The 57,671-nt window shown below is 39.3% G+C and carries 43 protein-coding genes and 1 pseudogene (2 of these 44 cut by a window edge); 22 read left to right on the top strand and 22 right to left on the bottom strand.

Features of this window, described 5'->3' with window-relative positions; genetic code table 11:
* Nucleotides 1–1,241, top strand: the 3' portion of a protein-coding gene (locus tag P20429_RS09215) for a PepSY domain-containing protein (protein ID WP_007583593.1). 361 nt of this gene lie to the left of the window's left edge; only the last 1,241 of its 1,602 coding nucleotides appear in the window; its start codon lies off the left edge, out of view; its stop codon occupies nt 1,239–1,241.
* Nucleotides 1,238–1,573, top strand: coding sequence for a DUF3325 domain-containing protein (locus P20429_RS09210; RefSeq protein ID WP_007583595.1), 336 nt, complete (start codon nt 1,238–1,240; stop codon nt 1,571–1,573). The genes P20429_RS09215 and P20429_RS09210 overlap by 4 nt, the downstream gene beginning before the upstream one ends.
* Before the next feature lie 209 nt (nt 1,574–1,782).
* Here P20429_RS09210 and P20429_RS09205 read toward each other — a convergent pair whose 3' ends face one another.
* The gene (locus P20429_RS09205) at nt 1,783–2,304 is read right to left on the bottom strand and encodes a lipocalin family protein (RefSeq protein WP_007583597.1); all 522 of its coding nucleotides are present in this window, start codon (nt 2,302–2,304) and stop codon (nt 1,783–1,785) included.
* A gap of 130 nt (nt 2,305–2,434) precedes the next feature.
* On the opposite strand from P20429_RS09205, the gene P20429_RS09200 reads away from it, so the two are divergent.
* The 3 genes from P20429_RS09200 to P20429_RS09190 are packed head-to-tail and all read left to right on the top strand — an operon-like array spanning nt 2,435 to nt 3,877.
* Nucleotides 2,435–2,890 carry a YaiI/YqxD family protein gene (locus P20429_RS09200; protein ID WP_007376692.1) on the top strand — a complete coding sequence of 152 codons (456 nt, stop codon included), beginning with the start codon at nt 2,435–2,437 and terminating at the stop codon, nt 2,888–2,890.
* A gap of 1 nt (nt 2,891) precedes the next feature.
* Nucleotides 2,892–3,455, top strand: coding sequence for a hypothetical protein (locus tag P20429_RS09195; protein WP_007583599.1), 564 nt, complete (start codon nt 2,892–2,894; stop codon nt 3,453–3,455).
* 29 nt (nt 3,456–3,484) lie between these two features.
* The gene (locus P20429_RS09190; protein WP_007583601.1) at nt 3,485–3,877 is read left to right on the top strand and encodes an ACT domain-containing protein; all 393 of its coding nucleotides are present in this window, start codon (nt 3,485–3,487) and stop codon (nt 3,875–3,877) included.
* A gap of 182 nt (nt 3,878–4,059) precedes the next feature.
* On the opposite strand, the gene P20429_RS09185 is transcribed toward P20429_RS09190, so the two are convergent.
* From P20429_RS09185 to P20429_RS09170, 4 genes are all read right to left on the bottom strand, one after another.
* A complete protein-coding gene (locus P20429_RS09185; protein WP_007583603.1) occupies nt 4,060–4,716 on the bottom strand; it encodes a class I SAM-dependent methyltransferase in 657 nt (218 codons plus the stop codon).
* Nucleotides 4,717–4,744: 28 nt separating this feature from the next.
* The gene (locus P20429_RS09180; protein WP_007583605.1) at nt 4,745–8,395 is read right to left on the bottom strand and encodes an SbcC/MukB-like Walker B domain-containing protein; all 3,651 of its coding nucleotides are present in this window, start codon (nt 8,393–8,395) and stop codon (nt 4,745–4,747) included.
* On the bottom strand, nt 8,392–9,639 hold the full coding sequence (locus P20429_RS09175; protein ID WP_007583608.1) for an exonuclease SbcCD subunit D C-terminal domain-containing protein: 1,248 nt from the start codon (nt 9,637–9,639) through the stop codon (nt 8,392–8,394). The genes P20429_RS09180 and P20429_RS09175 overlap by 4 nt, the downstream gene beginning before the upstream one ends.
* Nucleotides 9,640–9,717: 78 nt before the next feature.
* Nucleotides 9,718–9,954: a hypothetical protein gene (locus tag P20429_RS09170; protein WP_002959190.1), complete on the bottom strand. Its 237-nt coding sequence runs from the start codon at nt 9,952–9,954 to the stop codon at nt 9,718–9,720.
* A 578-nt stretch (nt 9,955–10,532) separates the two neighbouring features.
* Here P20429_RS09170 and P20429_RS09165 point away from each other — a divergent pair.
* From P20429_RS09165 to P20429_RS09150, 4 genes are all read left to right on the top strand, one after another.
* Nucleotides 10,533–12,980, top strand: a complete 2,448-nt coding sequence (locus P20429_RS09165) for a M1 family metallopeptidase (protein WP_007583612.1) — start codon at nt 10,533–10,535, stop codon at nt 12,978–12,980.
* Nucleotides 12,980–13,474 (top strand): DUF6702 family protein, encoded by a 495-nt coding sequence (locus tag P20429_RS09160; protein WP_007583614.1) that lies wholly within the window; start codon nt 12,980–12,982, stop codon nt 13,472–13,474. The genes P20429_RS09165 and P20429_RS09160 overlap by 1 nt, the downstream gene beginning before the upstream one ends.
* 319 nt (nt 13,475–13,793) lie before the next feature.
* Entirely contained in the window at nt 13,794–14,411 is a 618-nt protein-coding gene (locus P20429_RS09155) for an HAD family hydrolase (protein WP_007583617.1), read from the top strand.
* Nucleotides 14,412–14,544: 133 nt separating this feature from the next.
* The gene (locus tag P20429_RS09150) at nt 14,545–15,270 is read left to right on the top strand and encodes a YebC/PmpR family DNA-binding transcriptional regulator (protein WP_007583619.1); all 726 of its coding nucleotides are present in this window, start codon (nt 14,545–14,547) and stop codon (nt 15,268–15,270) included.
* A gap of 199 nt (nt 15,271–15,469) precedes the next feature.
* Here P20429_RS09150 and P20429_RS09145 read toward each other — a convergent pair whose 3' ends face one another.
* Nucleotides 15,470–17,659 (bottom strand): malate synthase G, encoded by a 2,190-nt coding sequence (locus tag P20429_RS09145; RefSeq protein ID WP_007583621.1) that lies wholly within the window; start codon nt 17,657–17,659, stop codon nt 15,470–15,472.
* A gap of 241 nt (nt 17,660–17,900) precedes the next feature.
* On the opposite strand from P20429_RS09145, the gene P20429_RS09140 reads away from it, so the two are divergent.
* Nucleotides 17,901–19,502, top strand: a complete 1,602-nt coding sequence (locus P20429_RS09140) for an isocitrate lyase (RefSeq protein ID WP_007583624.1) — start codon at nt 17,901–17,903, stop codon at nt 19,500–19,502.
* Nucleotides 19,503–20,364: 862 nt separating this feature from the next.
* Here P20429_RS09140 and P20429_RS09135 read toward each other — a convergent pair.
* The 4 genes from P20429_RS09135 to P20429_RS09120 form a co-directional block, all read right to left on the bottom strand.
* Entirely contained in the window at nt 20,365–22,383 is a 2,019-nt protein-coding gene (locus P20429_RS09135; protein ID WP_007583626.1) for a S9 family peptidase, read from the bottom strand.
* A gap of 152 nt (nt 22,384–22,535) precedes the next feature.
* Nucleotides 22,536–23,270 carry a 5-oxoprolinase subunit PxpA gene (locus P20429_RS09130; protein ID WP_007583628.1) on the bottom strand — a complete coding sequence of 245 codons (735 nt, stop codon included), beginning with the start codon at nt 23,268–23,270 and terminating at the stop codon, nt 22,536–22,538.
* A gap of 1 nt (nt 23,271) precedes the next feature.
* Nucleotides 23,272–25,083: a glycoside hydrolase family 3 protein gene (locus P20429_RS09125; protein ID WP_007583630.1), complete on the bottom strand. Its 1,812-nt coding sequence runs from the start codon at nt 25,081–25,083 to the stop codon at nt 23,272–23,274.
* 812 nt (nt 25,084–25,895) lie between these two features.
* Nucleotides 25,896–26,420 carry a hypothetical protein gene (locus P20429_RS09120; RefSeq protein WP_007583632.1) on the bottom strand — a complete coding sequence of 175 codons (525 nt, stop codon included), beginning with the start codon at nt 26,418–26,420 and terminating at the stop codon, nt 25,896–25,898.
* A 149-nt stretch (nt 26,421–26,569) separates the two neighbouring features.
* Between P20429_RS09120 and P20429_RS09115 the strand changes: the two genes are divergently transcribed.
* Together P20429_RS09115 and P20429_RS09110 are read left to right on the top strand one after the other, a co-directional pair.
* The gene (locus P20429_RS09115) at nt 26,570–30,592 is read left to right on the top strand and encodes a rhombosortase-dependent M36 family metallopeptidase (protein WP_007583633.1); all 4,023 of its coding nucleotides are present in this window, start codon (nt 26,570–26,572) and stop codon (nt 30,590–30,592) included.
* Nucleotides 30,593–31,044: 452 nt separating this feature from the next.
* Nucleotides 31,045–32,568, top strand: a complete 1,524-nt coding sequence (locus P20429_RS09110; protein WP_007583635.1) for a sensor domain-containing diguanylate cyclase — start codon at nt 31,045–31,047, stop codon at nt 32,566–32,568.
* Between the two features lie 680 nt (nt 32,569–33,248).
* On the opposite strand, the gene P20429_RS09100 is transcribed toward P20429_RS09110, so the two are convergent.
* Nucleotides 33,249–35,330 (bottom strand): TonB-dependent hemoglobin/transferrin/lactoferrin family receptor, encoded by a 2,082-nt coding sequence (locus P20429_RS09100; RefSeq protein WP_007583638.1) that lies wholly within the window; start codon nt 35,328–35,330, stop codon nt 33,249–33,251.
* 140 nt (nt 35,331–35,470) lie between these two features.
* Between P20429_RS09100 and P20429_RS09095 the strand changes: the two genes are divergently transcribed.
* From P20429_RS09095 to azu, 5 genes are read left to right on the top strand one after another with little or no spacing between them, the layout of a single operon-like run.
* Nucleotides 35,471–36,280 carry a hemin ABC transporter substrate-binding protein gene (locus tag P20429_RS09095; protein ID WP_007583639.1) on the top strand — a complete coding sequence of 270 codons (810 nt, stop codon included), beginning with the start codon at nt 35,471–35,473 and terminating at the stop codon, nt 36,278–36,280.
* On the top strand, nt 36,277–37,329 hold the full coding sequence (locus tag P20429_RS09090; RefSeq protein WP_007583641.1) for an iron ABC transporter permease: 1,053 nt from the start codon (nt 36,277–36,279) through the stop codon (nt 37,327–37,329). The genes P20429_RS09095 and P20429_RS09090 overlap by 4 nt, the downstream gene beginning before the upstream one ends.
* Complete coding sequence (locus P20429_RS09085) at nt 37,326–38,114, top strand: heme ABC transporter ATP-binding protein (protein ID WP_007583643.1); 789 nt, start codon at nt 37,326–37,328, stop codon at nt 38,112–38,114. The genes P20429_RS09090 and P20429_RS09085 overlap by 4 nt, the downstream gene beginning before the upstream one ends.
* The gene (locus tag P20429_RS09080; protein ID WP_007583645.1) at nt 38,111–38,851 is read left to right on the top strand and encodes a HugZ family protein; all 741 of its coding nucleotides are present in this window, start codon (nt 38,111–38,113) and stop codon (nt 38,849–38,851) included. The genes P20429_RS09085 and P20429_RS09080 overlap by 4 nt, the downstream gene beginning before the upstream one ends.
* Complete coding sequence (gene azu / locus P20429_RS09075; RefSeq protein ID WP_007583647.1) at nt 38,848–39,297, top strand: azurin; 450 nt, start codon at nt 38,848–38,850, stop codon at nt 39,295–39,297. The genes P20429_RS09080 and azu overlap by 4 nt, the downstream gene beginning before the upstream one ends.
* A gap of 47 nt (nt 39,298–39,344) precedes the next feature.
* Here azu and P20429_RS09070 read toward each other — a convergent pair whose 3' ends face one another.
* A complete protein-coding gene (locus P20429_RS09070) occupies nt 39,345–40,277 on the bottom strand; it encodes a ChaN family lipoprotein (protein WP_007583650.1) in 933 nt (310 codons plus the stop codon).
* Between the two features lie 725 nt (nt 40,278–41,002).
* On the opposite strand from P20429_RS09070, the gene P20429_RS09060 reads away from it, so the two are divergent.
* Complete coding sequence (locus P20429_RS09060; RefSeq protein WP_007583654.1) at nt 41,003–41,383, top strand: hypothetical protein; 381 nt, start codon at nt 41,003–41,005, stop codon at nt 41,381–41,383.
* A gap of 226 nt (nt 41,384–41,609) precedes the next feature.
* Here the strand turns inward: P20429_RS09060 and P20429_RS09055 are convergent, their stop codons facing one another.
* Nucleotides 41,610–42,110, bottom strand: a complete 501-nt coding sequence (locus P20429_RS09055) for a lactoylglutathione lyase family protein (RefSeq protein ID WP_007583656.1) — start codon at nt 42,108–42,110, stop codon at nt 41,610–41,612.
* Between the two features lie 114 nt (nt 42,111–42,224).
* Between P20429_RS09055 and P20429_RS09050 the strand changes: the two genes are divergently transcribed.
* Nucleotides 42,225–43,100, top strand: coding sequence for a LysR family transcriptional regulator (locus tag P20429_RS09050; RefSeq protein ID WP_007583658.1), 876 nt, complete (start codon nt 42,225–42,227; stop codon nt 43,098–43,100).
* Nucleotides 43,101–43,161: 61 nt separating this feature from the next.
* Here the strand turns inward: P20429_RS09050 and P20429_RS09045 are convergent, their stop codons facing one another.
* A complete protein-coding gene (locus P20429_RS09045; protein ID WP_002959247.1) occupies nt 43,162–43,839 on the bottom strand; it encodes a haloacid dehalogenase type II in 678 nt (225 codons plus the stop codon).
* Between the two features lie 80 nt (nt 43,840–43,919).
* The gene (locus P20429_RS09040) at nt 43,920–44,696 is read right to left on the bottom strand and encodes a class III extradiol ring-cleavage dioxygenase (RefSeq protein WP_007583661.1); all 777 of its coding nucleotides are present in this window, start codon (nt 44,694–44,696) and stop codon (nt 43,920–43,922) included.
* A gap of 106 nt (nt 44,697–44,802) precedes the next feature.
* Between P20429_RS09040 and P20429_RS09035 the strand changes: the two genes are divergently transcribed.
* Nucleotides 44,803–45,705: a LysR family transcriptional regulator gene (locus P20429_RS09035; RefSeq protein ID WP_007583663.1), complete on the top strand. Its 903-nt coding sequence runs from the start codon at nt 44,803–44,805 to the stop codon at nt 45,703–45,705.
* A 36-nt stretch (nt 45,706–45,741) separates the two neighbouring features.
* Here P20429_RS09035 and P20429_RS09030 read toward each other — a convergent pair whose 3' ends face one another.
* A complete protein-coding gene (locus P20429_RS09030) occupies nt 45,742–46,623 on the bottom strand; it encodes a LysR family transcriptional regulator (protein WP_007583664.1) in 882 nt (293 codons plus the stop codon).
* A 90-nt stretch (nt 46,624–46,713) separates the two neighbouring features.
* Between P20429_RS09030 and P20429_RS09025 the strand changes: the two genes are divergently transcribed.
* The gene (locus P20429_RS09025; RefSeq protein WP_007583667.1) at nt 46,714–47,142 is read left to right on the top strand and encodes a PACE efflux transporter; all 429 of its coding nucleotides are present in this window, start codon (nt 46,714–46,716) and stop codon (nt 47,140–47,142) included.
* A gap of 460 nt (nt 47,143–47,602) precedes the next feature.
* Here the strand turns inward: P20429_RS09025 and P20429_RS09020 are convergent, their stop codons facing one another.
* Both P20429_RS09020 and P20429_RS09015 read right to left on the bottom strand, forming a co-directional pair.
* Nucleotides 47,603–48,769, bottom strand: a complete 1,167-nt coding sequence (locus tag P20429_RS09020) for an aldo/keto reductase (protein ID WP_007583671.1) — start codon at nt 48,767–48,769, stop codon at nt 47,603–47,605.
* Between the two features lie 351 nt (nt 48,770–49,120).
* A complete protein-coding gene (locus P20429_RS09015; RefSeq protein ID WP_007583674.1) occupies nt 49,121–50,359 on the bottom strand; it encodes an NADH:flavin oxidoreductase/NADH oxidase family protein in 1,239 nt (412 codons plus the stop codon).
* Nucleotides 50,360–50,459: 100 nt separating this feature from the next.
* Between P20429_RS09015 and P20429_RS09010 the strand changes: the two genes are divergently transcribed.
* Nucleotides 50,460–50,867: a MerR family transcriptional regulator gene (locus tag P20429_RS09010; RefSeq protein WP_007583676.1), complete on the top strand. Its 408-nt coding sequence runs from the start codon at nt 50,460–50,462 to the stop codon at nt 50,865–50,867.
* A 352-nt stretch (nt 50,868–51,219) separates the two neighbouring features.
* On the opposite strand, the gene P20429_RS09005 is transcribed toward P20429_RS09010, so the two are convergent.
* The 4 genes and pseudogenes from P20429_RS09005 to P20429_RS19545 all read right to left on the bottom strand — a co-directional run.
* Nucleotides 51,220–51,411, bottom strand: a complete 192-nt coding sequence (locus P20429_RS09005; protein ID WP_007583678.1) for a DUF3185 family protein — start codon at nt 51,409–51,411, stop codon at nt 51,220–51,222.
* A gap of 61 nt (nt 51,412–51,472) precedes the next feature.
* Nucleotides 51,473–52,939 (bottom strand): DNA recombination protein RmuC, encoded by a 1,467-nt coding sequence (gene rmuC, locus P20429_RS09000; protein ID WP_007583680.1) that lies wholly within the window; start codon nt 52,937–52,939, stop codon nt 51,473–51,475.
* A gap of 874 nt (nt 52,940–53,813) precedes the next feature.
* Entirely contained in the window at nt 53,814–56,960 is a 3,147-nt protein-coding gene (locus P20429_RS08995) for a DEAD/DEAH box helicase (protein ID WP_007583682.1), read from the bottom strand.
* Nucleotides 56,961–57,386: 426 nt separating this feature from the next.
* Nucleotides 57,387–57,671: pseudogene (locus P20429_RS19545) on the bottom strand (transcriptional regulator) (its annotated part continues 40 nt past the right edge of the window); the annotation flags it as partial.

Consider the following 57,671-nt stretch of genomic DNA (forward strand, 5'->3'; position numbering starts at 1 on the left):
TGAAAGAGCTTGAGCCCTTTGTAGATACTAAAGGTGGTAACTTTTTTTATCGGTTGCATTATGATTTACATTACATGGATGCAATAACCGCACGCTGGATTGTATGCTTTGCCAGCTTTTTTATGCTAATTGCCATTATATCGGGTGTGGTTATTCATAAGCGTATTTTTAAAGATATGTTTAGTTTTAGACGTAATAAAGGTAGCCGTACGTGGTTAGATGCCCACAATTTAAGCTCTGTGCTTGCCCTGCCTTTTCATTTAATGATTACTTACACGGGCATGATTACGCTCATATTTATGTTGTTTCCCTACCCTGCGCAAACGTCTTACGATGACGGCATGCGTGGCTTTTTTAACGATGTAACCCCTCGCAACACCATGACCGATAAAGCCCAAGGCGAATCATCAATGGTGCCGATTCAAAGCATTTTGGATCAGGTTTATACTAAGTGGCCTCATGCAGATATTACTCGCGTACAAGTTAACCAACCAAATATGGCAGCTTCAACAATTACCGTATTGGTAAGCGCAGGTAAAACACTGCGTGACCAAGCACCACGCTTAATATTTAGTGGTGCTACAGGGCAAATGGTTGCTAAAACTGATGACGAGCTAACTAGCAGCAAAGCGCTTTACGAGTCGCTTAATTCAATGCATACGGGGCGTTTAGCTACGTGGTTGTTGCGCTGGTTATACGTATTAGGCGGTATTGCAGGCTGTGTAATGATTGGCTCTGGCTGTATTATGTGGGCTAAGCGAATTCGCGAGCGAACTAAAAATAACGTTAAACCTTCGTTTGGTTTAAAACTAGTTGAAGGGTTAAACCTAGCCACTATTATGGGACTTCCACTGGCAACGTGTGCATTTTTTATTGCTAACAGACTACTTAGCCCAACTACCGCAGAGCGCGCCGATAAAGAAATACTCGCGTTCTTTTTAACATGGCTAGCGGTTGCTCTTTTAGCACTTATAAAGCGCGACACACTGCAATGGCGAGTTATGGCAGCTATAAATGCTGTTGCATGTTTAAGCGTACCGGTTATTAATGCACTTACAACTAACGGTAATATAGTTAGCTATTTGATGCACAAACAGTGGGCTTTATTTACTTTTGATGCACTGTTTTTGTTATTTAGTATATTATTTTTTATACAAACCGAAAAATTACGTACTGCTAAAAACAACTCAAAAATAATCAGCCCTAGTCAATCTAATAACCTTAAAAGGCAAAAACCATGATTGATTTACTTGGGTTCAGCCTATGTCTGCTCAGTTTTAACTGTTTTGCGCTGGCTAAGTATAATCATTTTAAAGATGTATTTAAAAAACGCCCTACAGAATCCCAACGTAAAAAGCTGCTATTAGCAGCTTGGATCAGTATTTTACTAAGCTTGGTGCTTTGTATAGTTACTCAAGGTGGATATGGAACATTACTATTTTGCGGTTTTATGAGCCTAAGTGTCTTAATTATAATGGTTTTTTATAATTTTTTAGTAGGCTACGTAAAGTGGTTTAGTGTTTTAAATAGCGTGTTAGTTGTACTAAGTGGGTTGTTTTTAGCATTAAACTAGCCTTAGTTAGTAAAAACGTGATCCGTTACTTTCCCATAGATTAGGCAAAAAAAATGGCAAGCTATATAGCTTGCCAACAATAGGGGATATTTAGTGTTTCCAATACTTGCTGTCTCACGGCAAGTACACACAATATAACCATAATATATTTAAGTTACTTTACAGTTAGGTGACTCTTTTATTACTACTGTAAAGGGGCTTTACATTGTTTATTGCTTAACCCAAATTATTTCATCGGTAGCAAAGCCCAACTCTTTAGCTTTAGTTAAAAAGTGTTCTTTAAGCTCTTTGCTAACCGTTGGTGTACGCGATAAAAACCACAAGTAATCTTTGTTGTAACTGGTTATAAATGCATATTGATAATCGGGTTGGTCAAGTTCAAAAATCACGTAAGCGCCATAAAATGGACCAAAAAACGAAACTTTAAAATGCCCGGTGTCAGTGCCCTCAACAAACTTGGCCAAGCCTTCGGCGTCATCCCATTTTTTATCATCCGTTAAATACCCTTTGTTAAGGACCTTTACTGTGCCGTCGTCGTTAATTGAATAAGTCGCGGTAACTTGCTCCATACCTTCTTCGAATGAGTGATTGAGCCGCGCTATTTCAAACCATTTGCCTTTATATTTTTGTATATCAAAGTTTTTAACGGGTGTTATTCCCTCAGGAGGGCTGGTGCAAGCACTAAGAAAAAATAGCCCTGTAATAAGTAAACCGTATTTAATAGCCTTCATGTAAGCTCCTTTTTAAATTACATAAATAGTACGTATTATCTAAATATAGATGGATATAAAGTTTGCTAGCCGATTAAAAAATTTTGCTATAGGATCATATTAATTCTAAAGCAATAAAAATGACCATAGCATGAAAATTTGGGTAGATGCAGACGCGTGTCCTGTTGTTATAAAAGAAATACTTTTTAGAGCTGCAGAGCGTATGAAAATCGAGACTATTTTAGTGGCTAATCACGCAATGCGTATTCCGCCGTCAAAATACATAAGCCGCGTTCAAGTATCGTCGGGGTTTGATGTAGCCGACGACGAAATAGTAAAACGTATTGAAAAAGGCGATTTAGTTATTACGGGCGATATTCCGCTAGCAAGTGAAGTAATTGATAACGGCGGGCAAGCACTCAACCCGCGTGGCGAGCTTTATACCACCGAGAATATCCGCTCAATACTTAACGTGCGAGACTTTATGGATACCATGCGCTCAAGTGGCGTAGAAATGAGTGGTGGGCCGCCGCCACTTAGCCAAACCGATCGCCAAAACTTTGCAAATAACCTCGACCGTATTTTAGCGCAAAACAAGGCTAACTAACTTGAATACCCAATTAGTTGGCTTAGGTGATACGCAATTTAGCGTGGCGGTATACGTAGCAAAAGCGCCGCCAATGCCGTTTTTTGAAACACTCGAATGCCTTGAGCCAGTTATAAATGAGCAAATAAATACCATAAACCAGCACTGTGGTAATGGTTGGCGCAAAGTGTTTAACGTGTACGCAAAAGTGCTATTTGCCCTGCCAAGTGAGCATTATTCATTTGCTAAACAAGCCCCTACTTGGCAACAATATCGCGATGAGTATTTACTGCAAAACAATAGTAAAACCGCCCTGCTATTTAGCGCGCCTGACATTACTAGTACTTGCCCAGATAAAGCTACTAGCAATAAAAACCAGCTACATATAATTGCTGGGCGTACGCACGCTAAAAACTTATTACAACAAGGTAAGTTACATGCACAATTTGATTGGCTCGACGACGAGTTTGCAATAGACACCAGTAACAACATTATTGTGTGCCCATATTTTGATTATAGACAGTTAAGTAATATAAAAATTGCGAGATTAAGCGAACTAGTCGCGCAACTAAAAGTCACTAAATAACACTAAATAACACATTGTAGGGAACGACTATGGCCGGAATTTTAGAGTTAAATCAATTATTAAAATCAATGCAGCCAGCGCTTAAGCAAGGCGAGTATATTTTTTGTTGCTTAGCAGGAAAATTGGCTGATTATGTTCATTTAGAGCCACTTGCCACTTATGTTGAAGAGGAAGGGCTAACCCTTATTTTAAAAGCTGAAACCGCCGATAAAGCAGGTATTACTTACGAGGGTAAATATAATTTAATTACTCTTAATGTACATTCAAGCTTAGAGGCCGTTGGGCTAACTGCTGCGGTATCTGCAAAGCTGACTGAGCATGGCATTAGCGCTAATGTAGTAGCTGCGTTTTATCACGACCATATTTTTGTACAAACAGATAAAGCACAAGCTGCAATAAAAGCGCTTGGAGAGATTGGTTAGGATTGCTGGCACAGCAATGATCTGAGTGATGTGGATATTAGAGCGTCGGGTGGCGCTTCGCTTAACCGACCTACGTATAAAATAAAAGCGTGGTGTAGAGAGGTTTACATAAAAACACCGAGTTTGTTCACTCGGTGTTTTTATTGGTGCTGAATCGCGGGTGCTTGTTCAGCTTGTAAAACTTAAACTACATACCCACTAAAACCTAGCGCTTTAAAATACAGCTTCGGAATGCCAAATTTGCACTCATTTAGCAGTTCGCTAAAGCGCATTCTATCTAGCGGGTAAAACTCATTTTCTAAGTCGTGCCCTGTTTGTGTTTTACCTGTTTCGGTTAAACCCAATTGCGCGCACGTTGTAAGCTGGGCTTCGCGCTCAAATGAAGTTTCAGGGCGCATTAAATCTGCAATATAAAGGTTGGCGTCTTTTTTAAGGCTTCCTTTAATCGCTTTTAATAACTCTTTTTTATCGCCATTATCTTGTACAAAATGCATTACCAATAAACATAAAACGGCATCGGCTTTAACCGATAATTTATTAACAGGTCCACTATGAATATTAACGCGGCTTGCTATGCCTTGCTCATCAAATTGCTGCTTCGCGATAGCAAGCATATCGACTGATGTATCTTGCGCGGTAAATTGCCATGTAGGGTTTAATGCAGCCAGTGCAAGTACTTCTTTGCCTGTGCCTGCCCCTACTACTAAAATATGCGCATTATCGCTTAGCGTTGCTTTTAGCTGTGCGTTAGTGAGCTGATGTAATAATTCATAACCAGGAACTAAACGGGTTATACGGCTATCGTATTGTGTTGCTTGCTCGCCTGTAAACGTTGGCATTGTATCTCCTTGTTTTCAGTAATGTTGCTTATAAAACTTCAACTGTGGAATATCCACCTGGCTTTTTGGCTACATGCACTTGAGTGGCTACACGCTCGCTCATTTGTGTTACGTGCGATATAACGCCTACTTTTCTGCCTTGTGCTTGCAAAGAATCCAAAGCGTCCATTGCAATGCTTAGGGTTTCGCTGTCTAACGTACCAAACCCTTCGTCAATAAACAAAGAATTGATTTGTACTTTGTTTGACGAAAGCGATGCTAAACCAAGTGCAAGTGCGAGCGATACTAAAAATGACTCCCCGCCTGAGAGTGTATTAACAGAGCGTTGCTCGTCGGCCATGTCGCGGTCAATAATTGCAATGTCGAGTGTTTGCGCTATGGCGGTTAATTCGTAGCGTTTGTTGAGTGTTTTTAAATGGCTGTTTGCATAGTGCAGTAATATTTTTAACGTTTGTGTTTGCGCTAAGTTACGCATGGTTTTACCCGTTGCATCACCCAATACTTTATTAAGCAAGTGCCATTGTTCAACCTGGGTTTTAAGCGTAGTTAACTCAGCTTGTTTGCCTTCAAGCGCTTTCGCATTTTGGTTATGTTGCTCAATAGCGGTATTAGTTGCTAGTAATGAATTTTGCAGCTGCGTTTGTTGCTCGTTTAAGCTGCTTAGTTGCGTACTTAAAGCCTCTGCACTTTGCGTTGGTTTATCGCTACTGTTGTGTTTTTCAAGCGTAAGTTGCTGCTGTTTTAATGCGGCGTTTGCATCTGTTAGGGCTTGAGTTAACTGCTCGTGCTGAGTTAAATGCGCTTTAATAGTCTCGCTACTAAGCGTTAGTAAAATTTTGACCTGTTCGTGCGTTGCATTGCTATATTGCACTTTAAAGTCAGTAAACCACTGGTTATAACGTGCCTCAAGCGTTGCTAGCTCTTGGCTGTTTTCAAGTAAGCGTTGCTCTACATTTTTAAGCGTTATGGCGTGCTCATCTCGTTGTTTTATCGCGTCGTCATAGGCTTTTTGACTCGCTTGAACCTGCGATTGCAGTTGCTCTTGCGCACTTGTGAGTTTTGCTTGGTAGTCGTCTGCGCTTATTTGCTCGTTATTAAATAAAGCTAAGCGCTCACTTTGTACAGTGCTTAGTAAATTTTTAGCTTTTACAAGCTCTTCATTAAGTGCTTTTAACGACTGCTCGTTGTTACTTATGAGCGGTGTGAGCTGCTTTATTTGTTCATTAGCTTTGTCTTGGCGCTTTTGGCTTTGCTCAAGTTGCGTTTGAGTTTGCTGATACTGCGTAACCTGCTCGTGCAGCTCGCTAAGTTCAAGCGTATTGGCTTGTAGTTGCTGCCAAAAATCACTGTTTTCAAATTGATTATTGAGCGTTGTACCAAGCTCGTTAATTTGCACACTAAGTTCGCTATGCTTACTCGTTAACTGGTTTTGCTGATGTGTAAACTCAAGGTGTTTATTACTAAGTTGCTGCTGTACTTGCTGCTCTGCTTTAAGTGCTGCTAGTAGCTCATTTACTTTAGTTTGCAGTGTACGCTGGCGTTTTTGCTGCTCAAAGTATTGCGCTTTTTGCTCCGTTAACTGCTTATAAGTTACTTCAAGCTGACCAGGCGTTAAGTCGTTAAGCTCTGTGCGTGCGCCTTGCATGGTATTTTTAATGTCGAGCTGTTTAGCTTTTGCTGTTTGTATTATTTGCTCAAGTTGTCCGTGTTCAGCAGTTAATACGGCATGTTGAGTTTGGTGCTTATGCAGCTCGCTTTGTGCATGGTCAAATTGCTTTTTAGCTATATTAAAATCATTTTCAAAATCAGTAATTAAGTTATTTAATTGCTGATTTTGATTTACCGCATACGGGTGCTCAGTTGCACCGCACACTAAACAAGGTTCATTAGGGCGAAGCTCAGTGCGTAAATGCTCTACGTTCTCGCTGGCTCTTAAGCGCGCTTGGTTAAGTGCGTACTCGTTGCCTTTAAGCGCTTGCTCGCTGGTTATTAAATGCTGATTAAGTAAAGCATGGGCTTGCTGGCTTTCATTTAACTGCTGATTAAGCACTTGTTGGCGTTGAGTACTTTGTTTTAGTTCTGCGTTAAATTGCCCGTAGCGCTCTCGCTGCTCTTTTAAGTAATCAATACTTTTTAGCTGAGCGTCACAGTGCTCTGCATTAAATTCATTAAGCTGAGTATTTAATGCCTGTAAAGTTGATTGCTCACCACTAAGTGCCACCTCGCACTGCTGCACTTTATTATTTTGCGCATTTAAAAGATCGCTCTGACTTGCAAGCTCGCTATTAAGAGTTTGGCTTTGTGCAAGGTTTGCGGTTAATTGCTGCTGTGCATTTAAGTAGGTATTAAAGCTTTGCTGATAGTAGCTCCAGTCTTTTGCTAAAACATGCAGCTGTGCATGCTCATTAAGCCATTGCTGGCTTTTAGTTGATTCGGTATTAGCGAGTTCAAGCTCGCTATTGCTTTGTTTAAGCTGCTGTGTGAACTCATCAAACTGAGATTGCTCTTTGGTTATTTGCGACTCAGTACCTTTTACAGCTTGAGTTTGCAAGGCAATATTGCTGTCGAGCTCTCGCGCTTTAGCTATAACGGGCGCTGCATTTTGTTTTTGCTCATTGGCGTTATTAAGCAGCTCGGTATGCTTAGTAAGCGCGGTATTACGCTCGTTAATTACCGCTAAATGATCAACACTTTTAAGCGATGAAATTTGCTGGTTTTGCGCCGTATTTTGATCGGTTAATTGAGTAAAACGACTGCGGTTATCTTTTATTTCAAGTGCCTGCTTGGCTTGTTTTGCTTGCTCGCTTTGCTCAACGATACTTTCAAGCGCTGAGCTTGCTTGTTGCTGGGTTTGCTGTGCTTGCAGTAAGTTTTGCTCAAGCACTGTAGCTTGCTGATACCAGTTAAGTGCTTTTTCGGTTTTGGATAGCTCTTTTTTAGTGTGTTCGGTTTGCGCTTTTAAATCGGTTAACTTGGTTTGTTGTAGCTCAAGTTCATCGCTCGTTAACAAAGTATAGCTTTCAAGACCAGCTTTAAGCGCTTCAAGCGTTGCTACTTGCTCTTTATGACGCTCAAAAATACGCACGCCAATACGGCTAAATTTATCGGTGCCCGTTAAGCACTCTAAAAGTTGCGCTCGCTCATCGCCAGTGGCTTTTAAAAACGCAGCAAACTCATGTTGTGCTAAAAGTACGGCACGGGAGAACTGCTCAAAGTTAAGCCCTATTTTACTCTCGACTTCTTTTATTGTGTGGCTTTTGTCAGCTATAAGGGTTTCGTCTGGCAGGGTTACTAAAGTGTGCTCTGCTACTTTAAGTTTTCCTGTTACTTTTTTATGGGTCCGTGCAATTGTATAGCGCGCACGATAAAGCTGTTTATCTTGTCCTAAAAAGTCGACCTCGGCGTAGCCTTCCCATGTACCTCTGCGTAGCAAGTTTCGCGCATCATTAAGCTTAATGCTGTCGCCGTTAAACTCAATTAAGTTACCTTTATCACCGCGCAGCCTCGCTGTTTTTGTATAAAGGGCTAAACAAATGGCATCTAAAAAGGTACTTTTACCAGCGCCAGTATCGCCTGTTATCGCAAACAATCCTGCATCTTTTAATGGAGCTTTAGTAAAATCTATTTCAGCGTCAACTATTGAGGCTAAATTATGAATACGAACTGCGGTTATTTTCATAGTTGTTCTTGCTCCGTAAGCTCGTTTATCACATCACTTAAAAGTGCTTTTAGCTCATCGGGTACGCTTTGCCCTGCCATGTCTTTATCGTTTGCGAATGCTTGTTCTAATAGGTTTAGTGGGTTGAGCATTTCAACTTCGCTTAAATCTTCAAATACGGTGCTGTCGTCATTTTGCGCTGATTGCTCACGTACACGTTCAATACCACAAAATTTAATATGCTTGCCTTCAAGTGCTTGTTCTATTTGTTCTCTGAAGGTGGTGTCGGTATCGCTTGATTTAAGCTTTACACGTAAATAAGGCGCTATTGTATTTTGTGCAGTGTCGAGCGCTTTAATTTGCTCGCATAGTTCGCTTAATGGTACACACTCCCCTTTTGGTAAAATAATTACATCGGCAGAGCGCGGAATGTAAAGGGGGTTTACAGTTGTACTAATATGTTGTTTTTCATCAATAATAAACTCAACAACATTTACTTGGTGCGTGTAGTTACGTTCTGAAAACGACATAGGGATAGGTGTGCCACTGTAGCGAATAACATCACTTTTAGCGACTTGTTGCGCTTTGTGTAAGTGCCCAAGGGCAACGTAGTTGGCTTGTTTACCAAATACATTGGCTGAAATAGACTCTTCACCACCTATTACTAAGTTACGCTCAGAATCACTTGAAATGTCCCCGCCCTTTGCGTGTAAATGCCCCATAACTATTAATGGTGAGTTTTGCTCGTTTATATTAGTAGCTTGCTCTAGTGCAAGTTCGTAAGCTTTTGAAACGCCTTGAGCATAACTAGGACCGTTTTCGGTTTGGCTAAGCAAACTTACATCGCTTGCACGCAAAAATGGCATAGCGACGATTACAGCGCGTTTACCATTGGTATTTATGGTAATAACAGTTTCATCTGGTGTTGCGACATCAAAGCGCCCTACTACGTGAGTATCAAACTGTGCAAGTAATGGCTGAGCTGCCAAAATACGATTTGCAGAGTCGTGGTTACCCGCAATAATCACTACGTGTAATAGTGGGCATGCTTTTTTGGCGTCTTTAATAAATTGATAAAGCTGATTTTCGGCGCTAGCACTTGGTGTTGCTGTATGATAAATATCGCCCGCAACTAAAAGTAAGTCTATTTGTTGTTCAACAAGAGTGGCTAATAACCATGTAAAAAAAGCTTGATGTTCAACACGGCGATCGTGTTCGTAAAATTGTTGGCCAAGGTGCCAATCTGAGGTGTGGAGGACTTTCATGTCGCGCTCTTAATAAAACCGTAAGAGCGCCAATATACCCAAGGCTGTTAAAGATGCAAGCCTAAGGCATGCATTACGTTAGGTTAAACTGTACCAAGCTGAAAAAACAACCGGTAATGCTAAAAGTGCCATTAATAATGGAATTTTTAACGTTTTAGTTTGTTTTGCGTGTAGCGCCTTTAGTGCATTAGTTTCGTTGCACGCTGCTACTTTATCGATATAAAAATAACCCGAATCGAGATACTGCTTACAGTTATTCTCACTTGCTGGAATCGCAATTAGTTCTTGTTGTTTTTTTAGGATGTAAAAATCCATAAGCCCACCGCATTTCTTGCTAGTAATCGATATTAATTTGAGGATAAATGTGACGAATTTATTTGCCTCAAATAAAAAGGTTGGCGATTTTAAATATAAACAGCACTAAAGATCAACCTAAAATTACACTATTTGTCATTTATCGTACAAATAGCGAATATTAATGAAGTTCGGCAATATTTGAGCCAATTATTTACTCGTTTCACTGTGTTTTTGTTCAGTAGAAAGGGCTTTTAGGCCATTTACTTGTTGCGAATTAGTAATACTTATACGTAGGATTAATGGTCTACCTGGTAATGCCAAAGCAATACTTTTTTAGCAATATATATAAAATGAATGATATTTTTTTAAGTTCTGGGACTTAGTATTTAACCGATCAAAACCATTATTAAAACCCAATTTTGTAAACCCCCTTTACAGTTTTTATCTATTCGTATTTTGTTACAAAATAATTGTATTTTTCAATCTAAAAAACTAAGTGAACATCACCCTAAAAATACGGTACTTGGTCGCTAATTTATTGAAGCTAACTGGTATATTTGTCAAAGTACGCTCACAAAATTATATTAGGACTAACAATGAAAAAAATAGGTCTTACGCTAAGTGCTTTTGTATTGCCATTCGCAATATCGAGTGCAGCTATGGCGTCTTCGGTTGAGCAAACAAAAGGTTCTTTTGTTGATAAATTTCGTCAATTAGACGAAGCGCTTCCTACACCCAATGTTTATCGTAGTGCCGCTGGCGAACCAGGTGAAAAATACTGGCAGCAACGTGTAAATTACGATATTGATGTGAAGCTAGATGAACAAAAGCACCGCATTACTGGTAGTCAAAGCATTGAATATAAAAACAACTCACCACATACGCTTAAATATTTATGGTTACAGTTAGATCAAAATATTTTTAAAAGTGACTCTATTGCCGAAACAACTAAAACATTTAAAAGCACTTTAGAAAGCCTACCAGCTCAAAAGCCCGCTAAATTAAGTTTAGGTGAATTACGTCGTCAGCAATTTATGAGCGACAACGAACTGGGTTATACAATCAGTGGCGTAAAAGATGACGATGGTAAAGAGCTACGCGTAACTGTAGTTGATACCTTAATGCGCATCGATTTAAACGAGCCATTAAAACCAGGTAAAGAAGTCGAATTTAGCATGAACTTTGCCTTCAACATTGTTGAAGAAGATGCAGTGGGTGCACGTTCTGGTTACGAGCACTTTGAAGAAGACGGCAACGACATATTCTTAATTGCTCAGTGGTTTCCTCGTTTAGCCGCTTATACCGATTACGAAGCATGGACAAACAAGCCGTTTCTAGGCTCTGGTGAGTTTACGCTTGAGTTTGGTGATTACGATGTTGAGATTACTGTTCCGGCAGATCACATTGTATCGGCAACAGGTAAACTTGATAACGCGAGCAAAGTACTTACAAGTACTCAGCGCAAACGTTTAAAGCAAGCCGAAACATCTAAGCGTCCTGTGTTTATTGTTAACGCAGAAGAAGCGCTAGAAAACGAAAAAGAAGGCACCGACAAAACTAAAACGTGGCACTTTAAAGCGCAAAACGTACGTGACTTTGCCTGGGCGTCGTCTCGTAAGTTTATGTGGGATGCAAAAGGCTATCAACAAGGTGGTGACGTTCAGCCTTTAGTTATGGCAATGTCGTTCTTCCCTAAAGAAGGTGGTGACTTATGGGAGAAGTACTCAACTGAAGCGGTAGTACACACAATGGAAGTGTACTCTAAGTATTCTTTTGACTACCCATACCCAACTGCGCAATCGGTAAATGGCCCTGTTGGCGGTATGGAATACCCAATGATTACCTTTAACGGCCCGCGTACTAAGTTACAAGATGATGGTACACGTACTTATTCTCAAGCTGAAAAGCGCTTTTTACTTGGCGTAGTTATTCATGAAGTGGGTCATATTTACTTTCCAATGATTGTTAACTCAGATGAGCGCCAATGGACGTGGATGGATGAAGGCTTAAATAGCTTTTTAGATGGCGTTGCTGGTCGTGAATGGGATCCTACTATTCCTTGGGGTGTTGAGCCTCGCGATATAGTGAGCTACATGAAGTCTGAAAACCAAGTACCTGTTATGACTCAGTCAGACAGTGTATTACGCTTAGGTCCTAATGCTTATACTAAACCTGCAGCAGCCCTTAATATTTTACGTGAAGTAATTTTAGGTCGTGACTTATTCGACTTTGCATTTAAAGAGTATGCTCAGCGCTGGAAATACAAGCGCCCTACTCCAGCTGATTTTTTCCGTACAATGGAAGAAGCCTCTGGTGTTGATTTAGATTGGTTTTGGCGTGGCTGGTTTTACACCACAGACCATGTAGATATCTCTTTAGATAAAGTATATCAACTACGTTTAGACACTAAAAACCCTGATATTGATTACAGCCGTTTACGTGATATTGAAGCAGACAAACCTACTTCATTATTTGTTGAGCGTAACCGCGCACAAGGTAAAAAAACATGGGTTGAGAAAAACTCTGATGTTACCGATTTTTATGACGAAAACGACCGTTTTACTGTAACCAATAAAGAACGTAACTCGTACAATAAGTTTTTAAAAGGCTTAGAGCCGTGGGAGCGTAAAACGCTTGAGCGTGCTTTAGAAGAAGATAAAAACTATTACGTTATGGAATTTTCAAACCTTGGCGGTTTGGTAATGCCTATTCTATTAGAGCTAACATATGAAGATGGCACTAAAGAAGAGCGCTATATTCCTGCTGAAATTTGGCGTCGTAATTATAAAAACGTTCAGAAGCTGATTGTTACCGATAAAAACAAACCGCTTGTATCAGTTACTGTCGATCCAGGCTGGGAAACAGCTGACGTAGATGTTGAAAACAATAACTACCCTCGTCGTATTATTCCTTCACGTATTGAAGTGTTTAAAAAGGAAAAGAGTAAAGCTAAAGTAAGTCGCGATATCATGCAAGATATTAAAACTGAGCTTAAAACTGATGAGAAGAAAGACGAAAAGGATGACGGTGAGGAGCAGCAATAATGCGCTTTTTGCTTATTATTGTTTGCCTTTTAGTTGCTGCGCCAAGTATGGCGCATCAACTAAAGTCGTCAGTTACAACCGTGCTTTTTAATAAACGAACGCATAATGTTGAATTAATGCATCGCTTTTATTTACATGATACCGAACACGCCGTAGGAACATTGTTTAAAGGCAAAATTGATATTATTAGTAATAAAGCCGACCAACAACGTTTTGCTAAGTATGTTGAATCGCATGTTGCTCTACAAACGTTAAGTGGTGAACCTTTACCACTTAACTTTGTGGGAGCACAAGTTGATGGTAAGTTTTTTTGGGTTTACCAAGAAGCACCAATTCCTGAAAATATTGAAGGAATTAAAATGAGTAATGGCGCACTTCGTGATTTATGGCCATCTCAGGTAAATATGGTAAACGTTGAGGGCAAAGGTAAGATTAAAACTTTAAACTTTGCTCAAGATGATACTTGGCTCGAAGCCCGCTTTGAGCAAAATTAATATTTAAAACTTCCCCAACCGACGCGCACAGCAGTTTATGTGCGCGTTTTCTTCATACGTTTAAACTGCGTTCATGTTTGATCTGTTATTTGTAAATTTACGTAAAATTTGTGAGTTCAATTTGTATATTTACCTTTTTTTGCGCATGATATATCAAGCACTTAAATTACTTTGTTATCAATAGATTGATAATGGTGCGTATTAATATTTAAATATAGTTAGTTTCATTTATCCCTTTGTATTTACCGGCCTAGGGCATAAGCAGTAGAGAATTTTATGTTTAAATTTCATTTAGTAATAACTAAATTCAGGGAATGATATGACTACTCAGGTTGAGGCTATTTTTGGAGTGATTTTTGATTTAGATGGAACATTGGTTTCATCAGAATTAGATTTTGCATTAATAAAGGCCCAAATAGGTTGCCCTTGCGAGCAAGACTTACTTGATTACATTGCTCAGTTGCCCTCACCGTATATGCGTGAAGAGGCAATGAATATAGTTCACCAACACGAATTAATAGATGCACAACATGCCAGTATATTACCTGGTGTGAGTGAAGCTATTCATGCTTTAAAGTCTAAAAATATTCCGATGGCGATTGTTACTCGCAATTTTGATAAAGCAGCGGCAATTAAATTACAAAATAATCCACTCCCTATCAGCACAGTTTTAACGCGAAGCGATGCCCCAGCAAAGCCAGATCCCAGCGCTTTAAATGCCATTGCTACACTTTGGAACATTAACGCCAGAAATTTACTTTATGTAGGCGATTACCTTTACGACATTCAAGCTGCGCACAATGCAAATATGCGCGCGTGTTTATACGCTCCAGAGTCAACGCCTGCTTATGCCGATCAGGCAGATTACGTTTTACATGACTTTGTTGAATTAGTGACATTAGTTGAGAGTTATTCTGAAAAAATAGAGTTATGTTAAATAGCGTACTATTAAATTTATTTAAGAATAAGTGCTACGTTATTTAAATTACAAAATAACGTTTGTTCCTAGCCCAATACGTTTTGAATTGGTAAAATACCGCAAAACGTAACGTATTCATTAGGGGCACAAAATGGGCAGAGCATTTGTAGTTCGTCAAAGTTCTATGATCAAAACAGCCAATGCAAAAACAAAAGTAAACTCAAAGTATGGTAAAGAGATTTACGTTGCAGCAAAAAGTGGCGATCCCGATCCCGAAGTAAATCAAACACTACGCCGTCTAATCGAAAAAGCTAAAAAAGACCAAGTACCCGCACACGTTATTGAAAAAGCAATTGAAAAAGCAGCCGGTGGCGCAGGGGAAGATTACTCTGTTGCCCGTTACGAAGGCTATGGTCCTGGTAATTGCATGGTTATAGTTGACTGTTTAACTGACAATCCGAACCGTACAATTAAAGATGTACGCTTACCGTTTACTAAAACAGACTCAAAAATTGGTACTCCTGGCTGCGTAGCACATATGTTTGATCATTATGCGGTACTTGGCTTTGCGGGTGATGACGACGAAATAGTATTAGAAGCATTAATGATGGCTGATGTTGATGTTAGCGATGTTGAAGCCGAGGACGGTAAAATATCGGTATTTGCACCACCAACAGAATATTTTAAAGCTAAAACTGCCCTTGAAGACGCATTTGAAGGCATTAACTTTGAAGTAGACGAAATTACGTTTATTCCTCAAGTTAATATTGAAATTGAAGACGAAGAAGTTATTGCTAACTTTGATAAGTTTATAAATATGCTTGAAGATTGTGACGATGTACAAAATATTTATCACAATGCCATTGTAAAAAATTAGATTTAATTAGCTAAAGCTTTAAAAAGCGTGTTTTGTGTATGCAAAACACGTTTTTTTACGTTTGAATAAATGTTAGATATTCATGTGTATTATCTATATACCTTTAAAATGCCTTAAAAGTGATGTTATTCTAATTTTAGGCGATAAAAAACCAGCTTAAAAGCTGGTTTAGCACTTAATCTGAACTTTGCTTAAGCGGTTAAAGCGTATTCGTTTTTTGTGCTTTATATCTTATACGGTAGCTATGTAGCAGTGGTTCAGTGTAACCACTAGGTTGTGTTACCCCCTCCAAAACCAGTGCAAGTGCAGCTTGAAACGCAATGCTGTTATTAAGGGTTTCTTCGTTTATTGCCATGGGTGTATACGCAGTGTCGTGCTCGTTTTGACCATCAACCACTTTGGCCATTTTAGCCATTGTTGATTTTATTTGCGCCTTTGAGCACACGCCATTTAGTAACCAATTAGCCATATGCTGGCTTGAAATACGCAGTGTTGCTCTGTCTTCCATTAGCCCGATATGGTTAATGTCGGGTACTTTTGAGCAGCCAACGCCTTGATCAATCCAACGTACAACGTAACCTAAAATGCCTTGTGCGTTGTTTTCTAGCTCGCTTTGAATATCTTCTTTTGAAAGCGTTTTAGGGTCTGTCATTAGCGGCGGTGTAAGCAGGTCATTAAGGCTCGCAATAGTACGTTTAGCTATACTTTGCTGCTCAGTAAATACGTTTATATCGTGATAATGCATTGCATGTAGGGTAGCGGCTGTAGGGGAGGGCACCCATGCTGTATTAGCGCCTGATTTAGGGTGAGCTTGTTTTTGCTCCATCATTAATGCCATTTTATCTGGCATTGGCCACATGCCTTTACCTATTTGTGCTTTATGACTTAAGCCACAAGCAAGGCCAATATCGACGTTGCGATCCTCATAAGCTTGTATCCATGGTTGCTGCTTAATCTGTGCTTTTGGAAGCACAACGCCCGCTTGCATAGAGGTATGAATTTCATCGCCTGTTCTGTCTAAAAATCCAGTATTTATAAATACAACACGCTCTTTGGCTGCATAAATACAGGCTTTTAGGTTTACAGAAGTACGGCGTTCTTCATCCATAATACCCATTTTAAGCGTGTTTTTAGGTAAGCTTAGCGCTTCCTCTACTAAGCTAAATAAAGTGTTAGTAAACGCTACCTCTTCAGGGCCATGCATTTTTGGTTTTACTATATTAATACTTTGCGCGCTTGAATTTTTTATACCTGTTTTTTTATTTAGGTCGTGCAGGGCAGCGGTGGCAGTAAACATCGCATCCATAATGCCTTCAAATACCGGTTGATTGTACACATCGGTAATCGCAGGATTCGTCATTAAATGGCCAACGTTTCTTACAAACATCATGCTACGGCCTTTTAAAGTAACGGTGCCGCCATCGAGTGCGGTGTATGTTTTATCACTTTGCAGAGTGCGCTCTACAGTTTTATCGCCTTTTTTAAACGATTCAACTAAGTTACCTTGCATCAACCCAAGCCAATTTTTATAAACTTGTACTTTATCTTCTGCATCTACCGCAGCTACTGAATCTTCACAATCCATAATGGTGGTAAGCGCGGCCTCTAACACTACATCTTTTAAGCCTGCTTTATCTGCTTGGCCAATAATGTGGTGGTGATCGATATGGAGCTCTATGTGTAAATCATTGTTTTTTAATAACACTACGGTTGGGTTTTGTGCTTCACCTTGATAGCCAATAAGCTGAGATGGGTCAGCTAATGTGGTTTGAGAGCTATCACGTAACGTAATTAAAAGTGCGCCATCTACTACTGAATAATTAGTGCTTTCTATATGCGAGCCATTAGTGAGCGGCAATGCTTTATCTAAAAACTGGCGAGCGTAGGCCATTACCTTAAAACCACGAACAGGATTGTAGGTATTGCCTTTTTCGGCTCCATCGTCTTCGCTTAACACATCTGTACCGTATAAAGCGTCGTATAACGAACCCCAACGTGCGTTAGCGGCATTAAGTGCAAAGCGTGCGTTACTTACAGGCACAACCAACTGAGGGCCTGCTGTAAAGGCTACTTCGGGTTCTACATTTTGGGTTTCAATTTCAAAGTTTGTAGGCTCTTTAACTAAATAGCCAATATCTTGCAAAAAGGCATGGTACTTAACGCTATCCCACGTTTTATTAGCAAGATGGTAGTCATCTATTTGCTGTTGAAGCAATTCTCGTTTTTCAAGCAGTGCCTTATTTGTAGGGGTAAGTGTTTGAACGATATGTGCAAAGCTTTGCCAAAATTGATGCTCACTTAAGTGAGTGCCTGGTAGTAATTGATTTTTAACAAAATCAGCGAGTTGTGTGTCTACGCTGAGTCCTGAATGTGTGAGAGTGTGGGACATAATTGCCTTCCTTAAACGGTCGCGATGTTGTTGTGTGCTTGTGCGTTAAGGCAACAATAACTCAAAAAGGCAATGTTGAGTGCTTTTTAGCCATTCACAAAATGTATAGCCACAATAACAACTATAAATTTACTAAATCTAGAAAAGGAGCCTAATGTTGAATCAAGCGAAACGGAGCACACACTCCTAGCCACTCTCACAACATTAAAATAATTTACACACTCGTTCGAAGGATTTTATTATGACAACATATCAACGCGAAACAGACACACTCTCTACTCTTTGCCAATCACAAGGCAGCGCATGGAAAGCTATTAACCCTGAATACGCAAGCCGTATGCGTTTACAAAACCGTTTTCGTACAGGGATTGAAATTGCGCAATACACAGCAGACGTTATGCGTGAAGATATGGCTGCATATGACGCCGACACAAGCCTGTACACCCAATCTTTAGGGTGTTGGCATGGCTTTACTGCCCAACAAATGATGATGGCTATTAAGCGCCATCAAAAAACAACTAAACGCAGCTATGTATACTTAAGTGGCTGGATGGTTGCAGCACTTCGCTCTGCATTTGGTCCGCTGCCAGATCAAAGCATGCACGAAAAAACATCGGTACCTGCATTAATTGAAGAAATTTACACATTTTTAAAGCAAGCTGATGCACGTGAACTAGACCACTTGTTTAACGATCTAGATGCAGCGAAAGCGAATGGCGGCGATGTTCAAGCTGTTATTGATAAAATAGACAACTTTGAAACTCATGTTGTGCCAATTATTGCTGATATTGACGCAGGTTTTGGTAACGAAGAAGCAACTTACTTACTGGCTAAAAAAATGATTGAAGCCGGTGCGTGTGCCATTCAAATAGAAAACCAAGTATCTGACGCCAAACAATGTGGTCACCAAGCGGGTAAAGTGACCGTTCCACACGAAGACTTTTTAGCAAAGATTAACGCAGTACGTTACGCCTTTTTAGAACTTGGTATTGATAACGGTATTATTGTGGCACGTACAGATTCATTAGGTGCAAGCCTTACTCAAAAAGTACCTGTGTCGCAAACACCAGGTGACTTAGCAAGCCAATACAATGCATTTTTAGAAACGACGCCAATTAACGGTGTTGATGACTTAAATGAAGGCGACACAGCAATGAAAATTAATGGCCAGTTATGTAAACCAACTCGCCTAGATAACGGTTTATTTCAATTTCGCGAAGGCACTGAAAAAGACCGCGTAGTACTAGATTGTATTACGAGCTTGCAGTCGGGCGCTGATTTACTGTGGATTGAAACAGAAAAACCTCATGTTAAGCAAATTGCAGAACTGGTAAATCGTGTAAAAGAACACGTGCCAAATGCAAAACTGGTATACAACAACTCGCCTTCATTTAACTGGACGCTTAAGTTTCGTGAGCAAGTGTATCAAGAGTGGGAAGAAGCAGGCCGTGACCTTAGTGCTTACCCAAGCCTTGGCGACAATAAAGGCCTTATGGCACCAGAAATGGATGCAACAGAGCTTGCGCAAGCAGCCGATTTACTAGTGCAAAACTTCCAGCGCGATGGCGCACGTGAAGCAGGTATTTTCCATCACTTAATTACTCTGCCTACGTACCATACAGCTGCGTTGAGCACTGATATTTTATCAGAAGGTTATTTTGGCGATATGGGTATGCTGGCTTATGTACGTGATGTACAACGCCAAGAAATTCGCCGTGAGCAAGCTTCTGTTAAGCACCAAGACCTAGCAGGGTCTAACATGGGCGATACGCACAAAGAATACTTCTCTGGTGATAACGCGCTAAAAGCCGGTGGTGAAGACAACACCATGAACCAGTTTTAATTTCTAACTAGATAGTGTTACTCAAGGGCCAATAGGCCCTTTTTTATTGCTTTAAGTAAAGTTAGAACATTGAAGCATAATTACAGATCAGACTTTAATTAGGGCGTGTTGATCTTTGTGGATTGAAATTTGTTCAATCTAGGGGCGATTAAATCGCGGCGCGAGGTTTGTAACCTAGTGGGCTAAGTAAAAACCGAGCAAAGCTTCCGCGTCCTGCTCACGCCCCTTACCTACATCCATGTAGGCAACAAAGAGTTTATCGTCCCTAGAAAGAACCCAAAGGGCAGCGCATGTTTGGTATTTATGCTACGTTATCTCCTATTCATGGGGAATAACCACACTACATAAGCTCCGCCTTGCCTAAAAACCAAACATACTGCTGCAATTAACCCACCAAAGTTCAACACGCCCTTGCCAAATCATGTTGGATCACTATTTAACTACCTGAGTGAATTTACAGATCAGAGTTTAACTAACCTTTCATAAAACGGCATATTTGGGGTGATTTTGCTGTAAAAAGCGTTTACAACAACTTTAAAAGGCAGGTAAGTGACTGATTTTTGCTTTAATAGGCAAACTTAGCGAATTTATAAACCGATTTTTTACTAACTTCTCTGTGCTATAAAACAAAATTTTACTAACTGATAGGCTATAAACAGTGACTCAAACCGATTTTTTACCAACTCAAGTTACAAAAAATGCTATAAACCGAAATTTTACTAACTGAAGTTTTAGCTAAGTCCGATATTTAACTGCCACAGAAGTGTAAAGGGGGTTTACAGTTTGAATACTAAGGCGGTAAATACAAAAGCCACTTATTTGAAGTGGCTTTTATTTGAGCTATAAATTTATTACCCAGAGTTTATTTAGTGTGTTTATCAAACCACCATTGAATATAAGCTACTTTAGTCATTAAGTTTGATGGGCGAGCTGTAATACCATGCGATGCATTAGGAATGCGCACCATTGCAGTATCAACGCCTTGTAGTTTTAATGCCTGATAAAACTGCTCAGTTTCTGATATTGGTGTACGGTAGTCAGATTCGCCAGTGAGCAACATAGTAGGAGTTTTAACGTTTCCAACATAACTAATAGGCGAGCGCTTCATGTAATGCTCGATGTGATCCCACGGTTTACCCGGAAACCAGTAATCAGCAAAAAACGGGTAAAAATCGGCAGTTAGTACAAAGCTGATCCAATTAATAACAGGCTTAGCAACTACAGCCGCAGCAAAGCGATCGGTATGACCTACAATCCAAGCTGTTAATACACCACCGCCAGAACCACCGGTTACAAACAATTTAGACTCGTCAATAAAGCCTTTCGCTATTAGCGCATCAACGCCAGTCATTAAGTCATCAAAATCGTTACTTGGATAATTATGATGAATAGTTTGTGCAAACTCTTTACCGTATGAATCACTGCCACGTGGGTTCATGTATAAAACCACATTTCCTTTGGCTGCAAACAGCTGAATTTCAGCGCTAAAGTGTGGACCGTAATTAGCTACTGGACCGCCATGTATTTCTAGTATTAGCGGATATTTTTTGCTGCTGTCAAATTCTGGTGGGTAAGCAATCCATCCTTGAATAGGTAACTCATCGTGACTTGATTTAATCCAAATTTCTTCCACTTTAGCCAAAGCTTTGTCGCCCAGTGCATCTGCATTAAGGGTAGTTAAACGCTGCGCTTTACCGCGTTTAATTGTTGCTATATCAGCAGGGCGCTGAGTATCGGCAAGGGTAAAGGCTACTTCGCCATCTTCGCTTACATCAAAGTCACCACCAGAATAAGGGCGACCAAGGGCAACACTGCCAATTTGAGTTGTTATTATTTTACGCTTGCCGCTGCGTGGTTGATAGGCGAGGGCGGTTTGACCTTTATCTGCATAGCTAAAGTATATGCCTTTTGAGTTTGCACTCCATTTTATTTGACCTACGCTTCTATCAAAATTTGGCGTTAAGCTAGTTGTGTTACCTGTTTTTAAATCACGAATATAAAGCTGAGCGTTTTCGTAGTTAGTGCGTTTATCATCGTAACCTGTGTACGCTAAGTAACGACCATCGGGCGATACTTTAGGCTGCTCGTCAGGTCCGTTTCGGTCAGTAACTTTAGTTATATTTTGTGTGGCTAACTCGAGTTGATAGATTTCACTGTTTGTGGGTTTTAGCTGGTTGTTTGTGTGCCTGTTTGCAGAAAAATAAAGCGACTTACCATCGTTACTAAAACTTACATCGCCTGCGTTATCAAATTCATCATGAGTGAGTTGTTTGGCATTACCACCGTTAGCATCTATGGAAAATAATTGGCTAAAACCTTTTTGCGTGTAACCGCCACCATCTGAACGATAATAAACATCATCGATGAATTTAGCGGGTTCTGCCCACGTTGCATCTTTTGGTTTGCCCGGTAAGCTCACTGGCGCTGAAGTAGCGCTTGGAACAAACATACTAAATATTAGCTGACTAGAATCAGGGCTCCATGTAACCGCACGTGGGCTATTAGTCAAATTACTAATTTTTGCCATAGCACCTGTTTTAAGCCATTTTATATATATTTGGCTGCTGCCATCGCGAGTTGATATAAACGCAAGGCGTTGACCATCAGGAGAGAGGACTGGCGAATAATCCATATGCAAGCCAGAGGTTAGCGGTTGCATTTGTTTGGTTTTGTAATCAACAGACCAAATATTACCAACTTTGTGATCTGTTTTTATATCCATGCGGTTACGCACAAAATAAACAGTTTTACCGTCTTCGGTTATATCTATTTGATTGGCATATTCTAAATTAAACACGTCTTGCAGTTGTAGTGTATTTGTTTCAGCGTAGGCTAAATTGCTACAGCCTAAAATGAGGCTAAGTGTTAAAAGCTTTTTCATTTTAATCCCTGTTGTTACTTTTTTAATTTGCTAAGTAGTTATATGTTAGGGATTATTAAATTAACAGTAGGATGCGATGAAGCTCTTATTTAACTCTATGAGTTAAAGCTGTAAAGGGGGTTTACAGCTTCTATTTGAAGTTGTGTAAAAGTTTAGTTAGCTGAGTTACAAAGGGCTTTTATATCTTTTATAAGCGCTATGCCATCAGCATTGTCGCCATGTACGCATAAGCTATCGGCGTTGAGCGTTAGTTTTTTTCCAGTTCGTGTTGTCACGCTGCCATCGGATAAAAGCTGAGTTACTTGTTTTAGTAATGCAGCTTTGTTGTGAACGCTACCCTCAAGTGTTCGTGACACTAAATGCCCGTCGTCGGTGTACTGCCTGTCGGCAAATGCCTCGAGTATTAGATCAACTCCTGAGCTTTTAGCTATTTGAATGTGCTTATTGGCATTTTTAGTCGCTAAGACCATTAGTTTCAAATCTATTGGGTAGCTAGCAATTGCATTTATAACGGTTTGTAATATTTGCTCATCAGCCATCATGTCGTTATAAAGTGCGCCATGCGGTTTAACATAGCTAAGTGTTAAACCTTGTACTTTTGCCATGCCCTCAATAGCGGCTATTTGATAATGCAGGCAATTTGTAAGCTCTTTTTCGCTAAGTACCATTGAGCGCCTACCAAAGCCTTGCTTATCTGGGTAGCTTGGGTGAGCACCAATTTGTACGTTATGTTGTTTGGCAAGAGTGAGCGTGCTTGCCATTACATCGGCATCGCCTGCATGGAACCCACACGCAATATTAGCCATATCAATATGTGGCATAACGTCATCGTCTAGCCCCATTTTCCACGCGCCAAAGCTTTCGCCTAAATCACAATTGAGTTTCATATTAGTGCGCCTTTTGCGGTTTTATTGTGACAGGTAATACGCCGTTAGCCGGTGCTTCTCCTAGTAACACTTTTGCAAGTGCGGTAAAAGCGGGACCAGACACAATATCGTTTTTATCTACATCAATATTATATGCGTAAGATGCAAGTACAGCATTTGCATAATTGCCAAATTTAGCAATGTCGTAAGGGGCTCTTAGGCTTATAAAAACAGTGCTTTTGTTTTCTTCTTTTGCCATATTTAATAATGACTCAAGTGCTTTTGGTTGCTCTGCATTATTAAGTGCAAAATTAGGATCGTCTTTTAAATCATCCATACCGCCAATTTCTACCGCACTTTGATTAGGTGTTGCATTGCCGGCTATAACTACATCAGCAGCGTGTATTTGTGTTTTAGCTTGTGCAGGATTAAACCCTTGTAGGCTGCTACAGCTATAGTTTAGTTTTTGCTGGCTGATAGCTTCAATCGCTTGCTGCATTGCCATACATTTACGCGTGTCGGGCATAATAATATGAACATTACTTCCTGCTTTTAAATTAAGCGGCAAAGTACTGTTATTATTTTTAACCTGCGTTATTGCCTCTACAGCAAGCTGGGCTTCTATTTCGCGATGTGCTGCACTGCCGATTGTTTGCTTTGCATTTATGAGCGCGGTAATAGGGTCAAAATTAGTGCTTAACCTAAATTTATTTTTAAGCGTAATTATACGCATCGCTGATTGTGCTATTTCTTGCTCATCAAGTTGGTTTGATTTAACCGCTGCAACAAGCTCTTTAATAAGGTCATGGAGCTTGTTTAAATCATCCGGTGTTCTAATTTCAACGGGCATTAGGGCAATGTCAGCCCCAGCCGCAAACGTATTTATTACCGCTTGAGTTGGTGTAAAGAAGTTACTAATGCCAGCCATATCAAGCGCATCAGTTACTACAACACCTTGATAATTAAGCTCACCACGTAAAATATCAGTAATGATTCCGCGCGACATTGTTGCCGGTTTTATCATCGTTTTGCCATTAACACTTATAAACGTTGTGCTATCGAGCGCTGGGTATTGAATATGCGCCGTCATTATCATGCCTGGGTTTTGCTTGGCGATAATGTGCTTAAACGGTGCTAAGTCTTGCTCGTATATAACTTCTTTTGCATGGTTTACTTTAGGCAAACCTGTATGGCTATCTACGTTTGTATCGCCGTGGCCCGGGAAGTGCTTTAACGAGGTAATAACACCGTTGTTCTCAAATCCTGCAACCTGTGCGGCGCCCAATTTACTCACTAATGCTGGGTTTTCACCAAACGAGCGTACGTTAATAACAGGGTTATCGGGGTTCATGTTTACATCAACCGTGGGCGCGTAGTTTACATTAATACCTAGCGAGTTTAGTTCTTTAGCTATAACAGTTGCTGTTTTTGTCGCAAAGCTCGTACCGTGTTTTTTGTAGGTTGCGCCAATCGACATATTACCGGTAAATGATGTAGCAACATCGCGTGGTAACCGTGCTACACGTCCGCCTTCTTGATCTATAGATATAAATAGAGGCAGCTTACTACTGGATTTACTTGCAGCTGTTTGCAATTGGCTATTAAGCGTAATGGTTTGTTCTATTGATTGGGTATTTTCAGAAAATAAAATAACTCCACCAATATCGTATTTAGCAATAGCGGTAGCAAGCTCATTAGGTAACTCGGTCATTGGAGTTCGGCATTTATTACTTGCTCCTTGCTGGCAAAAGTAGCGAAAGTCGAGTATTAACTTTTGCCCAAGTTGTTGTTCAAGAGAAAGTACGGGTTTAGCAAACGAGGATTGTAATGGCATTAAACACCCAGATAAAAAAACGATAGACGGTACAATACACTTATTTAGCAAAACACACTCCAAGGCTAAAAAGTAGATAAATGTATGCAGCTTAACTACTTTTTAAAGCAACTGCAAAATAAGGTTTTCTTTACAAAAACCATTAACGTATTGTAAAAATTGAAGATAAATTATAGTTTTGAACTTAGTGAAAAGTTATATTTTTTTCTGGCTTTATTGATATTAGATAATAAATTTTTAATAGGGTGTAATTGCAGGCTTTATGCTCAATTATAGGTGCAAGTATTGAATGCCTCATACTTAGGATGGCATTCATTTTCGAAAGAATTATTAATAGCCTTAATCTTCGATTTCTTATTTTTCATTTAACGATTACAGCCTTTATTAGTACTTTAGTAAGTCGCTTTTATTCTACCTACCAAGCACAAAAGGAGCAGTTAAAAACGTACACTAAAAATAACTATGCCTGCGCTAATAAACTAGCATCAACAACTTATACTCTTTAGAATCAGCAATGCAATAACCTGCCTATTCAACTAAAAATCATCTTGAAAAGACAATATTGTGGCGCGTTTAGGTAGAGAAGAGTTTGTATTTTTTACCTAATAACAGCAAAGTGCGCGCAAACATAGCAGAGCGATTGCGTCAAGCCGTTGAGTCTATAAATACGTAAACTATTGGATTTATAATAACTCCTATTGGCATTGCAACTTGGTCTGAGCATAGTAACGAAATAGACCAAGTTTACAAATGTGCTGACAAAGTACTTTACCATGTTAATAATATGGTAGTGATAAGTGCATTGTTGCTGATTAAAAATGTGTTTCGATAGGTGAGTAATCAATTGCAACTTCTACATTGCTCACTGAGCTATAGTTGTTTAGATCTTTAGATAATCCTGCAATATCAACATCCTTTTCAACAAGTAATGTGTAATTGTGAGCTGTCGACTTAACTAACTCATAATTATTTTTTAACTCATCAGGCAAAGAATCGGTATTTAATGTAATGGTAAGAGTACCTGTTACTACACCTTTTTGCTTTAAGTTCTGATTATAAATAACGTCGCCTTTAAATAACTGCTCAGAGTTAAAAATAAGCTTATCACCAGATGAATTTATGCTTTTAGATGCTTTTTTCATAATACCTTGACTGCTTTCTTTTTTAGGGAAAATAGTGTCAGTTTTCTGGTTCTTAGATGGTTCTTTTATAATGATTTCTGCTGTTTTAGGTAGCGCCTGAGAGTTGTTAACCTCTGTTTTTTCACTGTTATTACATGCAGATAGTAATAATGCTGCAATTATTGGCACTGAACTTGTAAAAATTATTTTTTGCATTCGTTTACCTTTGTTTACTTTTCTCTAAATTTAAAGCTATTCAGCTTCATTCAAGTATGTATATTAACAACTTAACTATGCGTTTACATAAAATAATCAATTAAAAAACATTAAGTGTTTTAATATAATAAATACAAACAGGTGGATACATGTCTCAATTTAAATTAACAACTATTGCCATAGTTGTAGCATCAACATTAGCAGCAGGTGAGCTAACCGCCGCTGAACAAACTCGATTTTATGATGTAAGTGCTACAAATGCAGTTACTCAGGGTACTTCTTTAGCTGCTGTTCAGCAGAGAACCTTAGCCGAACGCGCCACTGTATCGGGTCAAAAATCTATTTACGATGCACAAATGGGTAAAGCAACATTTTTATGGCAAGCAATAGGTCAGCGTAAGCCTGACATGGCTTTAATCGCAGCTGATAACCGTAATCAATATGCTGCTGACTTTTATATTGAAACTTTAACAGGTATTAGTAATCGTAAAACAACAGCATCTTCTGCTGTTATGGTTGATTTATCAGAGCAAAAACGTGGTTCTATTAGTGCTAAATATAAACAACAAGTAAACGGTGTAGAAGTTTTTAACCGCGAATACAACTTGTTAATGGATAAAGAGTACAACCTAGTAGCAAGCTCGGGTTATTTTGCTGATACGTCGTCATCTAAAAATAAACTTGCTGCATTAACGGGTTTTGTAAGCTCTGAGCAAAGTATAAAAAAAGCATTTAGTGAATTAGCAAATATTGATGTCTCACTTCGTAAAATTGGTAATGAAGGTGGATATGCAAAATATGAGGCTAAATCATTAGATGACTCTAAGATTGTTTTAGGTACACCACGCGCAAAAGAAGTGTTTTTTGAAGTTGCAGGCGAGCTTAAATCTGCTTACTACATTGAAGTAGAAGTAGCAGAAGTTGGCTCTTTAGAAAGTGACTACTTTAGTTATGTAGTGGATTCGAATAACAGCAAAGTATATTTTGCGAAAGATTTGAAATCTCATGCAGCTGACTTTAATTACCGTGTTTACGCTAACCAAGATGGCTACCCAATGGAAAGCCCGCACGGTGACGTAATTCCTGCAGATGGCCCAGGGCAAGTAGACGAGACTGAGATTTTAGACGCGCCAATGGTATCTCTATCTTACTACAGTAAACTAAGCACAATGGACCCATGGTTAGCTGATGATGCAACGACAACATCAGGTAATAACGTATTTGCTTACGCAGATGTGGTTGCACCTCAAGACTTTAGTGAAGGTGACTTTACCGCTGAAACAACAGCAGACTTCACATTTGACTACCCTTATAAAGTAGATGAAGTTGCAAATAGCTACGCAAACCGTAAAGCGGCTATTGTTAACTTGTTTTATATGAATAACTTTTTACATGATTTTTTCTATGATCATGGTTTTGATGAAACGTCAAATGTAGCTCAAGTATCTAACTTTGGTCGTGGCGGCGTAGAAGGTGACCCGATTGAAGCACAGGCTCAAGATAACTCAGGTCGTAATAACGCAAATATGTCTACGCCAGCTGATGGTGCTAGCCCACGTATGCAAATGTACTTGTACAACAGTAAAGATGCCGTTGTTGGTGTAGATTTTGGTATTACTGTAACTTCACATGACTCTTTAGGCCTTTTAGCTTCAACAAAAGAATCTGGCTTTGGTAAATACCAATTCAGTGATGTGGCTGCAGAAGTTGTTCGTTTAGATGATGGAAATACAGTAGATTCAACAAGTGTGAATGATGGTTGTGAGCCTGCTATAAATGCAGCTGAACTAGCGGGTAAAATTGCAATTGTAGACCGTGGCTCATGCTCATTTACAATTAAAGTAAAAAATGCACAAGATGCAGGTGCAATAGCAACTATCGTTGTTAATAATGACCCAGATACGGCAGAACCGGCACCAATGGGCGGTGAAGACGATACTGTAACTATTCCAAATATGGGTTTAAATTACGCTGATGGTCATGCAATGTATGACCTAATTGATGCTCGTGAAGTTGTTACTGTAAACATGTTTACCAAAGCAACATTAAAAGATGGTACGTTTGATAATGGTATTATTGCTCATGAATGGGGTCACTACATTAGTAACCGCTTAGTCGGTAATTCATCAGGCCTTATTAACTTCCAAGGCCGCGCAATGGGCGAAGGCTGGGGCGATTTCCACTCATTAATGTTTATCGCTAAAGAAAGCGATATAAATATCACAGGTAACGATAAGTTCCAAAAAGCATATGGTAGCGGCACATTTGTAGAAGACTTCTACTTCGGTATTCGTCGTCTTCCTTATTCAACTGATACAGATGTAAATGCATTATCGTTCCGACATATTACTGAAAATGCTGGTGCTGATATTGGTATTTCACCAACAAGCGTGGCTTCTCCTCATGCTGCCGGCGAAATTTGGGCAACTGTATTATGGGAAAACTACGTAACGCTTATTAACGAGCATGGCTTTAATGAAGCACAAACTCGAATGGCAGATTACTTAGTTGCAGGTTACAAATTAACACCTATAGCACCAACCTACACTGAAGCACGTGATGCTATTTTAGCTGCTGCCTATGCAGTAGACCCTGCTGATTACAAGTTAATGGTAGGCGCATTTGCTAAACGTGGTATGGGTCTTGGCGCAGTATCGCCAGATCGTTTCAGTGAAGACCTTACTGGTGTAGTTGAATCAGATAAAACACAGCTTTCTAGCTATGCTTTTGCAAGTGCTGACTTAAACAACATGTACAATGGTACAGAGCTTGGTTTTTGTACTAACGACAATATTTTAGATAAAGGCGAAACGAGTACGGTTAGCGTAACAATTACTAACCGTGGTAGTGAAGTACTTAGTGGTACAACAGCACAGCTGACTGTTATAAGCGATCACGATGTAACATTTGAAAATGATGGCCTACTTACTTTTGGTGAAGTTCAACCGTACGAAGCAATAACAAGTAACGATATTAAAGTTACTTTGAACGAAGCGGGTACAGCTGAAACACTAGAAATTGAAGTCACATTCCCTGAAATTGAAACGGATGATGATATCGTTGAAGCGCTTGATCAAACACTTACGTTTGAAGTAAATATGGGCTTTAAATCAGAAACGCCTGTTGGAGCTGTAGTTTCAGATGATATGGAAGTAGCAAGTTCATCACTATTAGATTTAAAAGAAAACGTAATGTTTGGTGGTGATTTAGCTGCTGGCACTCAAGTAATGGATAATAGTAGTAATATTGCATTCTTTGAACAAGGTGGCTTTGGGCTAGGCACACAAGCAATGCGCCTTGTAAATAATGGCTTCCAATCGGATGTAGCAGTAGAGAGCAAGTCATTCGAAGTCGGTTACTCTGGCGACTTTGAAATTTCATTCTGGCATTTCTATAGTATCGAGGAAAACTGGGATGGTGGTGTTGTAGAAGTTAGTGTTAATGGTGGTGACTGGGTTGATGCTACTGAAATTGGCGGCACATTTGATGTTGGCTATGACGCTGTTCTAATCGAAAACGATTCTCAAGAGCTTCAAGAACGTGAAACATACACAGGTAATAACGTACAAGATAGTGGCGCGTATGGTAATTATGAAACTATCAACTTTGGTGATGCTCTAAACGGCAACTTAGTAAAAGTACGTTTTAGAATTTCATCAGATGGCGCAGTAAGTGATTTAGGTTGGTGGATTGATAACCTAACTATGTCTAACGTTTTATCTCCTGTATTTTCAGAACTTGTAGCGGGTGATTCACTAGCATGTGATAACGCAGCTCCACTTGTTTTAGTCGAAAGCGCTTCAGCGGAAATCACTGAATCTGCTACAGGAACAATTACAGCAACAGCGTCAGATCGCAATGGTCAAACACTAACTTATGCTTGGACTCAGGTTAGCGGTAGTGATGCTACGCTCACTGGTACTGATACAGCAACTTTGAGCTTCACACCTGCAGCTATTACTGCAGATGAAGAGCTTGTTTTTGAAGTTGCCGTAAGTGATGGTGTAACAACTGTGACTCAACAAAGTACTGTAATGGTAAAAAATGAAGCGGTAGCAACAGTGCCTGTAACAGAAGCAAAATCTAGCGGTGGTGGTAGTTTTGGCTTTATAGCTTTATTACTTACTCCATTAGTATGGTTTAATAGACGTCGTAAAAACGTTAGTAAATAAGTTTAAATAATATCCCGTCGTCTCTAAACACATGACGGCTTTAATGAAAGGCCAGTAGCTTTTGCTTCTGGCCTTTTTTATAAACTTAGTGTGATGTTTTTAGTCCTGACCTCATATTAACTTTTTGATGGCCATACACTTTGACTTATCTATTAGTCATATTGCCTTTTTATACGACATCAACAACTTAAAGCTTAATAAACAACCTCGGTGCGTTCACTTAGTTGGCTAGAGTTTTACTGATTAAAGGATAAAAAATGGCAATGCTGGAATATATTATTTATCACGCCATACCCTAACGCATAGTCGCTAAATTGAACAAACCAACTTAATTAAAAACACTTAAACGGGTATAATACTTAACTTCGTATAATACGCGCTGAATTTTAGTGCTTTGGGATGCAGCTTTGCTATATAAATTACTACCCGCTTTAAATTTAAGATTTCTTATATTGCTACTCGCATTCTCTGCAGCACTGAGCACATTGGTAGGGAGTTTTTATTCTACCTATCAGGTTCAAAAAGAGCAGTTAACATCATATACGCTAAAAAGTAATTTAGCCTATGCACAAAAATTAGCCTCCGCAACTGATAACTTTTTAAAATCTGCGCTTCAGCAGCTTGAATACTCAGCTAAAATTATTGAGCAATCACCAAGTAACTCCAAATTATTAAACGATGAAGCCATTCGTTTAAATCATCAAACGGATAGCTTTAACTCTGTTGTTATTAATTTGCATGGCGTAGTTGCAGCCACGTCGCCTCACTTTGAAAGTTTAATAGGCCAACAAATACAGTCTCCAGGAGCAATAGAAGCACTAAAAGAAAAACGCCCATTAATTAGTGAGCCTTATTTATCGGCAGCTGATAATTTAATTGTTTTTATATCGCACCCTTTGTTTGATTTTGAAGGTAAGTATTTAGGTTATATTGGTGGCTCTCTTTATTTAAAAGAGAAAAATATTTTAAATGAGCTTTTAGAACAACATTACTACAAAGGTGGTTCGTACCTTTATGTTGTTAGCTCAAATAAACGCATTTTATATCACCCAGAACCTGCCAGAATCGGCAACGTTATTGCTAACAATGCTGTGATTGACGCTGTTATAGATGGCGAAATAGGCACTTCAACGGTTATTAATAGCTTAAATAAGCCGATGCTCGCAGGCTACGCACCCATTACTTTATCTAAATGGGGAATAGTGGCGCAAAGACCATTAGAATCAACGCTCTCTTCGCTAGATACATTAACTATTGAAGTCATTGAACAAACAATACCTATGGCATTAGTCACATTCATTTTTATTGGTTTATTTGCACATTTTATAGCAAGGCCTCTAAAGCGATTAGCCGATAACGCAAATACACTCGATGATCCAAAAAGCTTAGAAAAACTTAAAAGCGTGAAGTCGTGGTATTTTGAAAGTCAAAAACTGAAGTTAGCGATGTTAAGAGAGGTTACTTTATTACAAGCACAAATAGGTGTGCTACGCCATGACTCACAAACAGATCCCTTAACAGATACGCACAACAGAAGAAGCTTAAACGGCCTACTTAACCAGCTTATGCTAAAGCAAACCCCATTCGCTATATTAGAAATTGATATCGACTTTTTTAAACGTGTTAACGATACTTTTGGACATGATAAAGGCGACGAAACTTTAGTCTCGCTAACAAATATAATTAAAAAACTATCAAGAAGAGACGACATAGTATCAAGAATCGGCGGTGAAGAATTTGTTCTTGTGCTACCAAATGAAAACAGCCAAAGTGCCTATAAAATAGCAGAGCGTTTACGTAAAACAGTAGAATCGACAGAAATAAACACCATTGGAACAATCACTATTTCTATAGGTATTGCAACCTGGCCTGAGCATAGTACTGATATTGCCCAAGTATATAAATGTGCCGATAAGGCGCTATACCATGCTAAAGAGCATGGTCGTAACCGGTGCGTAGTGGCCGATATTAGCTAAGCGCAGCTTTGTTAAGTAATACTCTGTATTACCTTAAATTGATAAGCAGAGTGCATGAGTTTATTAAGCCAGCCATCTGCTTTTGATGGCTTGTAAATCATTACTATGCCTTTGCTATAGTGACTGTTAACCCCCTTTACAGTTATTTTTGTAAGCCCTAAATCGTCAATCACAAAATTTGGTAAATACGCTAATGCCAAAGCAGTTTTACTACCAAACTAACCTTTTAAAATCCGTTATATGTTGAAAAGCTAACGACAAATAAAACACAAAAAATGCATTTTCATTAGTAAAACTAACGCAGCAACAAGGCTTGGTAATTCATAAAATACAAAGTAAACCAAGCTATGACTCGTTAAGATTAGTGCCGCTTACTCAGGGGGAGTATAACGGGGAATTAGAGTGCGACAGCGCAATAAATACAACGCTTGCAAGTAAGCTAACGGCATGTTTTAAAAACGCCCCAGCTATTTAGAAAACCAAGACTTTACGATTAATTAATTTATAAATAACGACGATTTTGGCTTTAAAAGTGCTGTTTATATAAAGTGTTAATGGGCATTAAGTATGTAGAAGTGTACCTGAATATACTCACCATTAAGTAATTTGACTTGAGTAAATATGTGGCAGGCAAACGCTGCATACCCATGCAGCGTTTATTGCCATTTGTTTAGCCCTAATTAAAACTGATAGCTTACCCTTGCTGAAAAGTTACGCCCAGGTTGGGTGTATTGGCTAAAATCAGCACTTTGCGATTGACCTGCAATTAACTCAAAAGGTACATATTCTTTATCGAGCAAGTTAAGTACACCTACATTTAGCTGCCACGCTTGCCATTCGTAGTTTGCGTATAAATCAACAACGCCGTAGCCATGCCCTTGCGTAGTTTTATCATCGTTTGCATCAAGTACTACATCCGATTGCGATTTAGCTAAACGCAACGCAGCGGTCCAGTTAATATTACCCAGCTCTGTACTTAACAATATTGAGCCATTTAACGGGCTAATACTGGTAAGTGGCTGATCGGTTTCTTTGTTTTCACCATCAACGTAGGCCACGTTTGCCTCAAGTAGTATATTTTCAGCGACATACATGGCAATTCCTGCTTCTACACCGCTTATTTGTGTTTCGCTAATATTTTGATATTGATACAAAGTTTTGTTTACGCCAGGAATATACGTTGGCTCAACACCCACCACTGCGGTTTCTATAAAATCATCGAATGCTGCATAAAAAGCACTTAAGTTTACGCTAATATCGCTGCTGGCGTATCTTAGTCCAAGCTCAAACGAATTACTGCTTTCAGGGTCTAAATCGGCGTTTGGTAATATTTGATAAAACGGCTCAACGCCGTGGCTTTGATAGGCTTGGTCGTGTGGTGGTATTTTAAAGCCTCGTACGTATTGCCCGTACAACGATAAGTTATCATCCACTTGGTATATAACACCTAGCTTAGGCGAAAAGGCAGATTCGGTAATATTATCAAGCTGTGCATCGGCGTATAACTCATCACTTTTAGCCTCTAGGGTGTAGTAATCGTATCGCACACCTGCAATAACCGACCATGCGCTGTTATTAAACGAAATACTGTCTTGCACATAAGCGCCAATTAAAGAGGTATCAGCTCCGGGAAATGCTTTTTGTTTTTGATCGGTAAAATCAACGGTGCCATCGGCTAAAATACGTGTTTTAAAACGAGGGCGGGTGGTGTCGTATAAGTCGATATCAACTCCATATACCACTTCATGATCGGTGGTTTCTCCTTTAAGCCCTTTATTAAATACTGCTTTTAAACCTAAAATATTTTGCTCAAAGCGATAGTCGTTATAATCGGTGTAGGTGCTTGCGCCACTAATTGCATCGCTTTGTTGCTCGTAACTACTATAAGACACTTGCCCGTACCATTTATCAAACGCAGCTGTAGCTACCTCTGAATGGTAATCTAGCGCCAGTGACCAACTCGTGTCGTCTTCCTCGGTTTCTTGAACGGCAGGAGTAATTACTTGCTCAGTCGTTTGATTAAAATAATCAAGGGTGTATTTAAGTGTGCGTTTTTCATCAAGCTGTTGTTCAAATTTAACTAATAAAGCGTCCGACTTTGCATCATAACCGGGTAAGTTTTCGTCGTAGTTTTGTACTTCTTCGCTGTCGCGATGGCTATAAACTGCGCTTACTGCAAAGTCGCCTAAGTCTTTTGCACCGGTAATATCAGCAGCAATTTGGTTACTTTGACCTTGATACCCCAGTGCCATTTTTACATAGCTGCTGTTATCTTTTAGATAATCGCTTGGATCTTTAGTGGTTATAACCACAATGCCACCGAGTGCGTCAGAGCCATATAAAGACGATGCAGCACCTTTGGCTACTTCTACTTGTTTTACGCCTGCTACATCAAAGTAATTGCGGCCAACTAAATAGCCCCCTCCGTCTGCATAACCATCGTTGGTGCGTCGGCCATCTTTTATAAATACAACACGGTTACCACCAACACCACGTACAGTAAGTGTTTGCGCGCCTGCACCACTGCCTGTGGTTGCAATGCTTGAATCGTATTTAAACATGGTTTGTAAATCTACAGCTAGCTGGCGCTCTATATCTTGCTCGGTAATAACCGTTACTGAGCCTGTTACATCTTTAAGCTTTTGTTCAAAGCGCGAGCCACTCACAACAATATGATCGTCAATTATGTTTTCGGCAAATGCAGTGCCCGATCCGAGTAATAAGGTTGCTATAGCAGTAAATTTAAATGCAGAGGGCTTCATTTTAACTCCAAATGATAATAGTTATTATTTATGGTGAGGATGTTACAACTAAGTCAAATTAAGATCAATTAATTATGATAATCATTTTCATTTAGATTTAACTAGTTATAATAGCCAAAAAATAAAAGCCGGAGTTTGTAATGAAATACCTATTTATATTGTTTGCTTTAGTCGCTCAACCTGCACTTGCACAGGAGCGCGTTATTAGTGCTGGCGGCACCCTTACAGAAATAATTTATGCACTGGGCAAACAAAGTACCCTTGTAGCAGTTGATCAATCTAGTATGTACCCGCAGCAAGCTACGCAATTACCACAAGTGGGTTATTACCGCGATTTAGCGGCAGAAGGCGTACTTTCTATGCGCCCAACCACCTTATTAGCGCTTGAAGGCGCAGGGCGAAGCCAAGCACTTAAACAAATTGAGGCAACAGGGGTTAAGCTAATTCATTATAAAAAGCCCACCTCAGTTAATGAGCTACTTGATCTAATTAAACGCCTTGGTACCGACTTAAACGCCAAGCAAAAAGCGCAATCACTTATTACGCACATTACAAACTCATTACCTGAAAAAGCAAAACAACAAACGCACAGTGCACTATTTTTACTCTCAGCTAATGAGCGCGGGCTTGTTGCCGCAGGGCAAGAAACCGTCCCTAATTTATTATTTAGCTATGCGGGCATTACTAATATAGGCGCTACACATTCAGGCTTTAAAGTAATTAATACCGAAGTACTTGCTGTAAATCAGCCTGACTTTTTAGTTGCGCCAAAGCATGTTGTACAAAGCATTGGCGGCAAGCAGGCTTTTTGTAAGCAACCGAACCTACGCTTATTAAAAGCTGCGCAAAGCTGTAACTTACTTGTTATGGATAGCCTGCTTTCGCTTGGCATGTCGCCACGTATTGCCACAGCAATTAATGAGCTTAACGAGTATAAAACCCGCTTATGAACACCCTAACATTGAGCCGCTTTGTGCCTATAACACTTAGCCAAACTCATAAATGGATGCTATTAGCCTCTGTTTGTATTTTTGCTTTGGCGCTACTAAGCATTGGGTACGGCCCTGCAGGATGGGATTGGCGTTTAGCTATTGCTTGGCTTGCGCCCGAGTACTTTAATCAGTTTGATGCACTGCAAATAAATGTCGTAATGCAAATACGTTTGCCGCGTTTTGTGCTTGCTGTATTAGTAGGGTTGGTACTTGCCCAAACAGGGGCGGCAACCCAAGCGTTGTGCCGTAACCCGCTGGCAGATCCATCTATTATTGGCATTAGTGCAGGTGCGGCAATGGTTGCAGTGGCGTTTATTGCACTTAGCGCGCAGTTTAATTTTAACGCTCAGTTGTATTTACCTTATGCGTCGTTTTTAGGGGCGCTTGGTGTTACCTCGTTGGTATATTTTATTGCCAAGCAGCAGGGGCAAATTAATATCACCACACTTATATTGGTAGGAGTCGCTATTAACGCGTTAGCATTCGCTGTTATTGGGCTACTGAGTTTTTTTGCCGACGATAGCGCACTACGATTAATAAATTATTGGACCATGGGCTCATTAGGCGGAGCAAGCTGGAGCACGATTATTCAAGCTGCGCCGTTACTGTTTATCAGCCTAATTGGCCTGTGGCGGTTAAAAAACCCCATGAACTTACTCCTTATTGGCGAGTCACAAGCTCAGTACCTAGGAGTAGACACTAATAAGCTTAAATTGTATGTCATTATACTCGTTGCATTAGGGGTAGGTGCGGTTGTAGCGCTTACCGGTTTAATAGGGTTTGTTGGCTTGGTAGTCCCGCATATTGCCCGCTTAATGGTGGGGCCGCATTTACGTAATATGCTGCCCCTTTGTATGCTAATTGGCGTAGTGGTATTGCTACTTTCTGACTGGCTAGCACGCATTGTGATCATGCCATCAGAGCTACCCATTGGCATTATTACTGCGTTATTGGGTGCGCCATTGTTTATTTATTTAATAGTGAAAAATAAGCGAGGTTGGTCATGATCACGTTTAACAATCTAAGCGTTGGCTTTGATAATCATAGCATTTTAAACGCTATTAATGGCAGCGCTAAACAAGGGCAACTTGTAGCACTACTTGGTGAAAATGGCGCAGGTAAATCTACCTTGTTGCATACCTTAGCAGGTATGCACTCCTTTACAGGCAGTGTACTTTTTAATGCCAAGCCGCTGGCTGCTCACGCTAAAAAACGCCTTGCAACACAACGCGCAGTCATGATGCAAGCTAACCACGTAGGGTTTGATTTTACTGTATTTGAGCTTATTGCAATGGGTCGCTATCCGTATGTAGAGTCATTAAAAATGCAAAGCGAAAAAGTACATAAATACGCCGCTATTATGGATTTAAACCAGTATTTAACTCGCCGCGTAAGTGCGCTTTCGGGCGGAGAGCAACAGCGTGTTCATATGGCGCGTACTTTAGCGCAACTCGATGCCTTTACACAATCGGCCGAGCCAAAACTAATGCTGCTCGACGAGCCTACATCAGCACTTGATATGCGCCACCAACATGCTTTGCTCAGCTGCGTTAAAACCTTTGTAGAGCAGGGCAACAGCGCCATTACTGCAATACACGATCTAAATTTAGCCAGCCTTTATGCAACCGATGCTATTTTACTGCACAACAAAAAAGTGTTGCAAAGTGGGCCTATAAACACCGTATTAACAGAACAAAACTTACAACAAATGTACGCCATGAAACTGCATGTAAACCCTCATCCTTATAACGATGCACCCATGGTTTTTTCTCAACGTCAGGAGTTTTTATGAGAGAGCAAGCATTAAACGATGCACGCACCTTGGTTTACAAAACCAATGCGGGTGTCATGTCGACTATTTCGAATAATTTACGCGGCTACCCGTTTGGCTCAGTAACCCCCTATATGTGCGACGAACAAGGCCGTATTTACTTTTTTATTAGCGATATAGCCCAGCACACTAAAAATCTAAAGCACGACTCTCGTATGAGCCTAACTGTGTTTGATGCCACCGACAGTGGCGATCAAAACGAGCACGGCCGCGTAACGCTCGTAGGTGATGGCTCTGTTGTGCCAAGTGAGCAAGCACACACTTTACTTGATAACTATATTGCCCTATGCCCCGAAGCTGCTAGCTATCGCAATGCGCACGACTTTCAATTATGGCAATTAGACGTAATTCGTGTGCGTTACATTGGTGGCTTTGGCAAAATATTTTGGCTTGAGCAAAACGAATGGCAGGATGAGGCAAAAAACTGGGATGAAAACCAGCAGCAAAGCATGATAAGTCATATGAACGACGACCATCAAGATGCTATGTCACTCATATTAATGCAGCACTACAGCGTAGCTGATAACACCCCAATAATGAGCGGCTTATTACCCACTGGTTTTTATATACAAAGCCAAAAGCGTAATTACTTTATTAACTTTAAAACCCAGTGCAACAGCCCGTTAGAGGTTCGTAAAGCGCTGGTTGCGCTAACCAATCAAGCACGCAATAACCTAACAGCAGAGGAAACAGTATGAAAAAATTAACACTCTTACTAAGCACTGCACTACTACTTAGTGCCAATGCGGCATATGCAGACGAATGTACACTCAGCCTAGATGCAAACGATATGATGCAGTTTTCAACTAAAACATTAAGCGCCCCTAAAAGCTGTAAAAAAGTAACCGTAAAGCTTAGCCATGTGGGTAAATTACCTGCCAATGTAATGGGTCATAACTGGGTGCTTGCTAGCGAGCAAAACATGCAAGCTATAATAACCGATGGCAACGCAGCAGGGCTTAGCAACCACTACTTAAAGCCTAACGATACTCGTGTGCTTGCAGCTACAGACATTATTGGCGGTGGTAAATCAACGCAAGTTACCTTTAACACAAGCGCTTTAACCGCCGGGACTAATTACACGTACTTTTGCTCTTTCCCTGGACATTACGCCATGATGAAAGGCACATTTACGCTTAACTAAATATCAAAGGTGTATTGCACTAACACAGTGTAATACACCCAACTTTATTATTGGCAATACGTTTGCTCGCCTCGTTTAGCTAAAGCTTTAAAAGCGGCTTGCTGATGTTCTTTTTGTACATAACGGGGTGGCAAAGGGTTAACTTGCAACTGATACCCTGTTTGGTTAGCTTGCACACTTGTAACCGGCGATACCCACACAACATTTAGCTCTGGCGCTAAACGCTTAATAACGCGCGCTATACCTTCGCCATTTTTCACATGAAAATCGCCCGCTATATGCATTACCTGCGCATCTTTATGATTATTTAAATAGTTAACGATAGACTCCCCCATGGTTTCATCCCAGGTAACTTGCGCAGCATAATAATTTTCGTTTTGACTGGGCGTGCCATGGTGCATTGAGGTCATAAAACGTTGTTTATAATCACTGGAGGATGTATCAATAGCGGCTGCAATATAGCTCTGCTGTGTTTCATCAAGTTTACTTAGGTAACTTATGCCTTGCCTGCCAATACAGGTAACTATATTTTTAGGGGCATTTGCAGCTATTACATCGCTATTGTTCGTTTTTGCCAGCTCTACCAGCGCACGGTAATCACTTTTGTAGTTAGGCCACGCTTGGGTGTTATCAATTAAGTATTGCTCACCAATTTCACTCTTAACGTACTGGTTTAAAGTATGCTGATCGGCGCGGCTAAATTGCTCAAGCGACAGGGCTGAGCGTTTATTACTTTTGCTTAATTGCTCAAATAACTCAGTCTGAAATAAATGCACGCCCGGATGTGTATGCAATTCACCCACTAAAACCACATCGGCATTTAATAACTTGGGCTCTAATAATACAGAGCTAACAGGCTTTGCCTGTGCATTATAAAGTGCTGAGTAATAAAGCGATGAGCTTTTATCAGGCTCCGTAGCTGTTGTACTACAACCACTCAAACCCGTAACTAACGCCAGAGTTAACATAGACTTTTTCATACACACCTTTAAAACACTTTAATGCAAATAATTATCAATATCATATACTTGTAATACCTATTAAGCCAGCCAAACTGCTGCTTACTTACATAATCAAGGAAATGAGCGAAACGCGCATTTATATGCCTTAACTTTGCTTGTAAATATTAAATAGCTTTTGATAGCAATGCCTTAGGTAATTTGTTAAAACTGTATAAAGTAGAAACATGAGCGTGACATCGGTAGAAGTATGCGCGATTCGCGGCCTATAAAATTGTTAGATGTTAAATGGAGTTCTATGAAGCATCCACTTTTTAGTGAAAACATGGAAGATGGTTTTAGCCTATTCTTACTAAAATTTTCAGAATCAAGAAGCTGTCTCTTATTTGGTACCTCAGCTCTTTTGTTATTTATATTTGCAAGTCAAAACACCAGTTTTATGAGTTTCCTTAATGAACACTGGTTTGGTAACATTCTTCAGATTTTATGTGTAATTGGAGCTTTATTAAGTTGGTTTTCAGCACAAGCACATTCATATAAAAATGGACACTTTAAACTAGTAGCTTCCATATTCTTACTTTGGCCCATTAGCTATATACACTTGTTTTATATACAGTTAACTAAAAAACCTAACGTAAATATCAAATGAAAAAATTATAGTTGGCTGTTTTTTGTTCCTAAAACCATTTTGGTCAACTATATTTTTCCGCTTATGTAAGCGTTAGGCACTGGAGAAGGTTTAATAGATGGAACCAAATTATTCAGAATATTCTATTACTGAATTGCAAGAAGCTATCACGTCTATTGATAGGGCTTTGTACCCTGAACGCTTTGAGCTATTAAAAGCCGAACTATTAAATAGAGACGAGGAAGAGCATGATGCTTCTCAATTAGTAAGTCTTTCATCAAAGGACTTACTTATTAAGCTCAGCAATGCATTTTTTGTAATTCCGTTGATGATCTATATAGGAATAGATGCACTTAATAGCGGTGAAATACTCCTTAAAGGAGGAGCTATATCAAAAAATGAAAACTTTATATTATTTACATTAAGCGTAATATTTTGTTTTTTAATCTCAGCGGTACTGACATGTAGCCTGTTTGTGGATAAGAGCAAAAGTTCCTGACAAATACATTATGTCGTTCATAAATTCACTAGGACACAGTTCGATTGGTAGTGTTTTTCTGGAGGTTGATAATATTTTCAACTCAGGGCAAAACATGCTGCACAAGCTAAGCAAAAACAAGTTATAGAGAATAAGAAGACGGTGAAGTGTATTTAAAAACTCTATAACTGAAACAAAAAGGCCGCAGTAATAAATACTGCGATCTTTGTTTTTAGCTAAGTGCTATTTAGTAAGCGCCTGCGCTGTAAATAAGCTCGTAGCTGTGGCTGTAAATTTCAAGGATGTTACCAAACGGGTCTTCCATGTAGATCATGCGGTATGGCTTTTCGCCAGGGTAGTAATAGCGCGGGGCTTGCATACGCTTTTTACCGCCAGCTTCTACAATACGCTCTGCTAAGCCTTCTACATCAGGGTCTTGAACACAAAAATGAAAGATCCCTGTTTTCCAGTATTCAAAGTTGTCTTTTGGGTTTTCTTGGTTTTTAAATTCAAAAATTTCTACACCAATACGATCGCCCGTTGAAAGGTGCGCTATTTTGAATTTTTCCCATTTTTCACCAAATACTTCGGTACACATTTCGCCAATGGGGCTTTTGTCTTCGGTTATTAAAGTGGGTTCCATAATGGTGTACCAACCCATAACCTTAGTGTAAAACTCAACGGCTTTTTCAACGTCGGGGACCGAAATACCAATGTGCGAAAAACTACGTGGGTATGTATGACTCATAATGCTTCCTCTTTAACGTGTGACTTATCTTGTGACTAGTTGATGGAGTTAGTTTACGAATCGACAAACATTAAGTAAAATTATCATTAATCATCATTTTGAGTACGTTTTGTAATGATAAATCCGACATGGTTAAACACATTTTGCACCTTGGTTGAGGTAAATCATTTTACCCAAACAGCCGAGCGCCTTTTTATGACCCAATCTGGCGTAAGTCAGCATATTAAAAAACTAGAGCAGCAAGTAAACTGCGCTTTACTTGAGCGCCACGGTAAGCAGTTTTCACTCACGCCACAGGGTCAAAACTTATATCAGCAGGGCAGCCTACTTCTTAAAGATTGGCAGTTTTTAGAACAACAATTAAAAGATAATTCGCCGTACAGTGGAGCGGTAAAGATTCAATCTCCGGGCAGTTGTGGTTTAAAGTTTTATAATCAATTATTAGCACTGCAATCTGAGCATAAAGAGTTGATTATTGATTACCGCTTTGCGCCCAATGTAAGTGTTGAACAAGCTGTAGCAAACCACAGTGCCGACATCGGTTTTTTAACTCAAGCTCCAACATTTAGCGGACTAACCAGCCATAAAATAAGCCAAGAGCCACTACTACTTGTAACGCCTGCAGGTATAAACATGCCTAATTGGCAAACCCTGTGTGAGCTAGGGTTTATTGCTCATCCCGATGCAAGCCATCATGCGCAGCTACTACTAAGCGAAAACTACAGTGAGTTTGAGCATATTGACCAAATAAGACGTACGGGATTTTCTAACCAAATTAGTTTAATACTAGAACCAGTAAGTTTAGGGTTGGGCTTTACGGTATTACCTGCTCATGCTGTTGGCGCATTCAATAAGCCCGCGCTTATTAAAACGCATCATTTAGAATGTCCGGTTAGTGAATCTATTTATGTGTGCCATCACCGAAATAGGCCGTTGGCAAAACGTATGAATACAGTGATTGAGCTAATAAAGGCGGGAGTAAATAGTTAAAACGTAAACCCCCTTTACACCCACGGCACTTAATACCATAGGCAAAAGGGGGTACAGAAAATTAGTTAACGCTTTCTAATTTTGCTTTTAAATCGAGTAAATCGGTTGCAATAGTATTTGGCTGTATTTCCCACGGATCGAAAATAGATTCTTTAGATCGTTGAATCCACGCCGCGCGCATGCCGTGCGATATGGCACCGGTTACATCAAACGGGTTACTCGATACAAGCCACGTGTTTGCGCCTGTTGAATTGGTTTCGCGTAAAAAGTGGCTATAAACCCCAGGGTTTGGTTTAAAGGTTTTAACGTCGTCGGCACTTACTACCCCTTCAAAAAGCTCACTAATGCCAGCGGTTTCTAATAAGGTATGAACTGCGTCGGCAGCTCCGTTTGAAAATGCAAACAAACGGTAATCCTTCGCTTTTAATTGCTCAAGGCCTGCTTTTACATCATCGAACGCAGGAAGCGTTTTATAAAGCTCTAGCAGTTGCCCCTTTTGATCTTCACTTAGCTCGGTTTTGTGCGCTAAGCAGGCGTAATCGAGTGCGTGTTTTGTACATAGCGAGAAAGGAATATAATTTTGCATTAATCCACGTCTAAATGAATACTCTAATTGCTTTTCGCGCCATGTATTTGAAAATGCTTGGGCGTTATCGCCAATCATGTCGTCGAGTAAGGACAGTACGCCGTGAGTGTTTATTAGCGTACCGTATACGTCAAATGCAAGTGTAGTTGCCATGTTTGCTCCGCAATAAAATTAATTAAGTTGGTTTTAGAGTACTTGCTTACAGCTTAACTTAATTTGAACGAACGCTCAAATTAATAAAACTTATAAGCATCGAGTGCTAAAATATCCATTTCTATATCTTCATGTATTTTTTTGGCTTTACCGTCACTACTTCCAAGCGCTGCAAAAAGAGGTAAAAAGTGCTCCTGGGTAGGGTGATTAAATAAAGCATAGGGTGCTTCATTTAAATAGTTAAGTAACGCTTGGGTGTTTTGCGCTATTAATTTTTGCTCAACCCAATGAGTAAACTCATTAACCATTTGAACACGATTAGGTGTAGCAGGGCTTTTAAATATTTCACGTAGATTGTGACTAATACCGCCGGAGCCAATAATTAATACGTTATCGCTGCGCAGTGGTGCAAGTAACTGTCCATATTTATACATAGCCTGAGCGCCTAAACGCGTGTTAATAGACACCTGAACAATGGGAATATTAGCTGCTGGGTACATTAAGCGCAGCGGGATCCACACACCATGATCCCACCCTTGATCTGCACTTTGCACCGTTTTAATACCCGCTTTGTAAAAGTACTCACTAATAGTATTAGCAAGCTTAGGGTCACCTGGTGCTGGGTATTGAATTTCATACAGGGGCTTGGGGAAGTTATAAAAGTCGTGAATAGTATGCGGCGCATCTCCTGATGTAATAACTATATCGTGCGCTTCATCAAAGTGGGCAGAAAACACCACAATAGCACGAGGCTTACTAAGCGTTTGAGCTAATGATGCAAGAAAATCTGACGTAGCCGATTGCTGAACAGCCATCATTGGCGAGCCGTGAGATATAAATAAAGCAGGCTGAGTCATACTAAAACCTTAAACAAGTAGATGCGTTATAAACACTATATAAGTTTCTATTTTGACGATAAATATGATACTTATTTATACATTATCAACAAAGCATTGTTAAAAAATGGATAAGCTCACCACCATGAAGACCTTTTTAGCCGTTGTGCAAGAAGGCTCGTTTTCAAAAGCGGCCGATAAACTCGATATTTCGCCGCAGTTAGTCAGCAAATATATTTCTGCATTGGAAGATAATCTACGCACGCGTTTATTACATCGTACAACGCGAAAAGTAAGTGTTACAGAGGCTGGAAATCAGTATTATCAGCGTTGTCAGCAGGTGGTTATTGATATTGAAGACATGGAAAACTCACTAAACAACTTAAGCGAAAATGTATCGGGTGTGCTTAGTATTAGTGCGCCTATGTCGTTTGGTACTAAGCATTTAGCAGGTTTGTTGGTTGATTTTCAAAAGCAGTATCCAAATTTAAAGTTAGATTTACGGCTCACAGACCAATATGTAGATATAGTAGAGCAGGGTATTGATATTGCTCTGCGCATTGGCGTATTAAAAAACTCAACGTTGATAGCTAAAAAAATTGCCCCTATACGTTTAGCTGTATTTGCGTCACCCGACTATTTAGAACGCCATGGCACGCCACAAACGCTTTTAGATTTACAGTCACATAATTATTTACGCTATTCCCACAGCGAGCCCACAAAACGATTATTTGGAGTTAATGAGTTAAAAAGCGAGCTAAAGCTTGAAAGTAACTTTGTGGCTAACAATGGTGATTTGCTACTAAATACAGCCATTGCGGGTGGTGGTATTGCTATGCAGCCCACATTTATTGCTGGCGAAGCGCTGGCTCAAGGCAAAGTAGTGCGCATTTTAAATGACTACGAACCCGACCCAATGGGACTGTATATGGTGTACGCTAACAGACAGTTTTTACCGAGCAAAGTACGTGCATTTGTTGATTTTACAAGTGACTTTTATGGCGATACACCTTACTGGGATTTAGCGTAATAAAAAGTAAACCGCCTAACAGGCATTATATAAAACCTAAATTTTTAAAAAATTCCGTAGTAAATTTCTTAGTACTTTAAACACCTCTTGATTACTGTGTTGCTGATGCTGTAATACATCAACATTAGCCAACCAACCCATTTCTTCAAACTCAAGAGGAAGTTTAACCAGCTCACCACTTTGTACTGCATCTACAGCTACATGGTTTGGTAATAAGCACCACCCGTTACCTTGTATTGCTAGCTCGAGTAATACAAAGTAATTATCGGCATACCAAATCTCTGGGCTAATTTTTAGCTGAAAGCTACTTGTTTGCGTATTGCGAGAACGAAGAAGAAGTTGTCGATGTAGCCGAAGACCATCCATATTTTCACATCTGATCCCCGCTAAAGGGTGCGATTTAGCAACATATAAATCAAATTTTACCGATCCAATACATTCATAGTCTAAGTAGCTCGGTATATTTAATTCACTAAAAATAATACCCGTTATAGGCTTTTCGCTGTTTAGCATGTCAATTATGTCATGGCTGGATGCACTTAAAAACTCAAGCGATACGTAAGGATACTTACTTTGTAGCTTGCTAATAATACTCGCGATAGTTTTAAACGGGATCCCTTCGTCAAGTGCGATAGTGATTTCGGTTGGTGTTTTTTCATTTAGTGCTAATGCAGAGTTTGTTAATCGCTGGTGTTGATTAAGCACGGCCTTAGCCTGGGGTAGTAACTGTTTACCGGCTTCGGTTAATTGTGGATAGCGCCCTGTGCGCTCAAATAATGTCGCATTACAGTCTATTTCTAAATTAATAATATGCTGGCTTATTACCGACTGCGCTTTACTTAAACCGCGCGCAGCAGCTGAAAACGATCCAGCTTCAACGGTAGCCACAAATGCTTGAAGCTGTTCAATACTAAACATATCGCTTTTCCCGATACTAAGTAACTAACACATATCTTTATAATGAATGAAAATACAGCCATCGTCATCAACTTAAGAAGTTATTTATATATGAACACAGCAGAACGTATTTTTCAGGCACTAATATTTGAGATGATAGCATTATCTTTTGTTGTACCTGCATCAGTTTATTTTGGTGGGTTTGCAACAGGAAAAATGGCAATAGTAGGTGTTGGTTTATCAGTCTTCGCCATGCTTTGGAATTACATTTACAACATAGTGTTTGATAAAATAGTTGGGCATAACCGAATCGAGCGAGGTTTAGTAACCCGCATTACGCATGCATGTGGCTTTGAGCTGGGTATGGTGGTTATAACGCTGCCAATACTTGCTTGGTATTTAAATATTACATGGCTAGCCGCTACAGCATTAGAAGCTGGCTTTTTAGTTTTTATACTCATATACACGTATATTTTTAATGTGTTGTACGATAAGTACCAACCTTACAAAAGATGGGTTAATAAATCGCAATGTGCTTGATATTTTTAAGTTTATAAAAGCAACGTTGTGGGGTATTGAGATCGTTTTGGCAAAAGCGCAATGGCAATAAATAACGGTAAATGTGGCTTTTAATTAAACCAATTAGCACTGCTCAATTGACTAAGTAGTGCTAATTTACTATTTGTACTATTTACCGGCTAACTGTAATGGGGGTTTACAGTAACTTTTTGCTTTATATATTTAGCCCTTTCAATATGTTCCACACGCTCTCACCACTAGGATGAAGCGCAGCATGATACCGATACGCGTAATATGTAATAGGCACGTAATAATGCTTTTGACTACCTAATAACTAAGTTTAAAAACTTCGTTTTTAAACCCCAGCAAGCTGCGCTTATACAAATGCCCAACAATCAATGCACTTACTACTAAGCGCTGCTTAAAAATCAACCACACTGACTATAACGAGGTGTGCCAAGCAAATGGCACACCTATTTTGTTATGTGGGTATGGGGGCGTTTTCTGCAATAAGCTGTTTAGATTTCAATTCACTCCAAAATTCGCTTGGTATGGTAACTTTCATTGAGGCTACATTAGCTTTAATTTGCTCTGCCGTGCGTGCGCCAGGAATAATTGAGGATACCGTTGAAGGCGCCTCTGCGAATTGCAGTGCAGCTGTTTTAATATCAATCCCATGTTTAGATGCAATGTCGCTTATTGCATTAAACTTTTGCTGCATAGGCCCAGGAATTTTAGGTGAATAATTAAAGCGGTTACGACCGGCTAAAAAACCACCATTAAGCGGAGCACCAATGACTGCTGAAACACCTCGTTTATCAAGCATAGGAAAGGTTTTATCAAGTGCCTGCTTATGATCTAAAATTGAATATTGAAGCGCTAGTAAGCAAATATCAGGGTCTGACATATCAAGCGCTTTATAAATAGCATGAGGTGTATTTATTCCAAAACCCCAGCCTTTAATTATTCCTTCATCACGCATTTTAGTTAACTCAGGAATAGCCCCTTTTGCTGCCTGATCAAAATACTTAAGCCAATCATCTCCCATATCACTATTTTGCGGTGATAAATCGTGAATATAAACAATATCAAGTGAGGCAACACCAATACGATGCAACGTGTCTTCTATTGAACGACGCGTACCTGATGCAGAGTAATCATATTTATAATGAAAAGGTGAGTGATCAGCCCAATGCCAACTATTTTCTAGAGGCTCTGCTGAAGGGGTAAGAAGGCGACCTACTTTTGAGGATAAAACATAATCTTCACGCTTTTTGTTTCGAAGTAAATCACCGAAGCGCCTTTCACTTAAGCTTAAGCCGTAAAAAGGTGACGTATCAAAATGACGAATACCAGAATCCCATGCTGCATTTAGCATTGTTAAAATTTCTGCATCGCTTGATATAGTATTAAAGCCATTCCCAGCGGCAAGACCGCCTAAGCCCATTCTTGATTCAGGCCGGTAATGCTTAGCGTTAGTAACATCGTTTGTGGGCAGAGCAGCGCTTTTATCTATTGCTCCTTTAGTTTGCATAACACTGCCGTTAGACATTTTTACTTTTAATTGTTCAGCCAAAGCTGAAGCACTAAAAATAGAGCCTAAACTTAAAGCAGCGCCTGCTTTAATAAAATTTCTGCGAGATACCATGTAACTATTCTCCTTGAGTAAGGTTAAATATCTACGCTATAAACTAGTATAAATACCAACCAAACTCAAGCGGGAGAAAAACAATAAATATCAATAATTTCAATAAGATGATTAAATTAACAAACGCTGAACGCGCACTTTAATTAACATTTTAGAATGATTATTTTCTTTACTCGTACAGTACCTTAAGATGCACAAAATAGTGCACTTTAATAGCTTGATAAAAAAGCAAACTTCCAAATTGGTGCACGCTTTAATACTCATTTACACAACATAAAAATGGTTACATTTATTCAAGTGTAAAAATTAGTAAACAAATCCGGAATACATAAAAAGAGTGAATACCAAAGCTTAATTAATCTCACTAGCAAAGCGATTGCGGTAACGCTTAGTTAATTTAACCGAACGTAGCTGGTCGCTAATTAAAGTAAATATTGGTGAAGCGTTTATTTTTACAGGTTTACCTTGGCCTAAACGGCGTATTTGCCTTTTTACCAGTGCCATAGTGGCAAGCCCTGCGAGGGTTTTATCTTGCCAAGTAACATTGGGTAATACGGCTAGTTGCAGTGGCTCATTTTGCCATTTGTTTGGTAAATTTGGTTGGTATGCAAGCGCAGTGGCAATACCCACGAGGGCCACTCCACTTTCAATCACGTTGTTGGCAATAGATAAGCGACTAATGCCGCCGGTGGTCATTATTGGGATTGATGAGCGGTGGCTAATCGCTTTTGCGAACTCTAAAAAGTATGCTTCGCGGGCAAGTGTGCGTTCGTCACCTGTTTTACCTTGCATGGCAGGGGCTTCGTAGCTACCACCCGATAACTCCACAAAGTCAACATTGAGTTCATTCAATAAATCCACTACAACTTGCGCGTCACTGGGTTCGAACCCACCACGTTGAAAATCTGCAGAGTTTAACTTTACCGAAACCGAAAGGGTGGGGGAGCAAGCTGCTTTAATACTGCGGGTTATTTCGAGAAGTAAACGGGCTCTATTTTGTAAACTTCCCCCCCATTTATCGTCGCGCTTATTGGTAAGTGGCGATAAAAACTGGGCAAGTAAATAGCCATGCGCTGCATGTATTTGTACGCCATTAAAACCTGCTTTTTCAGCTTGTAGTGCAGTTTGCGTAAAGCGGGTAATAACATCGTCAATGTCGGTTTGCGTCATTGCCTTTGGTACGCCAAATAAGTGCGAGTGCTTACCCATATTAAGTGCAACACTTGACGCTGATATAGCCTTTCCACCCATTTTTTTAAATACTTGCCTACCAGGGTGATTAATTTGCATCACCACTTTGCAATTATTTTGCTTTGATAAACGAGCAAGCTCGGCAAAGGCAGTAATATCGGTACTTTGCTCAAGCACAAGGCCACCTGGGCCTGTCATCGCTAAATGATCAACCATTACATTGCCAGTAATAATTAGCCCTGTACCGCCTTTAGCCCATGCGCTATAAACATTTTTAAGTGCTTGGGAGGGCGTTTGGTCCTCTTGTGCTAGGTTTTCTTCCATAGCGGCTTTGGCAATACGATTTTTTAATACTAAACCACTTGGCAAGGTAAAGGAGGTAAACACAGGGTTGCGCATAATTATTGGCTAATTAAATTGACATTAAAACAACTATAACCTTAAAGTTAGCTTGAAGGTCAACCTACTAAGTTTATGTAAAGTGGAGTTATTATTAGTTATGAAAATAGGCGAACTTGCAAAACTTACCAACATACCTGCCAGCACTATTCGTTTTTACGAAAGCAAAGGGTTATTAGCACCAACCACTCGCAGTGCTAATGGTTATAGGCTTTACACCCAACAAAACTTAGAAAAACTGCAATTAATTAAATTTTCACAAAGCTTGGGGTTTTCACTCAACGAAATACCTTTATTACGTAACGAAAACGGCGAGCTAAACCACACAGTAATAATCGAACGTTTAGAAAAAAAACAAAAAGAAGCTGACATTTTGATTGAGCAAATGCAGAAAAAGTCACAGCGTATTGGCAGTTTAACTGCGTTACTAAACTCTTATTGGGATAAAGGCGAATGCCTGCCAGAAAGTAAATTAAATGAATTACTAGAAGTGATGGATTACAAATAAACTAATACAGCTTATTCAGGGCCTGTTTATCTTTTGAGGTTAAATTTGCAGCAGACTGTTTGGTATTTAGGCAAGGCAGAGTCTATGTAGTGTGGTTATTCCCCATAAACAGACGATAACCTAGTATAAATGCCAAACATGCGCTGCCCTAAGGGTTCTGCCTAGGGGCAATTTACTCTTTGTAGCTCGGTTTTTACTTATTATTACATGGATGTAAGCCATTAGAATAACGCTGGAGCAGTTATCGAGCCCACTAAATTACAAACCTCGCGCCGCGATTAAATAGCCCCTAGATTGAACAAATTTTATCCTGAGAGGTCAACAAGCCCCAGTAAGCTGTATTTTATTTATGTTACTTAAGCTTTTTAATGCCAATTAACACACAGATGGCACCGCCAATAATCCCCGCCCATGCTTCTATTGGTGTATCACCACTAAATGCGCGGCTTAACTGCGAAGCCGCCGCATCATACACGTCATATCCCCACATAATTAAAGCGATACCTATAACGATTAAAACAATACCTATAATCTTATTATTCATAAACACCTCTGGTTTCTAACGTACATTATTCAACATACTTAATTGAAAACACTTAATAAATCTAATCAAGCTCTAGCTGCGCACGTTCAACGCTCTCACTAGGTAACTCTTTTTGTACCGATACACCAAGCTCTTTAAACTCTGATGCTTGTTTAATTAAATTACCTTTACCGCGGTATAATTGCGAGAACGCTTTGTCGTAACTTTCTTTCGCTTTATCAAGCTGCTTACCTACGCCTTCCATACTTAATAAAAAACCATTGAGCTTGTTATAAAAACGCTCAGCCCGATTTGCCAGCTCTTTTGAGTATTTGGTTTGCTCTTCAAAACGCCAAAGCTGTTTAACAATATTTAAACTAGTAAGCAGGGTAGTAGGTGTAGCTACCAGTATATTTTTTTCGATTGCTTGTTGGTAAATATCACTTTGATATTTAAGTGCTTCTACAAAAGCTGATTCTATTGGTACAAACATAACCACAACTTCAGGCGAATTAAGCCCTGGTAAACGGTCGTACGATTTACTCGCAAGCTCATTAATACGTGCTGTAACGGCGTTTACATGCTCTTTAATTGCTTGATTAGCATCTAGCTCATTTTCAGCGTTCACATAGCGTGTATAAGCATTTAATGATGTTTTAGCATCAATGACTAAGTGTCGGCCTTGTGGTAAGTAAACAACTACATCAGGGCGCAAGCGGCCATCTTCAGTGTTAAACGACACTTCGCGCTTATAATCAACGCCAGCACGTAAGCCAGCGCTATCTAAGACGTTTTCGAGCATGAGTTCGCCCCAATTACCTTGGGTTTTCTTTTGCCCTTGTAGCGCGTTGCTGAGCTTGTCGGCTTGATCTGTTATGGCTTGGCTTTTAGCTTGCAAATGCAATAGCTCGGTTTTAAGCGCGGTTCGTTGTTTTATGTCTTCAACATGTATTGATTCCATTTTTTCTCTAAAGCCTTTTAGCTCGCCTTGAACCGGTTTTAATAATTGTTCAATGCTTTCTTGATTTAAGGTTTTAAAGCTTTGTGATTTTTCTTCTAGAATCTTATTGGCTAGGTTTTCAAATTCTTTTTTGAGCATATTTTTACTTTGCTCAATTTGCGCGAGTTGCTCGGTAAAGCTTTGTTGTTTTTGCTCGAGGGTGGTACGCATATTATTATATTCAACATCGCGTTGATTATATTGCTCACGAAGCGCTGCAAGCTCGCCTTCGGCTTTACGCCAAAAGTGATTGTATTGAATGCTTTGTTTTTCTTGTTCGCTAAAACGCGTTTTAAAATGCTGGGCTTCATCGCGCTGTTCTTGGTGAGTATGTTCTAGCAGTTCGTGATCTTCTTGCAAGGCACTATATTGCAGCTCTTTATTATCAAATTGATTTTGTAATAGGGAAAGCTGTTGCTGCTGTTCGCTTATTTGTAGATGTAGCTTTTTGCGAAGCTGTGTTGATACAACGCCGTAAAATACAACGCCTAACGCAACACCAGCACCGGCGCTTAGCCAATCAATATTAGTGAGTACTTGAGTGAGCATAAAATAAACTTATAAAATTTAGAGACATGCCATCATAACCAATAACACGCAATAGAAGTAGGGGAGCAAAGAAATTACAGACATAAAAAAACCAGCTCAAAATAAGCTGGTCAAATATTACTAAATTAAGTAATCAAAGGGAAAATCAACATGTGCCCGAGTAAGCTGCAACTTAAATACATAATCACCAAAATAACTAATATTACTGGGTGAGGCTATATAACAACAGGCATTAGAGTAGACCGGAAAACAAAATAATTAATTCAAATTAATTTACGAAAGATCATTTATTTTTATTCGGGTTGATTTAAACAAATCAAATTATGGGCATAAAAAAAGCCAGTTCAAAATGAACTGGCTTAATCATTACTAAAATTAGTAATCAAATAGGGGGAAATCAACATAAAACCTGTATTAACTGCAATTAATCAACAAGCATAATAGTAGACGCCGCTCTTTGAATTAAGTTCATAAAAAGATCAAAACTTTTAAAATAAAAATTGAATGCTAAATTTAGGCATAAAAAAAGCCAACTCAAAATGGGCTGGCTCAATCATTACTAAAATTAGTAACTAAATGGGGAATCAACATGATGCTTGTATTAACTGCAATTAATCAACAAGCATAATAGTAGACGTCCGTTTTTTAATTAAGTTCATAAAAAAGTAAAAACTTTTAAAATAAGTGCCGAACGCTAAATTTTAGGCATAAAAAAAGCCAACTCAAAATGGGCTGGCTTAATCATTACTAAAATTAGTAACTAAATGGGGAATCAACATGATGCTTGTGCTAACTGCAATTAATCAACAAGCATAATAGTAGACGTCCGCTTTTTAATTAAGTTCATAAAAAGATCAAAACTTTTTAAATCAATTTAGTTTTTAATTAGCGATAACATTTGTTGTTCATCAAACTTTGTAAAGCTCATTGATTTATCAGTAAATAACGCATCTACAAGGGCTTGTTTGTCTTGTTGCATTTTAAATACTTTTTGCTCTATTGAATTACTCATTATGAGCTTATACACAAATACAGGGTTAGTTTGGCCAATACGGTAAGCTCTATCAGTCGCTTGTTTTTCTACAGCAGGGTTCCACCATGGATCAAAGTGAATAACTGTATCGGCTTGTGTAAGGTTAAGGCCTGTACCGCCAGCTTTTAAGCTAATTAAAAACACTGATGTTTTACCACTGGTAAACTCGTCGATTACTTTATCGCGGTGGCGCGTTTGGCCTGTAAGCATACTAAAGTTAATGTTTATTTCTTCGAGGCGTTGGGCTATTAAATCAAGTGCCGATGTGAACTGACTAAATATAATAATTTTACGACCGAGACTTAACATAAGCGGTAAGTGTGTTGTTAACCATTCAAGCTTAGCGGAGCCTGCTTGAGTGTCTGGATCTATTAATTTAGGGTGGCAACAAATTTGCCTTAACTTTAAAAGTGCCTCTAAAAATGCAAGTTTACTTTTTTGTGCGCCTTGTTCGGCAAATAAGTCTATTAGCTTCTCTTCTAATGAACGTGTAATACCTTGATACATTTCTTTTTGCTTAGGCTCAAACTCAAACTCTTTAGTTAGCTCTGTTTTTTCAGGCAGCTCTTGCGCTACTTGTGCTTTAGTGCGGCGCATTATAAAAGGCATAATTAACGCTTTTAACTGCTCAGCTCTCTCCATATCAGCTTCACGCTCAATAGGCGTTTGAAAGTGCTGCTTAAAGTGGGCTTGAGACCCAAGTAACGATGGCATAGCAAAATCGAGTAACGATTTAAGCTCAAGTAAATTATTCTCGATTGGAGTACCACTTAAACAAAGTTTAAAGTCGGCATTTAAGCGTTTAACTAATCGCGAAACCTGTGCGGTATCGTTTTTAATGTATTGTGCTTCGTCGAGGATTATATTTTCAAAATATAATGGCGAATAATATGCAATATCACGCTTTAAAAGTGGATATGTAGTAAGTATACACTGCGCTTGCGCTAAGTGCTGTAAAGGATCGTTACGATTTGAACCAAAAATAGTGGTGACTTTTAAGCTTTTAGCAAACTTAATAATTTCGTTTTTCCAGTTACTCACCAAACTAGTTGGACACACTATAAGTGTAGGGCCCGCTTGCGGGCGGTTAAATGTACTGGCTAAAAATGCAATAACTTGCAAGGTTTTACCCAGGCCCATGTCATCAGCTAAAATACCACCTAATTGGTGACGTTTTAAAAAGCTAAGCCAGTCAACACCTTGCTGTTGGTACTCACGAAGTGTTACTGAGTCATTTAAGCCATGTAATGAAACCTTAGTAATTGCTTTATCGGGACTATTTAGCTCTTGTAAGTATAGCTCTAATGAGTCGTCGTGAAGCTCTACGTTTATAGCAGTGTGCTTTACTAATTCAGGTAAATACGAAAGCGGAATATTAAATTCGTCTCGTGTTTTTACAAATTCAAAACGCTCTTTAAATTCATTTAATAAGTTAATTGCTGACTTATTGATAACCCCAAATTCACGACCAAGCGGATAGTAGTAAAATAGTTCACTTTGGCGATTTAATGACTGATATAGCGGGTCAATATTAGTAAACAACAGCGATGCCTTAGCATCACATAGCAATACTTTGCAGTGCATTTGATGCCCTGCTGCGCGGTGTACATGTAAACTAACTTCACACTGCGGATTAGGACTCGTTACTTTACTTACACTTACTTGCCAACCGCGTTGCTTAAAGCCAGGGAATACTTCGTATATTAGCCAATGCAAATGGATTGAAGACTGCTTTGTAAATACCAGTTCACTTTGTAAACCCCCTTTACAAAATTCAAATCCTAAGTTAATTAGCTCGTTAGTTACAGTATTTTCAAATGCACTATTAATCGTACTTGCAGGTGCAGCACCTGCTAAATAGTTTTTATTTTTATACTTAAATAACAACGAAAGAGATAAACCTTGATCGCCCATAGTTACTTTTAAAACAGCATTACTAGAGATTTTAGGCAATGTTGGCTGTAAATTAGTAGGGTGGGGTATTACACCTGCACCAAAGTTATCGGCAAGCTGCTTGTATATTCTATCAAAGTTAGCGTCATGCAAAGCAGGCATAGTTTGTAAATGTGCTATTTCGTCTGCACTCAATGGGGTGCGAAGACGGCCCGCTTTTAAATGATCTAAATCGAGGTAAGTAGGTGGTGTTGTTTTTAATAAAGCCCAGTTTTGTGTTTGCTCAAGCTTAATAACTAATTGTGAGAGATCTTTATCTTGCTCCCAACTAAAACTTAATGCTTGGCCCGATTGCGCCTTAATTGGCACTCGAGAACGCTGGAAAAACAGGCGTTCTGTAGCTATCAACTGCTGTAAGGCACTAAAACCCCACTGGCCTTTTAGCTCAATACTCCCAACTGCATTTTGTGAGCGTATCCAACTAAATAATCTAAAATCACTTTCGAGTAAGTCACTCGGCGTTACAAAACTATTTAACTGCTGCTCGGTCAGGTTTCGACCTAGCGTGTAATTCTTTTTAGTCTCAACATTCGCTATTTTAGGTGTTAAGAATACTTTGTTATTTTCAATATCTAATACAAATAATAATACTTGCGATGGCGTGTTTTGATCACCACTTTTAAGTGCGCTTAATTCGCTAAACCAGTCATTAATAAAGTAATCTTCGCCATATTCACCAGAGTGCTCTATTTTGAGCTTAAATAAAATAGCAGCTAAGTGTCGGCATTTAGTTTTTGCATTACACGTACAATGCGTATCAACAGAATAACCAGTTGGTACTTTACTGATCTCAATACGTTGGTTAAACGATGATCCATTATCCACTTGTACAGTAGAGTCGACTACAGAAAAATTAGGGGTGTGTTCTAGCCAAGTGATTTGACCTTTCTTGTAATATTCTTTGCCTTTATCTAAAACATTTTCACGGAAAAGTTTTTTAATAAAGCGTTCAGACAGAGGAAACTGGGTAGCCTGCTCATTTTTAATTTCTTCAAAAATAGCCATTAAATCATTTTTTGATAAGTTAGCAGACATGTCACTCTAAGCATTAAATTTTAAAAATAATCCTGCCAGTATATGCCTTATGTGCTCTGAGCTAAAGCACTATTAACAAGATATAAACTGGTTGGAGCTGATAACTTAGTAAAAAATCAGTTTGTAAGTAAAAATAAGCATCCAATTTTACAAAATAATATTTAAAACAACTGCAATGGTAGAAGTTACATATAGTTAGAAACATAGAAGTAAGCATTACAGATCACGATTTTACTAACAATAATAATAAATGAAGGAATGTAGCTAAAAAGAGGAGATTAGTTAGTAAAAAAGTGATCTTGAAGAAGGAATATGATTATTTGAAGAGGAAATAGGCTAGTAAAGATCAGATTTTTACTAACAAAACAATCTGCCAGATCACTATTTAACTAAGTAAATATGCCTGACAGATCATTATTTAACTAACTAATTAAAGGCACTTAATAACTTAGTTAATTGCTCTAAGCGCTTGTCTGTCATTACTTTATTATCAATTTTGATAGAGACATCACCGCTTTTTAAATTGCGTTGTACCGATATGAAGTTATTTTCTAGTACAGCTTCGCGCTTAACAGCTACTTGTGGCTCTGAAGTTAGGCATTTAGTGATCTCCATTGCACGCTTGTCGTCGCTTGTAATCGCATTTAACTCTTCATCACTAGCAAGGGCACTAACAAGTTGATTAAACGCCTCTTCGTCTCGCTCCTTTGC

This window comes from Pseudoalteromonas sp. BSi20429 (assembly GCF_000238895.1).
Classification (GTDB): Bacteria; Pseudomonadota; Gammaproteobacteria; order Enterobacterales; family Alteromonadaceae; genus Pseudoalteromonas; species Pseudoalteromonas arctica.

What these genes read in the sequence shown, in the direction of transcription:
- P20429_RS09210 (WP_007583595.1), top strand. Translation starts at nt 1,238, where the DNA reads ATGATTGATTTACTTGGGTTCAGCCTATGTCTGCTCAGTTTTAACTGT.
- P20429_RS09205 (WP_007583597.1), bottom strand. Translation starts at nt 2,304, where the DNA reads ATGAAGGCTATTAAATACGGTTTACTTATTACAGGGCTATTTTTTCTT.
- P20429_RS09200 (WP_007376692.1), top strand. Translation starts at nt 2,435, where the DNA reads ATGAAAATTTGGGTAGATGCAGACGCGTGTCCTGTTGTTATAAAAGAA.
- P20429_RS09190 (WP_007583601.1), top strand. Translation starts at nt 3,485, where the DNA reads ATGGCCGGAATTTTAGAGTTAAATCAATTATTAAAATCAATGCAGCCA.
- P20429_RS09185 (WP_007583603.1), bottom strand. Translation starts at nt 4,716, where the DNA reads ATGCCAACGTTTACAGGCGAGCAAGCAACACAATACGATAGCCGTATA.
- P20429_RS09180 (WP_007583605.1), bottom strand. Translation starts at nt 8,395, where the DNA reads ATGAAAATAACCGCAGTTCGTATTCATAATTTAGCCTCAATAGTTGAC.
- P20429_RS09175 (WP_007583608.1), bottom strand. Translation starts at nt 9,639, where the DNA reads ATGAAAGTCCTCCACACCTCAGATTGGCACCTTGGCCAACAATTTTAC.
- P20429_RS09170 (WP_002959190.1), bottom strand. Translation starts at nt 9,954, where the DNA reads ATGGATTTTTACATCCTAAAAAAACAACAAGAACTAATTGCGATTCCA.
- P20429_RS09165 (WP_007583612.1), top strand. Translation starts at nt 10,533, where the DNA reads ATGAAAAAAATAGGTCTTACGCTAAGTGCTTTTGTATTGCCATTCGCA.
- P20429_RS09160 (WP_007583614.1), top strand. Translation starts at nt 12,980, where the DNA reads ATGCGCTTTTTGCTTATTATTGTTTGCCTTTTAGTTGCTGCGCCAAGT.
- P20429_RS09155 (WP_007583617.1), top strand. Translation starts at nt 13,794, where the DNA reads ATGACTACTCAGGTTGAGGCTATTTTTGGAGTGATTTTTGATTTAGAT.
- P20429_RS09150 (WP_007583619.1), top strand. Translation starts at nt 14,545, where the DNA reads ATGGGCAGAGCATTTGTAGTTCGTCAAAGTTCTATGATCAAAACAGCC.
- P20429_RS09145 (WP_007583621.1), bottom strand. Translation starts at nt 17,659, where the DNA reads ATGTCCCACACTCTCACACATTCAGGACTCAGCGTAGACACACAACTC.
- P20429_RS09140 (WP_007583624.1), top strand. Translation starts at nt 17,901, where the DNA reads ATGACAACATATCAACGCGAAACAGACACACTCTCTACTCTTTGCCAA.
- P20429_RS09135 (WP_007583626.1), bottom strand. Translation starts at nt 22,383, where the DNA reads ATGAAAAAGCTTTTAACACTTAGCCTCATTTTAGGCTGTAGCAATTTA.
- P20429_RS09130 (WP_007583628.1), bottom strand. Translation starts at nt 23,270, where the DNA reads ATGAAACTCAATTGTGATTTAGGCGAAAGCTTTGGCGCGTGGAAAATG.
- P20429_RS09125 (WP_007583630.1), bottom strand. Translation starts at nt 25,083, where the DNA reads ATGCCATTACAATCCTCGTTTGCTAAACCCGTACTTTCTCTTGAACAA.
- P20429_RS09120 (WP_007583632.1), bottom strand. Translation starts at nt 26,420, where the DNA reads ATGCAAAAAATAATTTTTACAAGTTCAGTGCCAATAATTGCAGCATTA.
- P20429_RS09115 (WP_007583633.1), top strand. Translation starts at nt 26,570, where the DNA reads ATGTCTCAATTTAAATTAACAACTATTGCCATAGTTGTAGCATCAACA.
- P20429_RS09100 (WP_007583638.1), bottom strand. Translation starts at nt 35,330, where the DNA reads ATGAAGCCCTCTGCATTTAAATTTACTGCTATAGCAACCTTATTACTC.
- P20429_RS09095 (WP_007583639.1), top strand. Translation starts at nt 35,471, where the DNA reads ATGAAATACCTATTTATATTGTTTGCTTTAGTCGCTCAACCTGCACTT.
- P20429_RS09090 (WP_007583641.1), top strand. Translation starts at nt 36,277, where the DNA reads ATGAACACCCTAACATTGAGCCGCTTTGTGCCTATAACACTTAGCCAA.
- P20429_RS09085 (WP_007583643.1), top strand. Translation starts at nt 37,326, where the DNA reads ATGATCACGTTTAACAATCTAAGCGTTGGCTTTGATAATCATAGCATT.
- P20429_RS09080 (WP_007583645.1), top strand. Translation starts at nt 38,111, where the DNA reads ATGAGAGAGCAAGCATTAAACGATGCACGCACCTTGGTTTACAAAACC.
- azu (WP_007583647.1), top strand. Translation starts at nt 38,848, where the DNA reads ATGAAAAAATTAACACTCTTACTAAGCACTGCACTACTACTTAGTGCC.
- P20429_RS09070 (WP_007583650.1), bottom strand. Translation starts at nt 40,277, where the DNA reads ATGAAAAAGTCTATGTTAACTCTGGCGTTAGTTACGGGTTTGAGTGGT.
- P20429_RS09060 (WP_007583654.1), top strand. Translation starts at nt 41,003, where the DNA reads ATGGAACCAAATTATTCAGAATATTCTATTACTGAATTGCAAGAAGCT.
- P20429_RS09055 (WP_007583656.1), bottom strand. Translation starts at nt 42,110, where the DNA reads ATGAGTCATACATACCCACGTAGTTTTTCGCACATTGGTATTTCGGTC.
- P20429_RS09050 (WP_007583658.1), top strand. Translation starts at nt 42,225, where the DNA reads ATGATAAATCCGACATGGTTAAACACATTTTGCACCTTGGTTGAGGTA.
- P20429_RS09045 (WP_002959247.1), bottom strand. Translation starts at nt 43,839, where the DNA reads ATGGCAACTACACTTGCATTTGACGTATACGGTACGCTAATAAACACT.
- P20429_RS09040 (WP_007583661.1), bottom strand. Translation starts at nt 44,696, where the DNA reads ATGACTCAGCCTGCTTTATTTATATCTCACGGCTCGCCAATGATGGCT.
- P20429_RS09035 (WP_007583663.1), top strand. Translation starts at nt 44,803, where the DNA reads ATGGATAAGCTCACCACCATGAAGACCTTTTTAGCCGTTGTGCAAGAA.
- P20429_RS09030 (WP_007583664.1), bottom strand. Translation starts at nt 46,623, where the DNA reads ATGTTTAGTATTGAACAGCTTCAAGCATTTGTGGCTACCGTTGAAGCT.
- P20429_RS09025 (WP_007583667.1), top strand. Translation starts at nt 46,714, where the DNA reads ATGAACACAGCAGAACGTATTTTTCAGGCACTAATATTTGAGATGATA.
- P20429_RS09020 (WP_007583671.1), bottom strand. Translation starts at nt 48,769, where the DNA reads ATGGTATCTCGCAGAAATTTTATTAAAGCAGGCGCTGCTTTAAGTTTA.
- P20429_RS09015 (WP_007583674.1), bottom strand. Translation starts at nt 50,359, where the DNA reads ATGCGCAACCCTGTGTTTACCTCCTTTACCTTGCCAAGTGGTTTAGTA.
- P20429_RS09010 (WP_007583676.1), top strand. Translation starts at nt 50,460, where the DNA reads ATGAAAATAGGCGAACTTGCAAAACTTACCAACATACCTGCCAGCACT.
- P20429_RS09005 (WP_007583678.1), bottom strand. Translation starts at nt 51,411, where the DNA reads ATGAATAATAAGATTATAGGTATTGTTTTAATCGTTATAGGTATCGCT.
- rmuC (WP_007583680.1), bottom strand. Translation starts at nt 52,939, where the DNA reads ATGCTCACTCAAGTACTCACTAATATTGATTGGCTAAGCGCCGGTGCT.
- P20429_RS08995 (WP_007583682.1), bottom strand. Translation starts at nt 56,960, where the DNA reads ATGTCTGCTAACTTATCAAAAAATGATTTAATGGCTATTTTTGAAGAA.